The sequence below is a fragment of the Sulfitobacter sp. 1A12056 genome (genome assembly GCF_043558125.1).
Classification (GTDB): Bacteria; Pseudomonadota; Alphaproteobacteria; order Rhodobacterales; family Rhodobacteraceae; genus Sulfitobacter; species Sulfitobacter faviae.
On sequence record NZ_JBIFFY010000001.1, the window covers coordinates 279464 to 332672 of the forward strand.

At 63.2% G+C, this 53209-nt stretch carries 65 protein-coding genes (2 of these 65 cut by a window edge); 45 read left to right on the forward strand and 20 right to left on the reverse strand.

What is annotated here, in order from left to right:
* Window positions 1-197: the end of a zinc ABC transporter substrate-binding protein gene (locus ACGYLD_RS01340; protein WP_271691564.1), read on the forward strand. Its footprint begins 985 nt before the window's first position; 197 of the gene's 1182 nt are visible here — the last part of the coding sequence; its start codon lies beyond the left edge, outside the window; it ends in the stop codon at window positions 195-197.
* A gap of 99 nt (window positions 198-296) precedes the next feature.
* Here the strand turns inward: ACGYLD_RS01340 and ACGYLD_RS01345 are convergent, their stop codons facing one another.
* The 4 genes from ACGYLD_RS01345 to ACGYLD_RS01360 all read right to left on the reverse strand — a co-directional run bounded on the left by ACGYLD_RS01345 (window position 297) and on the right by ACGYLD_RS01360 (window position 4132).
* Window positions 297-2318, reverse strand: coding sequence for a PhoX family phosphatase (locus ACGYLD_RS01345; RefSeq protein WP_271691562.1), 2022 nt, complete (start codon window positions 2316-2318; stop codon window positions 297-299).
* A gap of 65 nt (window positions 2319-2383) precedes the next feature.
* On the reverse strand, window positions 2384-3442 hold the full coding sequence (locus ACGYLD_RS01350) for a YeeE/YedE family protein (protein WP_271691561.1): 1059 nt from the start codon (window positions 3440-3442) through the stop codon (window positions 2384-2386).
* The gene (locus ACGYLD_RS01355; RefSeq protein ID WP_271691560.1) at window positions 3435-3773 is read right to left on the reverse strand and encodes a helix-turn-helix transcriptional regulator; all 339 of its coding nucleotides are present in this window, start codon (window positions 3771-3773) and stop codon (window positions 3435-3437) included. Before ACGYLD_RS01355 ends, ACGYLD_RS01350 begins: the two co-directional genes overlap by 8 nt.
* Window positions 3770-4132, reverse strand: coding sequence for a hypothetical protein (locus ACGYLD_RS01360; RefSeq protein WP_271691559.1), 363 nt, complete (start codon window positions 4130-4132; stop codon window positions 3770-3772). Before ACGYLD_RS01360 ends, ACGYLD_RS01355 begins: the two co-directional genes overlap by 4 nt.
* A 97-nt stretch (window positions 4133-4229) precedes the next feature.
* On the opposite strand from ACGYLD_RS01360, the gene ACGYLD_RS01365 reads away from it, so the two are divergent.
* The 14 genes from ACGYLD_RS01365 to ACGYLD_RS01430 all read left to right on the forward strand — a co-directional run bounded on the left by ACGYLD_RS01365 (window position 4230) and on the right by ACGYLD_RS01430 (window position 15666).
* The gene (locus ACGYLD_RS01365; protein WP_276153900.1) at window positions 4230-4967 is read left to right on the forward strand and encodes a cytochrome c biogenesis CcdA family protein; all 738 of its coding nucleotides are present in this window, start codon (window positions 4230-4232) and stop codon (window positions 4965-4967) included.
* Between the two features lie 28 nt (window positions 4968-4995).
* Window positions 4996-5580, forward strand: coding sequence for a thioredoxin family protein (locus ACGYLD_RS01370; protein ID WP_271691557.1), 585 nt, complete (start codon window positions 4996-4998; stop codon window positions 5578-5580).
* 135 nt (window positions 5581-5715) lie between these two features.
* Window positions 5716-6192 (forward strand): sulfur oxidation c-type cytochrome SoxX, encoded by a 477-nt coding sequence (gene soxX, locus ACGYLD_RS01375; RefSeq protein ID WP_394374194.1) that lies wholly within the window; start codon window positions 5716-5718, stop codon window positions 6190-6192.
* 119 nt (window positions 6193-6311) lie between these two features.
* On the forward strand, window positions 6312-6731 hold the full coding sequence (gene soxY / locus ACGYLD_RS01380; RefSeq protein ID WP_168613463.1) for a thiosulfate oxidation carrier protein SoxY: 420 nt from the start codon (window positions 6312-6314) through the stop codon (window positions 6729-6731).
* Window positions 6732-6762: 31 nt separating this feature from the next.
* A complete protein-coding gene (gene soxZ, locus ACGYLD_RS01385) occupies window positions 6763-7092 on the forward strand; it encodes a thiosulfate oxidation carrier complex protein SoxZ (RefSeq protein WP_168613464.1) in 330 nt (109 codons plus the stop codon).
* Between the two features lie 44 nt (window positions 7093-7136).
* The gene (gene soxA / locus ACGYLD_RS01390) at window positions 7137-7988 is read left to right on the forward strand and encodes a sulfur oxidation c-type cytochrome SoxA (RefSeq protein ID WP_271691555.1); all 852 of its coding nucleotides are present in this window, start codon (window positions 7137-7139) and stop codon (window positions 7986-7988) included.
* Window positions 7989-8075: 87 nt separating this feature from the next.
* The gene (gene soxB / locus ACGYLD_RS01395) at window positions 8076-9776 is read left to right on the forward strand and encodes a thiosulfohydrolase SoxB (RefSeq protein ID WP_394400748.1); all 1701 of its coding nucleotides are present in this window, start codon (window positions 8076-8078) and stop codon (window positions 9774-9776) included.
* A 73-nt stretch (window positions 9777-9849) separates the two neighbouring features.
* Complete coding sequence (gene soxC, locus ACGYLD_RS01400; protein WP_394400751.1) at window positions 9850-11112, forward strand: sulfite dehydrogenase; 1263 nt, start codon at window positions 9850-9852, stop codon at window positions 11110-11112.
* Window positions 11096-12154: a c-type cytochrome gene (locus ACGYLD_RS01405; RefSeq protein WP_394400753.1), complete on the forward strand. Its 1059-nt coding sequence runs from the start codon at window positions 11096-11098 to the stop codon at window positions 12152-12154. Before soxC ends, ACGYLD_RS01405 begins: the two co-directional genes overlap by 17 nt.
* Window positions 12155-12275: 121 nt before the next feature.
* A complete protein-coding gene (locus tag ACGYLD_RS01410; RefSeq protein WP_067267539.1) occupies window positions 12276-12932 on the forward strand; it encodes an ATP-dependent Clp protease proteolytic subunit in 657 nt (218 codons plus the stop codon).
* 124 nt (window positions 12933-13056) lie between these two features.
* The gene (gene clpX / locus ACGYLD_RS01415; RefSeq protein ID WP_271689851.1) at window positions 13057-14325 is read left to right on the forward strand and encodes an ATP-dependent Clp protease ATP-binding subunit ClpX; all 1269 of its coding nucleotides are present in this window, start codon (window positions 13057-13059) and stop codon (window positions 14323-14325) included.
* A gap of 67 nt (window positions 14326-14392) precedes the next feature.
* Entirely contained in the window at window positions 14393-14761 is a 369-nt protein-coding gene (locus ACGYLD_RS01420; protein WP_394400756.1) for a Rid family hydrolase, read from the forward strand.
* A gap of 103 nt (window positions 14762-14864) precedes the next feature.
* Entirely contained in the window at window positions 14865-15248 is a 384-nt protein-coding gene (locus tag ACGYLD_RS01425; protein WP_067267544.1) for an NADH:ubiquinone oxidoreductase subunit NDUFA12, read from the forward strand.
* Between the two features lie 55 nt (window positions 15249-15303).
* Window positions 15304-15666, forward strand: coding sequence for a DUF2155 domain-containing protein (locus tag ACGYLD_RS01430; RefSeq protein ID WP_271689853.1), 363 nt, complete (start codon window positions 15304-15306; stop codon window positions 15664-15666).
* Here ACGYLD_RS01430 and aat read toward each other — a convergent pair.
* From aat to ACGYLD_RS01470, 8 genes are all read right to left on the reverse strand, one after another.
* Window positions 15630-16265 carry a leucyl/phenylalanyl-tRNA--protein transferase gene (gene aat / locus ACGYLD_RS01435; protein WP_271691550.1) on the reverse strand — a complete coding sequence of 212 codons (636 nt, stop codon included), beginning with the start codon at window positions 16263-16265 and terminating at the stop codon, window positions 15630-15632. The two genes, ACGYLD_RS01430 and aat, sit on opposite strands and share 37 nt — an antisense overlap.
* A 6-nt stretch (window positions 16266-16271) precedes the next feature.
* A complete protein-coding gene (gene accC, locus ACGYLD_RS01440; protein WP_271691549.1) occupies window positions 16272-17624 on the reverse strand; it encodes an acetyl-CoA carboxylase biotin carboxylase subunit in 1353 nt (450 codons plus the stop codon).
* Between the two features lie 9 nt (window positions 17625-17633).
* Entirely contained in the window at window positions 17634-18140 is a 507-nt protein-coding gene (gene accB / locus ACGYLD_RS01445; RefSeq protein ID WP_271691548.1) for an acetyl-CoA carboxylase biotin carboxyl carrier protein, read from the reverse strand.
* A gap of 197 nt (window positions 18141-18337) precedes the next feature.
* Window positions 18338-19090 carry an ABC transporter ATP-binding protein gene (locus ACGYLD_RS01450; RefSeq protein WP_067261816.1) on the reverse strand — a complete coding sequence of 251 codons (753 nt, stop codon included), beginning with the start codon at window positions 19088-19090 and terminating at the stop codon, window positions 18338-18340.
* Between the two features lie 33 nt (window positions 19091-19123).
* Window positions 19124-19888, reverse strand: a complete 765-nt coding sequence (locus tag ACGYLD_RS01455; RefSeq protein ID WP_067261818.1) for an ABC transporter ATP-binding protein — start codon at window positions 19886-19888, stop codon at window positions 19124-19126.
* A 10-nt stretch (window positions 19889-19898) separates the two neighbouring features.
* Entirely contained in the window at window positions 19899-21104 is a 1206-nt protein-coding gene (locus ACGYLD_RS01460) for a branched-chain amino acid ABC transporter permease (protein WP_271691547.1), read from the reverse strand.
* A gap of 3 nt (window positions 21105-21107) precedes the next feature.
* Window positions 21108-22136: a branched-chain amino acid ABC transporter permease gene (locus ACGYLD_RS01465; RefSeq protein ID WP_271689857.1), complete on the reverse strand. Its 1029-nt coding sequence runs from the start codon at window positions 22134-22136 to the stop codon at window positions 21108-21110.
* Window positions 22137-22237: 101 nt separating this feature from the next.
* The gene (locus ACGYLD_RS01470) at window positions 22238-23584 is read right to left on the reverse strand and encodes a substrate-binding protein (protein ID WP_067261823.1); all 1347 of its coding nucleotides are present in this window, start codon (window positions 23582-23584) and stop codon (window positions 22238-22240) included.
* A gap of 234 nt (window positions 23585-23818) precedes the next feature.
* Between ACGYLD_RS01470 and ACGYLD_RS01475 the strand changes: the two genes are divergently transcribed.
* The 4 genes from ACGYLD_RS01475 to ACGYLD_RS01490 all read left to right on the forward strand — a co-directional run bounded on the left by ACGYLD_RS01475 (window position 23819) and on the right by ACGYLD_RS01490 (window position 28593).
* Window positions 23819-25111: a helix-turn-helix transcriptional regulator gene (locus ACGYLD_RS01475; RefSeq protein WP_271691546.1), complete on the forward strand. Its 1293-nt coding sequence runs from the start codon at window positions 23819-23821 to the stop codon at window positions 25109-25111.
* A gap of 117 nt (window positions 25112-25228) precedes the next feature.
* Window positions 25229-25597, forward strand: coding sequence for a response regulator transcription factor (locus ACGYLD_RS01480; RefSeq protein WP_271691545.1), 369 nt, complete (start codon window positions 25229-25231; stop codon window positions 25595-25597).
* A gap of 6 nt (window positions 25598-25603) precedes the next feature.
* On the forward strand, window positions 25604-25894 hold the full coding sequence (locus tag ACGYLD_RS01485; protein WP_168612592.1) for a hypothetical protein: 291 nt from the start codon (window positions 25604-25606) through the stop codon (window positions 25892-25894).
* The gene (locus tag ACGYLD_RS01490) at window positions 25894-28593 is read left to right on the forward strand and encodes an ATP-binding protein (protein WP_394400763.1); all 2700 of its coding nucleotides are present in this window, start codon (window positions 25894-25896) and stop codon (window positions 28591-28593) included. The genes ACGYLD_RS01485 and ACGYLD_RS01490 overlap by 1 nt, the downstream gene beginning before the upstream one ends.
* 32 nt (window positions 28594-28625) lie before the next feature.
* On the opposite strand, the gene ACGYLD_RS01495 is transcribed toward ACGYLD_RS01490, so the two are convergent.
* Window positions 28626-29048, reverse strand: coding sequence for a TIGR01244 family sulfur transferase (locus ACGYLD_RS01495; RefSeq protein WP_271689862.1), 423 nt, complete (start codon window positions 29046-29048; stop codon window positions 28626-28628).
* 67 nt (window positions 29049-29115) lie between these two features.
* Window positions 29116-29355, reverse strand: coding sequence for a hypothetical protein (locus tag ACGYLD_RS01500; RefSeq protein ID WP_168612596.1), 240 nt, complete (start codon window positions 29353-29355; stop codon window positions 29116-29118).
* A gap of 108 nt (window positions 29356-29463) precedes the next feature.
* Between ACGYLD_RS01500 and ACGYLD_RS01505 the strand changes: the two genes are divergently transcribed.
* From ACGYLD_RS01505 to tig, 3 genes are all read left to right on the forward strand, one after another.
* A complete protein-coding gene (locus tag ACGYLD_RS01505; RefSeq protein ID WP_067261835.1) occupies window positions 29464-29748 on the forward strand; it encodes a DUF2312 domain-containing protein in 285 nt (94 codons plus the stop codon).
* A gap of 127 nt (window positions 29749-29875) precedes the next feature.
* Complete coding sequence (locus ACGYLD_RS01510) at window positions 29876-30793, forward strand: calcium/sodium antiporter (protein ID WP_271691543.1); 918 nt, start codon at window positions 29876-29878, stop codon at window positions 30791-30793.
* Window positions 30794-30947: 154 nt separating this feature from the next.
* Window positions 30948-32279, forward strand: coding sequence for a trigger factor (tig, locus tag ACGYLD_RS01515; RefSeq protein ID WP_067261839.1), 1332 nt, complete (start codon window positions 30948-30950; stop codon window positions 32277-32279).
* Between the two features lie 318 nt (window positions 32280-32597).
* Here tig and ACGYLD_RS01520 read toward each other — a convergent pair whose 3' ends face one another.
* The 6 genes from ACGYLD_RS01520 to rpsF all read right to left on the reverse strand — a co-directional run bounded on the left by ACGYLD_RS01520 (window position 32598) and on the right by rpsF (window position 36942).
* A complete protein-coding gene (locus ACGYLD_RS01520; RefSeq protein ID WP_394400767.1) occupies window positions 32598-34556 on the reverse strand; it encodes a bifunctional 2',3'-cyclic-nucleotide 2'-phosphodiesterase/3'-nucleotidase in 1959 nt (652 codons plus the stop codon).
* 72 nt (window positions 34557-34628) lie between these two features.
* Window positions 34629-35114 (reverse strand): lytic transglycosylase domain-containing protein, encoded by a 486-nt coding sequence (locus ACGYLD_RS01525; RefSeq protein WP_271691540.1) that lies wholly within the window; start codon window positions 35112-35114, stop codon window positions 34629-34631.
* A gap of 127 nt (window positions 35115-35241) precedes the next feature.
* Complete coding sequence (locus ACGYLD_RS01530; protein WP_168612589.1) at window positions 35242-35532, reverse strand: hypothetical protein; 291 nt, start codon at window positions 35530-35532, stop codon at window positions 35242-35244.
* A 161-nt stretch (window positions 35533-35693) separates the two neighbouring features.
* Window positions 35694-36320 (reverse strand): 50S ribosomal protein L9, encoded by a 627-nt coding sequence (gene rplI, locus ACGYLD_RS01535; protein ID WP_067261846.1) that lies wholly within the window; start codon window positions 36318-36320, stop codon window positions 35694-35696.
* Between the two features lie 11 nt (window positions 36321-36331).
* Window positions 36332-36559: a 30S ribosomal protein S18 gene (gene rpsR / locus ACGYLD_RS01540; protein WP_005852865.1), complete on the reverse strand. Its 228-nt coding sequence runs from the start codon at window positions 36557-36559 to the stop codon at window positions 36332-36334.
* Between the two features lie 29 nt (window positions 36560-36588).
* Window positions 36589-36942 carry a 30S ribosomal protein S6 gene (rpsF, locus tag ACGYLD_RS01545; protein ID WP_067261847.1) on the reverse strand — a complete coding sequence of 118 codons (354 nt, stop codon included), beginning with the start codon at window positions 36940-36942 and terminating at the stop codon, window positions 36589-36591.
* 223 nt (window positions 36943-37165) lie between these two features.
* Between rpsF and fabD the strand changes: the two genes are divergently transcribed.
* The 23 genes from fabD to ACGYLD_RS01660 all read left to right on the forward strand — a co-directional run.
* Complete coding sequence (gene fabD / locus ACGYLD_RS01550; RefSeq protein WP_271691539.1) at window positions 37166-38098, forward strand: ACP S-malonyltransferase; 933 nt, start codon at window positions 37166-37168, stop codon at window positions 38096-38098.
* A gap of 69 nt (window positions 38099-38167) precedes the next feature.
* On the forward strand, window positions 38168-38905 hold the full coding sequence (gene fabG, locus ACGYLD_RS01555; protein ID WP_209218758.1) for a 3-oxoacyl-ACP reductase FabG: 738 nt from the start codon (window positions 38168-38170) through the stop codon (window positions 38903-38905).
* A 202-nt stretch (window positions 38906-39107) separates the two neighbouring features.
* Window positions 39108-39341 (forward strand): acyl carrier protein, encoded by a 234-nt coding sequence (locus ACGYLD_RS01560; RefSeq protein ID WP_067261852.1) that lies wholly within the window; start codon window positions 39108-39110, stop codon window positions 39339-39341.
* A gap of 159 nt (window positions 39342-39500) precedes the next feature.
* Entirely contained in the window at window positions 39501-40034 is a 534-nt protein-coding gene (locus ACGYLD_RS01565) for a GNAT family N-acetyltransferase (RefSeq protein ID WP_394400772.1), read from the forward strand.
* 142 nt (window positions 40035-40176) lie between these two features.
* Window positions 40177-41436, forward strand: coding sequence for a beta-ketoacyl-ACP synthase II (gene fabF, locus ACGYLD_RS01570; RefSeq protein ID WP_271689878.1), 1260 nt, complete (start codon window positions 40177-40179; stop codon window positions 41434-41436).
* The gene (gene mltG / locus ACGYLD_RS01575) at window positions 41437-42621 is read left to right on the forward strand and encodes an endolytic transglycosylase MltG (protein WP_394400775.1); all 1185 of its coding nucleotides are present in this window, start codon (window positions 41437-41439) and stop codon (window positions 42619-42621) included.
* 223 nt (window positions 42622-42844) lie between these two features.
* The gene (locus tag ACGYLD_RS01580) at window positions 42845-43189 is read left to right on the forward strand and encodes a hypothetical protein (protein WP_271691537.1); all 345 of its coding nucleotides are present in this window, start codon (window positions 42845-42847) and stop codon (window positions 43187-43189) included.
* Entirely contained in the window at window positions 43098-44468 is a 1371-nt protein-coding gene (locus ACGYLD_RS01585) for a DNA-packaging protein (RefSeq protein ID WP_271693831.1), read from the forward strand. The genes ACGYLD_RS01580 and ACGYLD_RS01585 overlap by 92 nt, the downstream gene beginning before the upstream one ends.
* A gap of 131 nt (window positions 44469-44599) precedes the next feature.
* On the forward strand, window positions 44600-45778 hold the full coding sequence (locus ACGYLD_RS01590) for a phage portal protein (RefSeq protein WP_394400778.1): 1179 nt from the start codon (window positions 44600-44602) through the stop codon (window positions 45776-45778).
* Window positions 45768-45995, forward strand: coding sequence for a hypothetical protein (locus tag ACGYLD_RS01595; protein WP_394400781.1), 228 nt, complete (start codon window positions 45768-45770; stop codon window positions 45993-45995). The genes ACGYLD_RS01590 and ACGYLD_RS01595 overlap by 11 nt, the downstream gene beginning before the upstream one ends.
* A gap of 23 nt (window positions 45996-46018) precedes the next feature.
* On the forward strand, window positions 46019-46627 hold the full coding sequence (locus tag ACGYLD_RS01600) for an HK97 family phage prohead protease (RefSeq protein WP_394400784.1): 609 nt from the start codon (window positions 46019-46021) through the stop codon (window positions 46625-46627).
* A 35-nt stretch (window positions 46628-46662) separates the two neighbouring features.
* Window positions 46663-47841, forward strand: a complete 1179-nt coding sequence (locus ACGYLD_RS01605; RefSeq protein WP_271691533.1) for a phage major capsid protein — start codon at window positions 46663-46665, stop codon at window positions 47839-47841.
* Window positions 47842-48007: 166 nt separating this feature from the next.
* Window positions 48008-48607, forward strand: a complete 600-nt coding sequence (locus tag ACGYLD_RS01610; RefSeq protein WP_271691532.1) for a head-tail connector protein — start codon at window positions 48008-48010, stop codon at window positions 48605-48607.
* Window positions 48604-48942, forward strand: coding sequence for a head-tail adaptor protein (locus tag ACGYLD_RS01615; protein WP_271691531.1), 339 nt, complete (start codon window positions 48604-48606; stop codon window positions 48940-48942). The genes ACGYLD_RS01610 and ACGYLD_RS01615 overlap by 4 nt, the downstream gene beginning before the upstream one ends.
* Window positions 48939-49349, forward strand: coding sequence for a DUF3168 domain-containing protein (locus ACGYLD_RS01620; protein WP_271691530.1), 411 nt, complete (start codon window positions 48939-48941; stop codon window positions 49347-49349). Before ACGYLD_RS01615 ends, ACGYLD_RS01620 begins: the two co-directional genes overlap by 4 nt.
* A gap of 35 nt (window positions 49350-49384) precedes the next feature.
* Window positions 49385-49807: a phage major tail protein, TP901-1 family gene (locus ACGYLD_RS01625; RefSeq protein WP_271691529.1), complete on the forward strand. Its 423-nt coding sequence runs from the start codon at window positions 49385-49387 to the stop codon at window positions 49805-49807.
* A 2-nt stretch (window positions 49808-49809) separates the two neighbouring features.
* The gene (locus tag ACGYLD_RS01630) at window positions 49810-50124 is read left to right on the forward strand and encodes a GTA-gp10 family protein (RefSeq protein ID WP_271691528.1); all 315 of its coding nucleotides are present in this window, start codon (window positions 49810-49812) and stop codon (window positions 50122-50124) included.
* On the forward strand, window positions 50121-50333 hold the full coding sequence (locus ACGYLD_RS01635; protein ID WP_209218770.1) for a rcc01693 family protein: 213 nt from the start codon (window positions 50121-50123) through the stop codon (window positions 50331-50333). The genes ACGYLD_RS01630 and ACGYLD_RS01635 overlap by 4 nt, the downstream gene beginning before the upstream one ends.
* Window positions 50326-50985 carry a phage tail tape measure protein gene (locus tag ACGYLD_RS01640; protein WP_271691527.1) on the forward strand — a complete coding sequence of 220 codons (660 nt, stop codon included), beginning with the start codon at window positions 50326-50328 and terminating at the stop codon, window positions 50983-50985. Before ACGYLD_RS01635 ends, ACGYLD_RS01640 begins: the two co-directional genes overlap by 8 nt.
* Window positions 50986-51012: 27 nt before the next feature.
* Entirely contained in the window at window positions 51013-51645 is a 633-nt protein-coding gene (locus ACGYLD_RS01645) for a TIGR02217 family protein (RefSeq protein ID WP_394400791.1), read from the forward strand.
* The gene (locus ACGYLD_RS01650) at window positions 51645-52532 is read left to right on the forward strand and encodes a DUF2163 domain-containing protein (protein ID WP_394400794.1); all 888 of its coding nucleotides are present in this window, start codon (window positions 51645-51647) and stop codon (window positions 52530-52532) included. The genes ACGYLD_RS01645 and ACGYLD_RS01650 overlap by 1 nt, the downstream gene beginning before the upstream one ends.
* Entirely contained in the window at window positions 52529-52975 is a 447-nt protein-coding gene (locus ACGYLD_RS01655; RefSeq protein ID WP_271691523.1) for an NlpC/P60 family protein, read from the forward strand. Before ACGYLD_RS01650 ends, ACGYLD_RS01655 begins: the two co-directional genes overlap by 4 nt.
* Window positions 52975-53209, forward strand: the 5' portion of a protein-coding gene (locus ACGYLD_RS01660) for a glycoside hydrolase/phage tail family protein (protein ID WP_394400797.1). Its footprint extends 3695 nt past the window's final position; 235 of the gene's 3930 nt are visible here — the first part of the coding sequence; it begins with the start codon at window positions 52975-52977; the stop codon falls past the right edge of the window. The genes ACGYLD_RS01655 and ACGYLD_RS01660 overlap by 1 nt, the downstream gene beginning before the upstream one ends.

Sequence of the window (53209 nt, forward strand, 5' to 3'; positions counted from 1 at the left end):
TGGCCGAGAGCGGTGCGAAATGCGTCTTTGCCGAGCCGCAATTCAACCCCGGCCTGATCGCCGCCGTGACCGAAGGGCAGGAGACCGGGACCGGCACGCTCGACCCGATCGGCGCGGATCTGGAACTGGGTGTTTCTTTCTACCCCGATCTGCTGCGCGGCATGGCGCAGAGCATGTCTGACTGCCTGTCGGATTGATTTAGGCGCTGGCTAATAGAAGCAGCCCAATAAAAAGTGGTGCAGCCGGGGAAGCTGCACCACATCTTACATGCTGAAATGACTTTTATAAAATTCTGATCAGACGGCGATCTTACCGCCGCCTTGCTTGGTAATGACGACCACCGCAGGGCGCGGGGGCATCTTGGGGTCGAAGTCGGGCCAGCGGGTGGCCGGGTCTTCAAAGGTGCTTTCCCGTTCGAAACCGGGAATGTCCTTTGTCCCGTCCGTGCCCGGGTGCTGCACCGCGACGAAGAGCGTTTCGCCATCCTCGGTGAAGTAAGGGCCGCACATCTCACCGCCCACGGGGCAGCGAAAGAAGAGCTTCGAGGTGCCGCGCGCTTCGCCTTCGGTTTCAAGCGCGTAGAGCCCGTCGGATTTGCCGGTCTTGCCCCAGCTGCTGCCCTGATCGGTGCTGATCCAGAGGCGCCCGTCGGCATCCATCGCGGCATTGTCGGGGCTGCCGAACCAGCCGTTTTCCGACGTCTCGGGGTTCCATTGCGCGCCGACCTCGGCCACCTTTGGGTCACCACATTGCACAAGGATCGACCAAGTGCCGCTGGCGGCGGCGTGGTCGGCATTCGCTTCCTTGATTTCGATGATATGGCCAAAGCTGCTTTCCGGGCGCGGGTTGGCGGCATTGGTGTCGCCCTGCTTGCGCTTGGTGTTGTTGGTCAGCAGGATATAGGCCGTGCCATCGCCGCGCGGCTGCGCGTCTTCGGGGCGGTCCATCGGGGTGGCGCCCAGCAGGTCGGCGGCCAGACGGGTGTCAATCATCACGTCGGCTTGGTCGCTGAACCCGTTTTCGGCGGTCAGCGGCCCGGTGCCATGCACCAGCGGCAGCCAGTTGATCGTGCCGTCCTCTTCGAACCGCGCGACATAAAGCGTGCCATCGTCCAGCAGATCGCCATTGGCCGCCGGATCATCGGAAACCGTTCCCGCAGAGACGTATTTGTATTGATAATCAAAGCGGTTGTCGTCGCCCATATAGACCACGAGCTTGCCATCTTTGCTCACCGTGGTCTCGGCGCCCTCATGGCGGAAGCGGCCCAGAGCGGTGCGTTTGACGGGGGTTGAGGTCGGGTCCATCGGGTCAACTTCCACGACCCAGCCGAACTTATTGGGCATGTTCGGCTCGGCATCCACGTTGAAACGGTCGTGTTTCTGACCCCAAGCGTACCACATGCCCGGCACGCCGTAACGGTCCCAAGATTTCTCTTCCGCGGCACCGGTGATGTCAGGCTTGCCGTCGGCATCCAGTTTGTCGGTCCAGAAATAGCCGTGGAAGTTTTCTTCGGCCATCAGCCATGTGCCCCAAGGGGTCAGCCCGCCCGCGCAGTTGTTGAGCGTGCCGATGACCTTGGTGCCGCTGGGGTCGTCGTTGGTTTGCAGCCGCACGTGACCGGCGGCGGGGCCGCTCAGCGTCATCGCGGTGTCAAGCGGGGTGATGCGGCGGTTCATCTTGCCGTCGCGCACGACCTGCCATTTGCCCGCCGCATCGCGGGCGATCTCGACGACCGAGCCGCCGTGGGCTGCCATTTCGATGTCGATCAACTCAGGCGTCATGCCTTTGAAGTTCACCTTGTCCTGACGGCCAAGACCGGGGAACATGACCTCTTCGTTGGTGTATTCGTGATTCACGCAGAGCAGCCCGCGACTGGCGTCGTCGTTCAGGGGCACGAAGCCGACATAGTCGTTGTTATAGCCGAACTGTTTCGACTGCGCAGCGGCGGTCTGGTTCATCACGTCGAATTCCGGCGCATCGGCGGTGATCGGGTCGCCCCACCGCAGCAGGATCTGCGCGTCATAGCCGGGGGCGACGTGGTGGGTTTCGTCATTGCCCCATGCCAGTTCGTCAAAGACATAGCGGCTGGTGGCGGCGCGGGCCTTGGACGGGGCGATGGCGGCGGCACTGCCGAAAAGCGCGGTGGTGGCGGAAACCCCAAGCATCCCGCGCAGGATGTCGCGGCGGCCATAGCGGGCGTTGATTACATCGCCGATGGTGCGCGACAGGTTCGCATTGGTGGGGATGTCGTCGAATGCCTCAAAGGCTTCGGCCTTGTTGCCGATGGCGGGGTCGTTGAGAATCTCGCGGCGGGTCATCATGCTTCCTCAGGTGACTTGGCTGGCCTCCATTTGCATCATGACTGTCACGGTTTTATGACGCGTCAGACTGTGCTGCGGCGAAATCCTACGATGAGTTGGCGCAGGCCCAAAGCCGCGCCCGCAAAGATCGCGGCGAGGGTCACCGGCCCGCTGAAGGCCAGCACCGAGATGGCCGAGATGCCTTGCCCGATGGTGCAGCCCATGGCGATCACCGCACCTGCGCCCATCAGCCCTGCGCCAAAAATCTGGCGGCGCAGTTCGCGCGGGTCTTCGCAGGCTTCCCAGCGGAAATGCCCTTGCCAGAGCGAACCCAGAAAGGCGCCGACCCAGACCCCCGCGACCGAGCCGATGCCAAAGCTGAGTGGGCGGACCGACCCCTGCATCGCATAGAGCAGCGTTTCTCCCACGGGGGCGGCATAGCTATGCGACATCAGCGTCTGCGCGCCAAAACCGGTCTGCGCCAGCCACGCCGTGCCCGCCCAGCCCGAGGTGATGGCAAGCCCGGCCATGGCGCCCCAGAACACTTTGCGCAGATCGCGGCGAAAGCTGCGGGCGCCGAGCATCAGCAGGCAGACCGCAAGGCCCAGCAGGATGCCGATCAGCGGCACCGATCCGCCCGTGAAGGCCGACAGCACATGTGCGATGCCGTCAGGCGGCCCCGCGTTCATCTGGCGCGGGAAGAGCAGGGCGCGCACCGGGGCAAGCGGGCCAGAGAGCACGGTAAAGGCCGCAAGCCCCATGACCAAGACAATCACGAAGGCGCGCAGGTCACCCCCGCCCAACCGCGCCAAAGCGCCAAAGCCGCAGGTGCCCGCCAGCGCCATGCCATAGCCGAAGATCAGCCCGCCAAAGACCGCAGGCGCCCAAGAGAAGGCAATCGTCAGGTGAAAGGCGCGGTCGAGGTTGATCAGCCCCAAGCCGGCAAGGGTGAAACTGCCCAGCATCGCCACCCCGATAGCCAGACCCCACATCCGCATCCGGTCGCCCGATCCGCCATAGAGCAGGTCTTCGATCGCGCCGAGGGTGCAAAACCGCCCCAGTCGTGCGGCGAGGCCCAGCAACACGCCGCCCAGCCCGCCCAGAAGGGCGGCGGTCAGCGGCTGGCCCCAAAGCTCAATCATCCTTGCAGAACAATTCGTAGACCAGTTCCAGCATTTTGCGGGGCCGGTCATCGGCAAGCCGGTAATAGATCGTCTTGCCATCGCGGCGCGGCGTGACCAGACCTTCGAGCCTGAGCCGCGACAGCTGCTGCGACACCGCCGCCTGTCGGGTGGACAGCAGGGCCTCCAACTCGCTCACCGATTTTTCGCCAGAGACGAGGTGGCACAGGATCATCAACCGCCCCTCATGGCTGATCGCCTTGAGGAAATTCGACGCGGTCACGGCATTGGTCAGCATCCGGTCCATGTCCTCTTGGGACATGTCGGGGGTCATCACGGGCAGGCTTGTCATTCGGTCGGGTCCTCGAAATCGGTCTTGTCGTGCAAGAGCGTATCAAGCATGGGCCAGAAGAACTCCGCACCGGGGTAGCCTTCGAGGCGACCCAATTCGACATCGTCTTCGACCAGCAAAAAGGTCGGGGTGAAGATCACCGCACGCTGCGGGGTGACGCTCTCTTCCACGGCGGAGATATCGACGCGGCGCAGCGGGGCAAAAGCCCCTTCGGCGGTCTTGGGGTAGGCGGGGGCAATCTCTTCGTCCCAACGTTGGCAATAGATGCAGCCGGGCTGTTCGACCATGACCAGTTCCACCGCTCCAAGGGGCAGGGCGGTCAGGGCCGCGAGGCTCAAGGCGGTCACTGTGCGGATCATCGGCTTGCCTGATTGACGTTTGGACGACACTCAACGTAATTTGAATATGTGAATTGTTCAAGCGCGGCGGACCAGCGCGGCGCGGGCGGGGGATAACATGTTCGACATCACCTATGCAGGCGCGCTTTTCGCAGGGCTGCTCAGCTTCTTTACGCCCTGCATTCTGCCGATGGTGCCATTCTACCTCAGCTATATGGCGGGGCTCAGCGTGACCGAATTGCGCGGCGATGGTGCAATCGCGCCGGGGGCGCAGCGGCGCTTGGTGTTGTCTTCGCTGCTCTTCGCGCTTGGGGTCACGACGATCTTTGTTCTGCTCGGCATGGGTGCCACGGCTATCGGGCAGGTGTTCACCCAGTACCTTGAGCCGCTGAGCTGGGTGGCGGCCGCGATCCTGACGGTCTTTGGCCTGCACTTCCTCGGCGTGATCAAAGTGCCGCTGCTCTACCGCGAGGCGCGGCTGGAGGGGGGCGGCAAGCCCACTTCGGTCTGGGGCGCCTATGTCATGGGGTTGGCCTTCGGCTTTGGCTGGACACCCTGCGTCGGCCCCGCGCTGGCGGCGATCTTGATGATTGCCTCGGGCATGGGCGATATCGCCCGGGGCGGGCTGTTGCTGGCCGCCTATGGCGCGGGGATGACCGCGCCCTTCGTGGTGGCCGCACTTTTCGCCAAACCGTTTCTTAACTGGGCCGCGCGGCATATGGCGCTGGTGCAAAAGGTGGAAAAGGCGATGGGGGTGATGCTGATCCTCTTTGCCGTGCTGATCGTGACCGGCGGGGTGCAACTGATCGCGGATGCGATGATCCGTTGGTTCCCCAGCTTCACGACGCTAGGATAGACGCAACAATCAGGAGGAGGACGCCAAGATGATCGGATCAAGGATAGGGGCCGCGGTGGCGGCGGCGATGCTGGCCTGGCCTTTGGCCGCGGCGGAACTGGGCGACGACGGGCTGCACAAGACGCCCTGGATGCGCGACACCTTCAAAGACCTGCGTGAGGATCTGGAGGAGGCTAGGGGCGAGGACAAACGTCTGATGCTGATGTTCGAACAGCGCGGCTGCATCTATTGCACCAAGATGCACGAAGAGGTTTTTCCCACCCCCGAAATCGCCAATTACATCGAAGAGAATTATTTCGTTGTGCAGCTGAACCTGCATGGCGATATCGAGGTGACCGATTTCGACGGGGAGACGCTTTCGGAAAAGCAGATGGCGCGGAAATGGGGGATTCTTTTTACCCCGACGCTGATGTTCCTGCCCCATGAGGTGGCCGAAGACACGACCGCGCCGCAGGCGGCGGTGGCGGTGATGCCGGGGGCGTTCGGCAAGGGCACGACGCTCGATATACTCACTTGGGTGAACGAGGAACGCTACGCGCTCGACGGCGATGAGGATTTCCAACGCTACCACGCGCGGATGATCCAAGAGCGCAACAATGGCAGGACCGATTGACCGGGGAAAGCGGCGCCGCACGGGGAAAGCTATTCAAAAGTTTGAATTTGTTGTTGCGCCGCGCCGCATCCCTGTCTTAGGGTCAGGTAAACCGGATCACACATCACCGTGATCGGCACTGGGAGGAAGTTTTCGATGATGAGATGGATCGCCGCCGCAATTGTGTCGGGCGCGCCCGTTCTGGCCGCCGCTGAAACCGTGGCACCTGCCGACGTGACCTATGATGACTATGGTTCGGTTGAACAATCCCTGACCGGGACACCCGGGGATGCCGCCAAGGGTGCGGCCATCGTCGGCAGCAAGAAAGCGGGCAACTGCGTGGCCTGCCACCAGATCAGCGCGCTCAGCGAGGTTCCCTTTCAGGGTGAAATCGGTCCGATGCTCGACGGGGCTGGCGACCGCTGGAACGAGGCCGAGTTGCGCGGGATCGTAGCCAACAGCAAGATGACTTTCGAAGGCTCGATGATGCCTTCCTACTACAAGACCAGCGGCTATGTCCGCCCCGGCGACGGGTTCACCGGCAAGGCGGGGACCGAGCCTTTGCCGCCGCTGCTGGATGCGCAGCAAATCGAAGATGTCGTGGCCTTTCTGGCAACGCTCAAAGAAGAGTGACGCGGCCCGCCCGCCGCGCTGAGCAAGCGGTGGCGGGGGACCGGTGCAAGAATCGCGATCAGCGCATCGTGGAACGGAATGACGGCGCCCCACGCCGCAGACGAATAAGGAGATGAGAGATGAACTTCTCAAGACGTGAAACTCTGGGCCTCGGCCTTGGCGCCATGGCGCTGACCATCCTGCCGGTGGGGGCTTCGGCCGCCACGGTGGACGAACTGATCGCGGAATTCACCGGCGGGGCCGACATGGCCGACACCGGCGTGACCCTGACCGCGCCTGAAATTGCCGAGAATGGCAACACCGTGCCAATCTCGGTAGAGGCACCGGGCGCTTCGGCGATCATGGTGCTGGCTGCGGGCAACCCGACACCGCCCGTGGGCACCTTCAACTTCGGCCCGCTGGCGGGCAGCCGCAGCGCCTCCACCCGCATCCGGCTGGCGCAGACCCAAGACGTCATCGCCATCGCCAAGCTGGAAGACGGCACGTTCGCCCGCACCAGCGCAGAGATCAAAGTTACAATCGGTGGCTGCGGCGGCTAAGCCCGCGCGCCCCAAATCAGGAGTTTAGAAAATGGCAGAAGGTGTAACACCCCGCGTCAAAGTGCCGAAAAAGGCCGAGGCCGGCGAGGTCATCACGATCAAGACGCTGATCAGCCACCCGATGGAATCGGGCCAGCGCAAGGACAGCGACGGCAACGTCATCCCGCGTTCGATCATCAACCGCTTCACCGCCGAGTTCAACGGCGAGAACGTGATCGACGTGAAGATGGAACCGGCGATGTCGACCAACCCCTATTTCGAATTCGACGCCACCGTTCCGGAAGCGGGTGAGTTCAAATTCACGTGGTACGACGACGACGGTTCGGTCTACGAAGAAGTCAAATCCATCGCCATCGGCTGACCCATCGGGTCAGCCAAGCGGCGCATGGAACAGGGAGGAAAGACATGAAATTCAAGGCAATGACTGCTGTCGCGGCGCTTTTGGTGGCCGCACCCACGCTGGGGTCCGCCGATGAGGAGGCCGAGCTTGTCGTCAACGGCGAGATCGAGATGGTGACCAAGACCGATGCGCCTGCGCATCTCGGCGGCGCCTTGCCCGAGATCATGTCTGGCTGGCGTTTCCGCTCGGACGAGACGCAGCAGCTTCAAATGGACGACTTCGACAACTCGGGCATGATCTTCGTCGATCAGGCGCAGGCGGCTTGGGACACGGCAGAGGGCAGCGAGGGCAAGTCCTGCGCCTCCTGCCACAACGATGTCGAAACCTCGATGAAGGGGGTCCGCGCGGTCTACCCGAAGTGGAACGAGGACGCGGGCGAGGTGCGCACGCTGGCGCAGCAGATCAACGACTGCCGCGAGAACCAGATGGGCGCCGAGCCCTACAAGTACACCGGCAGCCAGATGACGGCGATGGAGGCGCTGATCTCGGTTCAGTCGCGCGGCATGCCGGTCAACGTGGCGATCGACGGCCCGGCCCAGAGCACATGGGAGCAGGGCAAGGAGATGTACTACACCCGCTACGGCCAGCTTGAGCTGAGCTGCGCCAATTGCCACGAGGACAACTACGGCAACATGATCCGGGCCGACCACCTGAGCCAGGGCCAAATCAACGGCTTCCCGGTCTACCGTCTGAAAAACACCAAGCTCAACAGCGCCCATGCGCGCTTCAAGGGCTGCGTGCGCGACACGCGGGCCGAGACATTCAGCCCCGGCAGCCCCGAGTTCGTGGCGCTGGAACTCTACGTCGCCAGCCGCGGCAACGGCCTGTCGGTCGAAGCACCCTCGGTGCGTAACTGATTTAATTTCCGGGCGTTTCGCCTGACCTGATCCCGCCCCCCGCATGGGGGCGGGGCCTTTCCCTGTTTTCAAGTGCTGGAGCGTAACATGCTGTCTCGCCGTGATTTTCTGCAAATGTCAATGGCCGCGGCCTCCATCTATGGCGGCTCGGGCTTCGGCAACTGGGCGCGGCTGGCGGCGCAGGACCGCTTTGATCAGGATGCGCTGCTGGAGTTCGAGAAGTTCGGCAATGTCACCCTGATGCATGTGACCGACATCCATGCGCAGCTGAAACCGATCTATTTCCGCGAGCCGTCGGTCAACATCGGCGTGGGCGAGAACCGCGGCAAGGTGCCCCATATCACCGGCGAGGATTTCCGCGTCCGCTACGGCATCGGCGGCGGCACGCCGTTGGATTATGCCCTGACCTACGACGATTTCGTGGCCCAAGCACAGGCCTACGGGAAGGTCGGCGGGCTCGACCGCGTGGCCACCGTGCTGAACGCCATCCGCGCCGACCGTCCCGACGCGCTGCTATTGGATGGCGGCGATACATGGCACGGCTCGATGACCTGTCTCAAGACCGAAGGGCAGGACATGGTTAACGTGATGAACGCGCTGAAGCCCGATGCGATGACCTTCCACTGGGAGTTCACCTTGGGCTCCGAACGGGTACATGAGATCGTCGAAGGGCTGCCCTTTGCCGCCCTCGGCCAGAACATTTTTGACCGTGAATGGGATGAGCCGGCGGAACTGTTTAAGCCCTACGAGTTCTTCGAGCGCGGCGGCGTGAAGATCGCCGTCATCGGGCAGGCCTTTCCCTATATGCCCATCGCCAACCCCGGCTGGATGTTCCCCGAATACTCCTTTGGCATCCGCGACGAGCATATGCAGCAGATGGTCGACGAGGTGCGCAGCAAAGGTGCTGAACTGGTCGTCTGTCTGAGCCACAACGGTTTCGACGTCGACAAGAAGATGGCCGGGATCGTCAAAGGGATCGACGTGATCCTCTCGGGCCACACCCATGACGCGCTGCCCGAACCGGTGCTGGTGGGCGAGACGCATATCATCGCCTCCGGCTCGAACGGGAAATTCGTCTCTCGCGTCGATCTGGACGTGCGCGACGGCAAGATGATGGGGCTGCGGCACAAGCTCATCCCAATCTTCTCGGACCTGATCACGCCGGACGCGGAGGTGGCCAAGCTGATCGATGCACAGCGCGCGCCCTTCCTTGAGGAACTGACCCATGTGGTGGGGCAGAGCGATGCGCTGCTCTACCGCCGCGGCAACTTCAACGGCACGTGGGACGACCTCATCTGCGATGCGCTGCTGAGCGAACGTGACGCCGAGATTGCGCTCAGCCCCGGGGTGCGTTGGGGGCCGTCAATCTTGCCCGGTCAGGACATTACGCGCGAGGATATCTTCAACGTCACCTCAATGACCTATCCCAATGCCTACCGCACGGAAATGACGGGCGAATTCCTGAAAGTCGTGCTGGAGGACGTGGGCGACAACCTGTTCAACCCCGATCCCTATTACCAGCAGGGCGGCGACATGGTGCGCGTCGGTGGCATGGGCTTCAAGATGGACATCGCCAAACCGCAGGGCGAGCGGATTAGCGAGATGACCTTGCTCAGCACCGGCGAGCCAATTGATCCGCAGCGCAGCTATGTCGTGGCCGGCTGGGCCTCGGTCAACGAGGGCACCGAAGGCCCGCCGATCTGGGACGTGGTGGAAAGCCATATCTCGAAACTGAACACCGTGGGCGAAGGCGCCCGGACCCCGGTGAAAATCGTTCTGCCAAAGTAAGAAAAATGAGAATAGGGGTTCTCACATAGACACAAATTCAATAAAATGAATTTGAATATGTGAGGGCCACGACATGACAGAAGAGAACCACAAGGGGCCATCGCGCCGTGCCTTTCTGACGGGGGCAGGGGCGGCGGCCGCGGGGACGCTGGCGGGCGGGGCCAGTGCCGCGCAAGCTGATCCGGGCATTGCGATCCATCCATGGATGCAGGAGTTGGGCGACGGCGTCGATGTCGCCCCCTACGGCATGCCCTCGCCGCATGAGGCAGACGTGAAGCGCCGCACCGTGGAATGGCTGACCGCCGACCCGGTGAGCTCGATCAACTTCACCCCGTTGCACGACCTCGACGGCACGATCACGCCCAACGGGCTGTGTTTCGAGCGGCACCATTCGGGCGTCGCAAAGGTGGACCCCGCCAAGCACCGGCTGATGATCAATGGGCTAGTTGACAAGCCGCTGGTGCTGACGATGGACGACCTGCACCGCTTCCCCCGCGAGAACCATGTCTATTTCCTCGAATGTGCCGCCAACTCCGGCATGGAATGGCGCGGCTCGCAGCTCAATGGCTGCCAGTTCACCCATGGTATGATCCACAACGTCCAATACACCGGCGTCCCGCTGCGGCTGGTGCTGGAGGAAGCGGGCGTGAAGCCCGAAGGCAAGTGGCTTCTGGCCGAGGGCGCGGATGCCGCGGCGATGAGCCGGTCGATCCCGATGGAAAAGGCGCTCGACGATTGCCTCGTGGCCTTCAAGATGAACGGCGAAGCGCTGCGCCCCGAACAGGGCTACCCGGTGCGCCTCGTTGTGCCGGGCTGGGAGGGCAACATGTGGGTCAAATGGCTGCGCCGGCTCGAAGTCGGCGACCGGCCTTGGCACCACCGCGAGGAGACCAGCAAATATACCGACCTCATGGCCGACGGTGTGGCGCGGCGGTTCACATGGGAGATGGACGCGAAGTCGGTCATCACCAGCCCCAGCCCGCAGGCGCCGATCACCCACGGCCCGGGGCCGACCGTTCTGACCGGCCTCGCGTGGTCGGGCCGCGGTACGATTCCGCGCGTGGATGTGACGCTCGACGGTGGCATCACGTGGCATCAGGCGCGGATGGACGGGCCGAGCACGCCAAAGGCGCTGCACCGCTTCTACTTCGACTTCGAATGGGACGGCAAACCCCTGCTGCTGCAAAGCCGTGCACATGACAGCACCGGCTACGTCCAGCCCACGAAGGACGCGCTGCGCGCGGTCCGGGGCGAGAATTCGATCTACCACAACAATGGCATCCAGACCTGGGCGGTCGATGCAGACGGAAAGGCCGAAAATGTCGAGATTTCTTAAAGCTGCCCTCCTGACCACCGCGCTAGCAAGCCCGCTGGCCGCCGAGCCTCTGGGGCTCGGCCGCGCCGCCACCCCCGAAGAGATCGCGCTGTGGGACATCGACGTGCGCCCTGACGGCACAGGTCTGCCCGAGGGCCGTGGCGACGTGATGACCGGGGATGAGATTTACACCGCGAAATGCGCCTCCTGCCACGGCGTCTTTGGCGAGGGCACGGGCCGTTGGCCGGTGCTTGCTGGCGGGCAGGGCAGCCTGACCGACATGCGCCCCGTCAAAACAATCGGAAGCTATTGGCCATACCTTTCAACGGTTTACGACTATGTGAACCGGGCGATGCCCTTCGGCGACGCACAGTCGCTGAGCGATGATGAGGTCTATGCGATCACAGCCTATCTGCTCTATCTCAATGACGAGGTGGATGAGGATTTCGTGCTCTCGTCAGAGAACTTCGCCGAGCTGCGCCTGCCGAATGAGGAGGCCTTCAAACCCGATGACCGGGCGGAGGTCGAGTTTGCGTCCTTCAAGCAAGAGCCCTGCATGAGCGATTGCAAACCCTCGGTCGAGATCACCATGCGCGCAGCCGTGCTGGACGTGACGCCCGAGGAGACCGCCGCCAAGGCCGCCGCCGAAGAGGCTAAGGCCGAAGAGGTCAAAGCTGCGGCGGAGCCTGCCCCCGAAGAGCCCCCCGCGCCGGTCGAGGTGGCCGAAGCCCCCGCCGCCGATCCCGCGCTGATCAAGGCCGGGGAGAAGGCGTTTCGCAAATGCAAATCCTGCCACCAGATCGGCGCCAAGGCGAAGAACCGTGTCGGCCCGATGCTGAACGGCATCGTGGATGGCCCGGCGGGTGCTGTCGATGGCTTCCGCTACTCCAAAGCCATGCAGGCCGCAGCGGCGGAGGGGTTGGTCTGGTCTCACGATGAGTTGAGCGCCTTTCTGGCGGACCCTAAGGGCTTCATGAAAGGCACTAAAATGTCGTTCCGGGGTGTGCGCAAGCCCGAGGATATCGACGCGTTGATCGCCTACCTGCGCGACGCGTCGGAGTGATCGGCGCGATTAGCGCAGACTGTCGTGCCTGCCCCCCTTGAACCCCCATACCGGGGGGACTAATCTCTGGGTAACAGTTTTGCGGGTATGGTCCCGCGAACAGGAACTGAGGCAGGCACGCATGAACGATCCGATCAACACCTATATGAACACGCTTGTCCCGATGGTGGTTGAGCAAACCAGCCGGGGCGAGCGGTCCTACGACATCTTCTCGCGTCTGCTGAAAGAGCGGATCATCTTCGTCAACGGCCCGATCCACAGCGGGATGAGCCATCTGGTCGTCGCCCAGCTGCTGCACCTTGAGGCAGAGAACCCCTCCAAGGAAATCAGCATGTACATCAACTCGCCCGGTGGCGAGGTAACGGCGGGCCTGTCGATTTACGACACGATGCAATACATCAAGCCCAAGGTCTCCACCCTGATCTGCGGCATGGCGGCCTCTATGGGGTCGGTCATCGCAATCGGCGGCGAAAAGGGCATGCGTTTCGCGCTGCCCAATGCCGAAGTGATGATCCACCAGCCCTCCGGTGGCTCGCAGGGCATGGCCGAAGATATCCTGATCTCGGCGCGGCACATCGAACGCACCCGTGAGCGGATGTATCAGCTCTATGTCAAACACTCCGGCCAGCCGCTGGAAACCGTTCAAAAAGCCCTCGACCGTGATCTGTGGATGACGCCAGAGGAAGCCAAGGAATGGGGCCATCTGGATGAGATCGTCGAAAGCCGTGGCAAGGCCGATGAAGCTGCCGCCGGTGGCAAGGACAAGAAAGACAAGTAATCGAAGGGGCCCGGCGCTGCATATTTTGCGATTGTAGCGCCGGGGTCACTGGCCTAAGCTTGAGGCCAAATCTCGCGGCCCCAAGACCGGGGCGGACATACACGACAGACCTGAAAGGTTTGAGATGGCGAATAATTCCGGCAACGACAGCAAAAATACGCTCTACTGTAGCTTCTGCGGCAAGAGCCAGCACGAGGTGCGCAAGCTGATTGCGGGGCCGACCGTGTTCATCTGCGACGAATGCGTCGAGCTGTGCATGGATATCATCCGAGAAGAGACCAAAGCCTCGGGCCTGAAGGCGACCGATGGCGTGCCCACGCCCCGCGACATCTGCGGCGTGCTGGACGACTATGTGATCGGTCAGGCGATGGCCAAGCGCGTGCTCTCGGTAGCGGTCCACAACCACTACAAACGGTTGAACCACGCCCAGAAGGGCGGCGATATAGAACTGGCGAAATCCAACATCTTGCTGATCGGCCCCACCGGCTGCGGCAAGACGCTGCTGGCGCAGACGCTGGCGCGCATCCTCGATGTGCCCTTCACCATGGCCGACGCGACCACGCTGACCGAAGCCGGCTATGTCGGCGAGGATGTGGAGAACATTATTCTCAAACTGTTGCAGGCGTCGGAATACAACGTCGAGCGGGCACAGCGCGGCATCGTCTACATCGACGAAGTCGACAAGATTACCCGCAAGTCGGAAAACCCCTCGATCACCCGCGATGTATCGGGTGAGGGCGTGCAGCAGGCGCTGCTGAAGCTGATGGAAGGCACCGTGGCCTCCGTGCCGCCGCAGGGCGGGCGCAAGCATCCGCAGCAGGAGTTCCTGCAGGTGGACACCACGAACATCCTCTTCATCTGCGGCGGTGCGTTTGCCGGTCTCGACAAGATCATCGCGCAGCGCGGCAAAGGCTCGGCCATGGGCTTTGGCGCCGATGTGCGTGACAATGACGCCCGCGGCATTGGTGAGATTTTCACCGACCTCGAACCCGAAGACCTGCTGAAGTTCGGTCTGATCCCGGAATTCGTGGGCCGTCTGCCGGTTCTGGCGACGCTCGAAGATCTGGATGAGGACGCTCTGGTCACCATCCTGACCGAGCCGAAGAACGCTCTGGTCAAGCAGTACCAGCGTCTGTTCGAATTGGAGGACACGCAGCTGACCTTCACCGATGACGCGCTGCAAGCCATCGCCAAACGCGCGATCGAGCGGAAGACCGGCGCGCGGGGCCTGCGCTCCATCCTCGAAGACATCCTGCTCGACACGATGTTCGAACTGCCGGGGCTGGAGACGGTGAGCGAAGTGGTCGTCAACGAGGAGGCCGTCACATCGGAGGCCAAGCCGCTGATGATCCACGCCGACAGCGAAAGCAAAGAACCAGCCAGCGCGGGCTAAGCGCGTAAGGCAAAGTCATAGGGGCGGGCCATCTGGTCCGCCCTTTTGCGTTTCAGGAGAGGGCTTTATGCAGCGCATTTTATCTGGCGGCATCTATGAGGGTAAGATCGGCTACAGCCGCGCTGTGGTGGCGGGGGGCATGGTCCATGTCTCGGGCACCGTGGGTGAGGGGGCAGAGGTGACAGCGCAATGCGCGGCGGCACTGGCAACGATCAAGGCGGCCTTGGCCGAGGCAGGCAGTGATTTCGCCCATGTGGTGCGCGTCACCTATATGCTGCCCGACGCGGCGGAGTTCGAAGCCTGCTGGCCGCTTCTACGCGCGGCCTTCGGCGCGCATCCACCCGCCGCGACGATGATCGAATGCGGGCTGATCGACCCGAAATACCGGATTGAGATCGAATGCACGGCCCTTTTGCGCGCGGCGGCAGAGGGCTGATTTTCAGCGACGAATCCTGCCGCGCGTGGAACCTCCTGCGCGGTGAGGCTGGACGCCAAAGCCTCCATGGTGCATATAACGGACAACAGGAACGGAGACCTCAATGGGCATTCTCAATTCACTTCTGCGCAGCGTTACTTGGTGGAACGGCCAGACGCTGAACACCCAGCTTTTCACTTGGCGCAAGGGCAGCAAGGTGGGCGAAGACGCGCAGGGCAACGTCTATTACCGCAACGCGGATGACAGCAAACGCTGGGTCATCTTCAACGGTGAGGCCGAGGCGAGCCGCGTGAGCCCCGATTGGCATGGCTGGCTGCACCGCACATGGGATGAGCCGCCGACCGACAAGCCGCTGGCGCATAAGCCTTGGGAAAAGGCCCATGTCGAGAATCGGACTGGCACCGCCATGGCCTATGCGCCCGCCGGGTCGCTGCGCCGCGCCGAACCTGTCGAGCGTAAGGATTATGAGGCTTGGCAGCCTGAATGATCGGTTGGCCGCGCCTTCCGCGCGGCCCCAAAGCTCACGCAATCCGGGTGGACCCATGAAAAAGCTTCTCTTGGCCGCGCTTGTGCTGGCCGCGCCGCTTCACGCTCAAGAGGGGGGGCAGGTCGCCAGCGCCTCGGGCGGCGTGTTGCGTGCCTTGGACAAGATTTCGGGCGACACGACCGATCTGGAGATCGCTAAGGGTGACCGCCTGACCTTGGGCAATTTGCAGATCTCCATGGTCGATTGCCGCTATCCGGCGGGGGATCCGGCGGCCAATGCCTATGCCGCGCTTGAGATCACCGAAAAGGGCAGCGACAGCGCCTTGTTCTCCGGTTGGATGATCGCCTCGGCCCCCGCGCTGCACGCGCTGGAGCATTTTCGCTATGACATCTGGGTCATGCGCTGCAGCACGTCCTGAAGACTGTCCAACTTAGGCGCGTTGAACCGCGCATTGCCGCGTTTCGCCACATCGAGCTGCGCGTGATATTCTGCCCGCGAAATCTCCACCGCCCCGAGAGAGGCGAGGTGATCGGTTAAAAACTGCGTATCGAACAGGGTGAACCCCGCGCGGCGCAGCCGATCCACCAGCGCTGCCAGCGCCATCTTTGACGCATTGGTCCGGCGTGAGAACATGCTCTCGCCAAAGAACGCGCGGCCCAGCGTCACGCCATAGACGCCGCCAACCAGCGCGTCACCGTCCCAAACCTCAAGCGAATGGGCGTAGCCCGCGCGGTGCAACGCAGTGTAGAGCGCGGTGATCTCGGCATTGATCCATGTGTCTTCGCGGTCGGCACAACCGGCGACGACAGCTTGGAAATCACGGTTGATCGTGTGGTGAAAGGGGCTGCGCCGGATGGCGCGGGCCAGAGAGCGCGAGATGTGGAAACCATTGAGCGGCATCACCCCACGGCGCCGCGGATCGACCCAGAAAATTTCCGGGTCGTCGCGGTGTTCCGCCATGGGGAAAATCCCGATGGAATAGCCGTGGAGCAGGATCTCTGGCGTCAGATCCGACATGTCATGTCAGCCGTCGCCGAGGTTGGTTTCCAACCAATGCTCCAGCCAGTGGATGTTGTAGCCACCCGACTGGATGTCCTCTTCGGCCAGAAGCGCGTGGAAGAGCGGCACCGTGGTGTCCACGCCGTCCACGATCAACTCGCCCAAAGCGCGGCCTAGACGCGCGAGCGCTTCGGGCCGGTCGCGGCCGTGCACGATGAGCTTGCCGATCAGGCTGTCGTAGAACGGCGGGATCGAATAGCCGTCGTAGAGCGCCGAATCCATCCGCACGCCAAGACCGCCGGGGGCGTGGTACTGCGTGATCTTGCCCGGGCAGGGTGCGAAGTTCGGCAGTTTCTCGGCGTTGATGCGCACCTCGATGGCATGGCCGTTGATCTGCAGATCGTCCTGCGTGAAGGACATCGGCAGCCCTTCGGCCACCCGAATCTGCTCGCGGACCAAATCGACACCGAAAATCGCCTCGGTCACCGGGTGTTCCACCTGCAGGCGGGTGTTCATTTCGATGAAATAGAACTCGCCGTTCTCGTAAAGGAACTCGATGGTGCCCGCGCCGATGTAGTTGATATTGGCCACGGCGTCGGCACAGACCTTGCCGATGCGCGCGCGCTCTTCCTCGGTGATCGAGGGGCCGGGGGCCTCCTCAAACACCTTCTGGTGGCGGCGCTGGAGCGAGCAGTCGCGCTCGCCCAGATGCACGGCGTTGCCCTTGCCGTCACCAAAGACCTGAATCTCGATGTGACGCGGGGTGGTGAGGTATTTCTCGATATAGACTTCGTCGTTGCCGAAGTTCGACTTGCCCTCGGCGCGTGCGGTTTGGAAGGCTTTTTCCATGTCCTTGGCGGTCTGGGCGACTTTCATGCCCTTGCCGCCGCCACCTGCTGTGGCCTTGATGATAACCGGATAGCCGATTTCCTCACCGATGCGCTTGGCCTCTTCCAGCGAAGTGACCCCGCCGTCGGAGCCGGGCACGCAAGGCACGCCGAGCTTTTTCATCGTGTCCTTGGCGGTGATCTTGTCGCCCATGACGCGGATGTGCTCGGCGGTGGGGCCGATGAAGGTCAGACCATGGTCTTCGATCACCTGCACGAAGTTGGCGTTTTCCGACAGGAACCCATAACCGGGGTGAATCGCCTCGGCGCCGGTGATCTCGCAGGCCGCGATGATCGCGGGGATCGAGAGGTAGGATTGGGTCGAGGAGGGAGGGCCGATGCAGACGGATTCGTCGGCCATGCGCACATGCATCGCGTCGCTGTCGGCAGTGGAATGCACCGCGACCGTCTGGATGCCCATCTCGCGGGCCGCGCGGATGACGCGCAGCGCGATCTCTCCCCGGTTGGCGACTAGGATTTTGCTGAACATGTCCGGCCCTTATTCCAGAATGACCAGCGGGGCGCCGAATTCGACCGCATCACCGTCGCCGACGAGGATGCGTTTGACGGTGCCGGCGCGGGGGGCGGGAATGTGGTTCATGGTCTTCATCGCCTCGACGATCAGCAGCGTGTCGCCTTCGGAGACCGACGCACCAACGGTGATGAACGCGGGCGCACCCGGCTCACCTTGCAGGTAAACGGTGCCGACCATGGGCGATGTGACAGCACCAGGGTGATCCGCCGGATCGGCGTCGGCAGCAGGCGCCGGAGCGGCAGGCGCGGCAGCGGCGGGGGCCGGTGCGGCGGCAGGCGCGGGGGCGGCTTGGTACTGCTGCTGGGGGGCGGCCATGACCTGCTGCGGGGGCTTGCGGCTGACGCGCACGTTCAGACTGTCGTCCTCGGCATAGTCGCGTTTCACCTGAAGCTCGGTCAGGTCGTTTTCGTTCAGCAGCTCGGCGAGGGCCTTGATGAAGGCCACGTCAGCGTCATGGGTTTTGTTTGTCATTGGATCCTCGAAGATTTCGACAGGCCTGCAGCCCGTCGCTGCGCGATTGATTGGCACGCTTATAGGGCATGGGCAAAGCCATGAAAAGCCAACTGTTGTCTAGGGGGTAGGATCGGTTTTTTGTCGCGCAAAGCGGTCCGGGGCGCGAGAAAGAGGCTGTGCCTCAGCCGCGCGCGCCGGACCTGAGTGACCTTAGGTCAGATCGCGAGGTATTCTGCGCGCAGTTCCGCGTTGTCCAGCACCTCGGCGGCGGTGCCGTCAAAGACCACGCCGCCGGTGTCGAGGATCACCGCCCGGTCGGCCAGTTTCAGCGCCCGCACCGCGTTTTGTTCGACCAGAATCGTGGTGATGCCCTGCGCCTTGATCAGCCCCAGTGTCTTTTCGATCTCATCCACGATCACCGGCGCCAGCCCTTCGTAGGGTTCATCGAGTAGCAACACCTTGATGTCACGGGCCAAAGCGCGGGCGATGGCGAGCATCTGCTGCTCCCCGCCGGAGAGGGTCACCCCCTCTTGATGGCGCCGTTCGCGCAGGCGGGGGAAGAGGTCATAGAGCCGGTCGAGCGACCAGCCGATGGGCGGGGCGATCTGGGCGAGCTTGAGGTTCTCTTCGACCGTGAGGCCGGAAATGATGCGGCGGTCTTCGGGCACCAGTGCCAGCCCCGCGGCAGAGGCTTGGTGGCTGGCCATATTATGCAGCGGCTGATGGTCGAGCCAGACCTCGCCGCGTTTCAGCTCAGGGTCGCTCACCCGCGCGATGGCCCGCAGGGTCGAGGTTTTGCCCGCCCCGTTGCGGCCCAGCAGGGCGAGAATCTCCCCTTCATGGACGTTAAAGCTCACCCCCTGCACGATGTAGCTTTCGCCGTAATAGGCGTGAATGTCCCAGACCGAGAGGAAGGCGGGGGCGGTTTGGGCGTGGTTGGCGTTTTTGTCGAGCGTGCTGGTGGTCATATGCTGTCCTAGATCTGCGGCAAAGGGAGGGGGTCAGGCGGCGTCTTGGCTTTCGCCGAGATAGGCTTCGCGCACCTTGGGGTGGCCCTTGATCCGGTCGGGCGTGTCTTCGACCAGCGGCGTGCCTTGGGCCAGCACGGTAATCCGCTCGGCCAGTGAAAAGACGACATGCATGTCGTGTTCGATGATGGCGATGGTGATGTCGCGCTCGTCCTTGATCTGTTTGAGCAGGTCGATGGTGTTGTTGGTGTCGGCCCGTGCCATCCCGGCGGTCGGTTCGTCCAAAAGCAGCAGACGGGGGTCTTGGGCGAGACACATGGCGATCTCCAACCGCCGTTTGTCCCCGCGCGACATGGAGGCTGCGGGCATGTGCCGTTTGTCAATCATACGCATGTCGCGCAGCATTTCCTCGGCCTTGTCGATCATGTCGCGCTGGCCCACGACCCGCGACCAGCCGTTCAGTTGAAACGCCCCGTCGCGTTTGGCAAGGCAGGGGATCAGCATATTCTCCATCACCGTCAGATCACCAAAGATCTCGGGCGTTTGGAACACGCGGGAAATGCCCATCTGGTTGATCTCATAGGGTTTGCGCCCCAGCACCGACTGCCCGTCGAACATGACAGAGCCGGTATCGGGGATGAGCTTGCCCACCAGACAGTTCAGCAGCGTGGATTTGCCCGCCCCATTGGGGCCGATGATCGCATGGACGGAGTTCTCCGCCACGCTGAGGTTTACATCGCTCAGCGCCTGCAACCCGCCAAAGCGCTTGCCGACATTTTTGACTTCGAGAATGGCCATGATGTCTCTCCTATTCCGCGGCTTCGCTGCGCTGTTGGGCGGCATCGGCCTCGACCGAGCCTGCGTTCTTGTCCCGGCGGCGGAAGACCCGTCCCAGACGTTGCCCGCCCTCGACCAGCCCACCGGGCAGGAAGATCACGACCAGCATGAACAGCAGGCCAAGCGTCAGGTGCCAGCCCTTGCCGACGAAGGGGTGAATGATGGCGACCATCGCGTCTTCGATCCCGTCGGGCATGAAGGCGAACCAGCCGTGCAGCACGTTGTCGTTGATCTTGGCGAAGATGTTCTCGAAATACTTGATGAAGCCCGCGCCCAGCACCGGGCCGATGAGCGTGCCCGCGCCGCCAAGGATCGTCATCAGCACCACCTCGCCGGAGGCGGTCCACTGCATCCGTTCGGCCCCCGCCAGCGGGTCCATCGCCGCCAGCAGACCGCCCGCCAGCCCGGCATACATGCCCGAGATGACAAAGGCCGCCAGCGTGTAGGGCCGCGTGTTCAATCCGGTGTAGTTCATCCGCTGCTGGTTCGATTTCACCGCCCGCAGCATCATGCCAAAGGGCGAGCGGAAGATGCGGATCGCCAGATAGAAGGCGAGGATCAGGAAGACCGCGCAGAAGTAGTAGCCGACCGAGAAGGTGAAGCTCCAGCCGCCGAAGAAAAGTGTCGTCGAGGAGTTCATCGCGGCACCGAAGAGATTCGGGAACGAAGGCGCGTCGACGGATTGGAGGTACTGCGGATCGGAGGTGTAGATCTGCAACCCCGTCTCACCATTGGTGATCGGCGTCAGCACTGAATAGGCGAGGTTGAAGGACATCTGCGCGAAGGCCAGCGTCAGGATTGAAAAGTAGATGCCCGAGCGCCGCAGGCTGATGTAGCCGATCAGTGCGGAGAAAAGCCCCGCCATGATGACGGCCAGCACCAGCGCGGGCACGACGTTGTAGCTGAGCAGTTTGAACATCCAGACAGCAGAGTAGGAACCGACCCCCAGAAAGGCCGCATGGCCGAAGGAGAGATAGCCGGTCAGGCCAAAGAGGATGTTGAACCCAATGGCAAAGATGCCAAAGATCACAAAGCGTTGCATCAGGTCGGGGTAGCCCGCGTTGAACTGTGCAAGGCCCGAATCCGCCGGAAAGGGGTTGAGGATGAAGGGGGCGAAGAGCGTGAGAACGATCACAACCCCCAAAAGAAGCGTATCGCGTTTTTCCAGTCCGAACATGTCTTATTCCTCCATCACGCCGCGGCGTCCCATCAGACCGCGCGGACGGACCAGCAGGATCACGATGGCAACGACGTAGATGATGATCTGGTCGATACCGTAGATGATGCTTTTGATTTCATTCATGGACGCGAGGCTCTCGAGGATACCCAAAAGGAACCCCGCCAGCACCGCGCCCGGCAGCGAGCCCATGCCGCCGACCACAACGACGACAAAGCTCAGTACCAGAAAGTCCATGCCCATGTGATAATTGGGCGAGTTGATCGGCGCGTACATCACGCCCGCAAGCCCCGCCACGGCGGCAGCAATGCCGAACATGATGGTAAAGCGGCGGTCGATGTCGATGCCCAGAAGGCCCACGGTCTCACGATCTGCCATGCCGGCGCGGACCACCATGCCGAAGGTGGTGAATTGCAAGAAAGCAAAGACAGCGGCGATGATGAGTGTGGAAAAGCCAAAGTAGACCAAGCGCCAATAGGGGTAGGCCAAAGACGTGTCCAAGCCCAAGAGCGGCGCGAAATCGAAGCTGCCGACAAAGGCCTCGGGCGCAGGTGTGGGGATTGGGTTGGCGCCGTAGAAATATTTGACGACTTCCTGCAAAACGATGGCGAGGCCGAAGGTCACGAGGATCTGATCCGCATGGGGGCGCTTGTAGAAATGTTTGATCAGCCCGCGTTCCATGATGAAGCCGATAAGCAGCATCACCGGAATCGCAAAGAGGATCGCCAGTGGCACCGACCAATCAATGATCGCCTGTCCCGTTTCCGGCCCGAACCACTGTTCGACATAGGGGGTTTTGACCTTCAGCGGATTGCCGAGGAAATCCTTCTTGGTCTCGTCGATGGTCTCGACGCTGAGCGTCAGAATGCGTTGCAGCGTGACTGAACAGAAGGCCCCGATCATGAAGAGCGCCCCATGGGCGAAATTGACCACGCCAAGGGTGCCGAAGATCAGCGTCAGCCCGAGCGCAATGAGCGCATAGGCCGAGCCTTTGTCGAGGCCGTTGAGTATTTGCAGAAGGATTGCGTCCATGGTCCCCACCTGTAAGGGAAGCGTTTACAAGCGGCTTGGCCGCTTGCAGCGATAAAAAGGGCGCGCAGGATCAGGCCCGCGCGCCATCTGATGTCAGCGGATCACGCGCCGGGGTTGCATTTGCCCAGATCACCGCCCGCGAACATCGGGTGATCGGGGGCATATTCGACCTGTGCACGCGGCGTCTGCTCGACGATCTCCAGCGTGTCGTATTCGCTGGTCGGGTTCTCTGCCCCCTTCATCACGAGCACGTCTTTGAAGCACTGGTGATCGTCGGCACGGTAGAGCGTGGGCCCGTTGCCCAGCCCGTCGAACTCATAACCCTCAAGCGCCTCGACCACGGCGCAGGGGTTAAACGAGCCCGCCCGTTCCACCGCATCGGCATAGAGCAGGGTCTGCACGTAGCAGGTATGCGCGGAGTTCGACGGCGGCCGGCCATATTTCTCACCAAAGGATTTGGTGAAGGCTTTGGAGCCTTCGTCTTGCAGCTGCCAGTTCCAGTTCATTGAGCCGATCACGCCCTGCACGTTGGCCCCGGCACCGGCGGCCATCAGTTCGGAGTAGAGCGGCACGACGATCTCGAATTTCTTGCCATTGACCTGTTTGTCGAGCAGGCCGAACTGCACCGCGTTGGTGAGCGAGTTCACCATGTTGCCGCCGTAGTGGTTCAGCACCAGCACATCGGCGCCCGAGTTCAGCACCGGCGCGATATAGGAGGAGAAATCGGTCGAGGCGAGCGGCGTCAGCACGTTCTCCACGGTTTCCCAGCCCATCGCCTCGGTCGCGGCGGCGATGGATTCCTGCTGGGTCCAGCCCCAGTTGTAATCCGCCGTCAGGTGATAGGCGCGACGCTCAGATCCATAGGCGTTCTTGAGCACCGGGGCGAGAGCGGCGGCGGACATATAGGCGTTGAAGAAATGCCGGAAGCCATTGGCCTTGCGGTCTTTACCGGTGGTGTCATTGGCGTGGGTGAGACCCGCCATGAAGATCACGCCCGCCGATTGGCAAAGGTCCTGCACCGCCACGGCCACGCCCGAGGACGAGCCGCCGTTGATCATCACCGCGCCGTCTTTTTCGATCATCGACTTGGCGCTGGCGCGGGCGGCGTCGGATTTCGTTTGGGTGTCGCCGGTGACATATTCGACCTTCTTGCCCAGAATACCGTTCCCTTTCAGCGCCTTGGAGCTGAAGGTGTTCATCATGCCGCCGTCGCCCCCGCCATTGAGGTGTTCGACCGCAAGCTCTTGCGCGCGCAGCTCATCCAGACCTTCTTCGGCATAGGGGCCGGTCTGGGGCACGTTGAAGCCAAGCGTCACGGTGCTGCCCGTGGGGGCATTGGTAAAGCCCGCGTGATTTTCCGCGCGCAGATAGGTCGGCAGCGCCAACCCTGCACCGGCAACCGCGCCGGTCTGGATCAGCCCGCGGCGTGTCAGTTTTGTAAACGACATGAAGTCCTCCCATTTTTGTAAGTCGCAGCAGCGGAACCTCCCCCCGATGCCACAACACGCAATAGTGCAAAGAAACTATGGCGCGGAAAATGAAAACCGATCAATAAGGCGCTTGATCGAAACGATTTTTTTGTAAATATATTCGCAATCGCATCGGCGGCCCTGTAAAGAATATGATATTGCGGCGCAGAAAGACCTTGAAACAACGGGCGAAACATCCGGCCGGGCCGTCCCATGCGTGAGGGTCTGACCGGCAGCCGTATCCGTGAGCGGCGCGTGATGGCGGGGCTGAAACAGGCCGAGCTTGCGCAGCAAAGCGGCATCTCGGCCAGCTATCTCAACCTCATCGAGCACAATCGGCGCAGAATCGGCGGCAAGCTCTTGCTCAACATCGCCCATGCGCTTGGGGTCGAGCCGCAGGCGTTGACCGAAGGGGCCGAAGCCGCGCTGATTGCCACCCTGCGCGAGGCGGCAGAGGATGCGGGGCTAACCGGACCAGAGAGCGACCGGGCGGATGAATTCGCGGGGCGGTTTCCGGGCTGGGCCAAGGTGCTGGCCAACAGCCAGCGCCGCATCGCGGCATTGGAGCAGACGGTCGAGGCGCTCTCGGACCGTTTGGCCCATGACCCGCAGCTTGCCACCTCCATGCATGAGCTATTGAGTACCGCCGCGGCGATCCGGTCGACTGCCGCGATTCTGGCAGAAACGGACAGTTTGCAAGCGGAATGGCGCGATAGGTTTCACGCCAATATCCACCAAGACAGCCGCCGCCTATCTGACAGTGCGCAGGCGCTGGTGACCTATTTCGACAATGCCGCCGAGACCCGCGAGGTGGCCCATTCGCCCCAGGCAGAGGTTGAAAGTTTCCTCGCCGCGCATGACTACCGCTTCGACCCTTTGGAAGAGGCGCGCGCCCCGCAGGCGGCGATTGCGGCGCTGGTCGAACAGGCCGATACGCTCAAGACTAAGGCCGCGCAGCATATCGCGACGGGCGTGTTGCAACAGATCGCCCGCGATGCGGCGGCGCTGCCTTTGGCGCGGCTGGAGCGGGCGGCGGGGGAGATGGGTCACGATCCTGCCGAATTGGCTCAGGCACTCGACCAGCCGATGGGCCGGGTGCTGCGGCGCTTGGCGTCACTGCCCGAGCTTGGCGCGGGGCTGGTGGTCTGTGACCGTTCTGGCAGCGTGACATTCGCCAAGTCGATCGAAGGGTTCACCGTGCCGCGCTTTGGCGCCTGCTGCCCGCTTTGGTCGCTCTTCGCGGTGCAGGGGCAGCCGGGACTGGTCATGAAATCCCGCGTCATGCAGATGGGGCGCGGGCAGGCGGAGTTCGAGGCGATTGCCACTTGCGAAGTGCAAGCTGCGGCTGCCTATAACACGCCGCCGCTCAGCCAATCGGTCATGTTGCTCTTGCCGGTGCCCTCGGGGGCGGCGCCTGCGCAGCCGGTGGGGGCGACCTGTCGCATTTGCCCGGTCGAAGGATGCCGCGCGCGGCGCGAGCCTTCGATCCTGCGCGAGGGGATCTGAGGCCGCGCGGAAGGCAGTTTTTGACAGGGCTGGCAAACCGATGCATGCTCCCCCCGGTGCGCGAGACCCCGCAGCAAGACGGGGCCGCCGCACACCGAGGGGGGAGACTTTTTGCCGATGAGCAAACTCGTAGTTCTGGTGGAGGACGAGGTGAATATCGCCGAAGCCATCCGCTTTTTGCTGAGCCAAGAGGGTTGGCGCGTGGAGACGCTTGCCAATGGATCGGGCGCGGTGGATGTGATCCGCAAGGCAGCGCCCGATCTGGTGATGCTTGACGTGATGCTGCCTGGCAAGAGCGGGTTCGAGATACTCGATGAGTTGCGCGGTGACCCCGAAACCGGCGCGTTGCCGGTGCTGATGCTGACCGCGCGGGGCCAAAGCCGGGACCGCGCCATGGCGGAAAAGGCGGGTGTCAGCCGCTTCATGACCAAGCCGTTCTCAAATGCCGAGATGCTGGACGCGGTGCGCGACCTGATCGCCAGTTGACCCGCCATGCCCCGTAGGCCGATCTTTTTGGAAAAACGCGGCTACCGTCAGCGGCGCATGATGGATGCGGTGCGGTTGCTGCCGTTTCTGGGAATGATGCTGTGGATGGTGCCGCTGCTTTGGCCCGTGCCAGCGGGCAGTACGGACCCCACCGCACCGACCATCCCGATGAGCGTGGCGCTGCGCTATCTCTTTGGGGTCTGGGCGTTGCTGATCTTGGGGACATGGGCGCTCTGGCGGCGGACCCGGGATGTGGCCTCGGGTGAGGATGCAGCACAGCCGGACGGGCCGCGCTGATGGTATCGCTCAACCAGTTGGTGGCGGTCTGCCTGATGTATGTGGCGGGGCTGTTCATCGTGGCCTTCGCCGCCGAACGCGCGGCCCTGCGCGGGCAGGGCGGCTGGCTGCTGCGCTCGCCACTGGTCTATACCCTGTCGCTGTCGATCTATTGCACCGCTTGGACCTTTTACGGCGCGGTGGGATATGCGGCGCGCTCGGGGCTGGAATATGTGACGATCTACCTCGGCCCTTCGCTGGTGATGATCGGCTGGTGGTGGGGGCTGCGGCGTTTGGTGCGGATCGGGCGAAGCCATCGCGTCACCTCGATCGCCGACCTGATTTCATCGCGCTACGGCAAGTCCAACACGCTGGCGATCGTCGTGACGGTGATGGCCGTGATCGGTGTGACGCCCTATATCGCGCTGCAATTGCAATCGGTTATCCTGTCGCTGTCAATCTTTGCCGCCGCCGACGTGCCGCTGGCCGAGGCGGAAGGCGATGTGATCAACCGGGGGCAGGCGGCGCTTTGGGTCGCGGCGGGGCTGACGCTCTTTACCGTGCTTTTCGGCACCCGGAACCTGAATGTAAACGAACGGCATCATGGCGTGGTCATCGCCATCGCGGTGGAGGCGGTGGTTAAGCTCTTGGCGCTGGTGGCGGTGGGGGTTTACGTCATCTGGGGGCTGGCCGGGGGCTTGAGCGAGACCTTGGCGCGGATCGACGCCTCCGACATCGGCCAATGGCAAGTGCAGGGCAGCCGTTGGGCCGCGTTGACCGTGCTTTCGGGGGCCGCGCTTTTGTGCCTGCCGCGCATGTTTCAGGTCATGGTGGTCGAGAACGACGACGAGCGGCAGTTGCAAATCGCAAGCTGGGCCTTCCCGCTGTACCTGATGCTGATGAGCCTTTTCGTCGTGCCCATCGCGGTGGTGGGACTGGACCTGATGCCCGAAGGCGCGAACCCCGATCTTTTCGTGTTGAGCCTGCCGCTCAGCCAAGGGCAAAACGGGCTGGCGATGCTGTCTTTCTTGGGCGGTTTCTCGTCGGCGACTTCGATGGTGATCGTCGCCACGCTGGCGCTGTCGACCATGGTGAGCAACCATATCGTCATGCCGATCTGGCTGGCGCTGCGCCGCGATGGGGCGACGCAGTCTGGGGATGTGCGCAATATCGTCATCCTTGCGCGGCGGCTGTCGATTTTCTGCGTGGTGGGCTTGGGTTATCTCTACTATCGGGCCTCAGGCGGCAGCGGGGCGCTGGCCGCGATTGGCACGATTTCCTTCGGCGGGGTGGCGCAGTTTCTGCCCGCGATGCTGGGCGGGGTGCTCTGGCGCGGGGCAACGCGGACCGGCGCGCTTTGCGGGCTGGGCACGGGCTTTGTGCTTTGGGTCTTTACCATGCTGCTGCCCAGCTTTGGCGCGGATGTGGCCCTGTCGAGTGCGACCTTGGAGCAGGGGCTTTGGGGGCTCGCTTGGCTGCGCCCCGAGGCGCTTTTCGGCATCGCGGGGATCGACCCGACGGTGCATGCGGTGGTCTGGAGCCTCGCGCTCAACACGCTGGTTTTCGTCGTCGTCTCCCTCTTCAGCTTCCCCACACCGTTGGAGCGGCTTCAGGGCGCGCAATTCGTCAATGTCTTTGACCATTCCGGCCCGGCGCGGGGCTGGACAGCATCCGTCGCGGGTAGCGAAGACTTGATGATCATGGCGCAGCGCATCTTGGGCGCAACGGAGGCGCAGGCGTTTTTCACACGCGAGGCAGAACGGCAGGGGCAGGGGCAACGTCTGCCCGAGCCCACGCCACGATTCGTGCAAGCGCTGGAGCGGGAGTTGGCGGCCTCAGTCGGGGCGGCCACGGCCCATGCGATGGTGGCGCAGATCGTCGGCGGGGCCTCGGTCTCGGTCCAAGACCTCTTGGCTGTGGCCGACGAATCCGCGCAGATGCTGGAGTATTCCAGCCAGTTGGAAGCCAAGTCGCGCGAGTTGACCGAGACGGCAGCGCAGCTGCGCGCGGCCAATGAGAAGCTGACGCAGTTGTCGCTGCAAAAGGATAGTTTCCTCAGCCAGATCAGCCACGAATTGCGCACGCCGATGACCTCGATCCGCTCGTTTTCCGAGATCCTGCGCGATGCGCCCGGCCTCACGGACGCCGACAAGAACCGCTATGCCACGATCATCCATAGCGAGACGATCCGTCTGACGCGGCTATTGGATGATCTGTTGGACCTGTCGGTGCTGGAGAACGGGCAGGTGACGCTGAACCAGCGCGAAGGCAACCTACGCGATCTGTTGGAACTGGCGGTGACCACGGCGCAGGCGGGGGCCACGCGGCCGCTCAAGGTGCTGCGCGATCCGCAGGCCGAGGATATTGTGCTGACCAGCGATCTCGACCGGCTGGTGCAGGTCTTTATCAACCTCGTCACCAACGCCCGCAAATACTGCGCTGCGGATGACCCGCAACTGCTGATCACGCCGCGGGTGACGGCGCAGGGGCTGGTGATTGATTTCGTCGACAACGGCCATGGGATCGACGCGGGGTCGGAGGCGCTGATTTTCGAGAAGTTCTCGCGCATCACGGGGGAGGGCGATGGCGCGGGGCTTGGCCTTGCCATCTGCCGTGAAATCATGTGCCGCTTGGGCGGAGAGATCAGCTTCCTGCGGGATGTGCCCGGCACGGCCTTCCGGGTTCAACTGCCCGCCCGTGCTCTGACCGCAGCGGCGTAGGACACCGGCCCCCAAGGGGACCGGCAGAGACCTCAGGTATAGCTTTGCCCCAGCATGGGGCGCATGTTTTCAAGGTCATAGCCACCCTGACGCGCCGCTTCGATGATCGCGTCGCTGTCCATCTCACCGGCTTGGCCCAAGGCCCAAGCGATGGTCGAACGGGTGCCAGAGGCGCAATAGGCCAGCACGGTGTCATCGGTCTCCACGCCGAGGGCGCGGTTCTTGGCGATGACGTCAGGCGTCATGGTCTGGTGGGTCAGCGGCTGTTCGGCAAAGGCAATCCCCGCGGCCTCGGCCGCTTCGCGCATGGCGGCGGCCTGATGGCTGGGGGGCACTTCCGCGTCGGGGCGGTTGCACAGGATGCGGGTGATGCCTTGGGCGCGCAGGCTTTCCATGTCACCGGGCTCGATCTGCGGGGCGACGAAATAGCGGGGGGTGATTTGGCGAATATCCATGGGCCGATTTAAGCAGATGCGGCGGCCCTGTCCAGCACCGCCGGGGCGGGCCGTTCAAACGCGCCGATCAGCCCAGCGAAATCCCGAGGATCACCAGCATCAGACCGATCACGGACAGAAACAGCGCGCCCATATTCAGCGGCACGACTTTGCGCAGCACCACGCGCATCTCCTCATCGTCGAGCTGCGCGCGTTTTGCACGGCTCACCTTGATGATGCACCAGCCCAGACCGAGCAATCCCAAAAGGGACAGACCTGCGCCGCCCCAGACCATGAGATCGAAAATAGATGTGTTTGCGCTTTCCATGGCGGCAGAGCTACGCCAAACCGCCAAGGGGGGCAAGTCCCGCTTGCGGGCTGGGCGTGCAGCCTGTAGTCAAACCCGCCAGAGCCAGCCATTCCGTGAGGACTTCCCATGAGCGATACCAGCACCAATCCCGATGTCGTCGAATCCCAAGGCGATGCGACCTACCGGGTCACCGCCAATGAGCTGCGCCAGTTCGTCGAGCGGATCGAGCGTTTGGACGCCGAGAAGAAAGACCTTGCCGAACAGCAAAAAGAGGTGATGGCCGAAGCGAAATCGCGCGGTTACGACACCAAGGTGCTGCGCAAGGTGATCGCCCTGCGCAAGCGCGACAAGGACGACATCGCCGAAGAAGAAGCGGTGATGGAAATGTACAAAGAAGCCTTGGGCATGTGAGCGCCCTGCCGCGGCGGGACTGAATTTTCCGCGCGGCCTTGAATGCCTCCGGCCCATCCCCATTTGCATCGGGCGTCTGCGCGGTCTCCGCGACGCCCGATGGTCTGAGGCCGGTGAGATTTTTCCCGTGAACATTCTGTTTGTCCTTGGTGGTCTGCTGGGGCTCGTGCTCGGTGGTGAGTATCTGGTGCGCGGCGCCGTGGCGCTGGCGCAAAGGGTTGGCTTGTCGCCCTTGGTGATCGGGCTGACGGTGGTGGGCTTTGGCACCTCGGCCCCGGAATTGGTGACCTCGGTTCAGGCGGCTTTGCTGGGCGCGCCGGACATTGCGCTTGGGAATGTCGTGGGGTCGAACATCGCGAATATCCTGCTGATTCTCGGCCTTGCGGCGGTGATCGCCCCGGTGGCCATCTCCGGGCGTAGTTTCGCGCGGGACGGGACGGTCATGCTGGCGGCGAGCCTGCTCTGCCTCGGCACTGTGCTGCTGGGGCAGGTGGATCGGCTTGCGGGGGGCGTCGCCCTCGTGGGGCTGGCGGCCTATCTGATTTACACCTTTCGCAGCGATCGAAGCGGGGCAGAGGCGATGGAGCCGCTGCCGGATCAAGCGCCGTCTTGGCTGGCGCTCGTCTGGCTGCTGGGTGGGCTTTTGCTGACCATTCTTTCGGCGCGGTTTCTGGTCACCGGCGCCGTGGCGCTTGCGCAGGCCGTGGGGCTGTCTGAGGCGGTGATCGGCCTAACCATCGTGGCCGTGGGCACCTCCATGCCGGAATTGGTCACGTCGGTCATCGCCGCAAGGCGCGGGCAGAGCGATGTGGCATTGGGCAACGTGGTCGGCTCCAACACTTTCAACATGCTCGGCGTGCTGGGCATCACCGCGCTGATCCAGCCGGTGGGGGTGGCCGCGCAGATCGCCGCGCTCGACATCTGGGTGATGATGGGGGCCACGGTGGCGCTGATCGCCTGCGCCTTTGGCGGGCGCGTGACACGCGGGCAGGGGGCGCTCTTTGCGCTGGCCTATGTGGCTTATGTCGCAGTGCTTTTAGTCTAGCCCGACACTGGGCTGCCCGGCGGGGGTGGGGGCGATTTCTGCGGATGTGACGCGATGGGCCGCGGACCCCCTTGCGCAGGCGGTTCAACACCCATAGAAGGACACAAATTTTCGCCCGCGCCCCCGCCGCGCGGCCTTACCCTATGGAGCACACATGCAGGTCAACGAGACGCTGAACGAAGGTCTGAAACGCGGTTACAACATCACCGTCACCGCCGATGAGCTTGAAGCCAAGGTCAACGAGAAGCTGGCCGAAGCGCAGCCCGAAGTCGAGATGAAGGGCTTCCGCAAGGGCAAGGTGCCGATGGCGCTGCTGAAAAAGCAGTTCGGCCAGCGGATCATGGGCGAAGCGATGCAGGAAAGCATCGACGGTGCCATGAACGAGCATTTCGAAAAGACCGGCGACCGCCCCGCGATGCAGCCCGAGGTCAAGATGACCAATGAGGACTGGAAAGAAGGCGACGACGTCGAAGTCTCCATGTCCTACGAAAAACTGCCGGAAATCCCCGAAGTTGATCTGAGCAAGATCGAACTGGAAAAGATGGTGGTCAAAGCTGACGATGCGGCTGTCGAAGAAGCGCTGGCAAGCCTTGCCGAAACCGCGCAGGACTTCAAAGCCCGCGAAGAGGGTGCCAAGGCCGAAGATGGCGATCAGGTTGTGATCGACTTCAAAGGCTCCGTCGACGGCGAAGAATTCGAAGGCGGCGCGGCGGAAGATTACCCGCTGGTGCTGGGCTCCAACTCCTTCATCCCCGGCTTCGAAGAGCAGCTGGTTGGCGTGAAAGCGGGCGAAGAGAAATCCGTCGTCGTGAACTTCCCCGAAGAGTATCAGGCCGCGCATCTGGCCGGTAAGGAAGCGACCTTCGCTTGCACCGTGAAAGAAGTGAAAGAGCCCGTCGCCGCTGAAGTGAACGACGAGATGGCCAAGAAATTCGGTGCCGAGGATCTCGACGCGCTGAAAGGTCAGATCGCTGAGCGTTTGGAAGCGGAATATGCCGGTGCTTCGCGCGCTGTGATGAAGCGTAACCTGCTGGACGCGCTGGACAAAGAGGTCAGCTTTGACCTGCCGCCGTCGCTGGTCGATGCCGAAGCCAAGCAGATCGCGCATCAGCTGTGGCACGAGGAAAACCCTGATGTGGAAGGTCACGACCACCCCGAGATCGAGCCGACAGACGAGCACAAGACATTGGCCGAACGCCGCGTCCGTCTGGGCCTGCTGCTGGCCGAGCTGGGCCAGAAAGCCGACGTTCAGGTGACCGACGCCGAGATGACCCAAGCGATCATGAACCAGGCGCGTCAGTACCCGGGTCAGGAGCGTCAGTTCTTTGAATTCGTGCAGCAGAACCAGCAGATGCAGCAGCAGATGCGCGCGCCGATCTTCGAGGACAAGGTTGTCGATCACGTGGTCGAACAAGCCAAGGTGACCGAGAAAGAGATCTCGAAAGAAGAGCTTCAGAAAGCTGTTGAAGAGCTGGAAGACGAGTAAGTCTTACCGGATCGGATTTTGGAGCAGGGGCGACGGGAAACCGTCGCCCCTGTTTCGTTTGGGCTGGACAAGAAGCGTGGCCTTTGCCTGTCACTCTGGATGGGCTTGAAGGGTTACCGAACCTACTGTCGACGTCCCGCCCGGGGGCACCCCGGGCATCGCCCTCCCTCCCCCCCCGGGGGGGCGATTTGCAAGGTCTCGGAAATTCGCAACAGTCGCGTGCGATGGGGGCAACCGCAGGCCACCATCGTTGCAACGCCCCCCAGGGAAGGCGCTGCTCTATGTGGCAATGTCAGATGCTGATACGCATCGGGGACGTCACAAAGTAATCCGGAACTGCGCGAAGCCGTCTTCCGTGTCGCCTACCTGTTCCATCTCTACCCCTGTCACCTCATCGACGTAGTCCGCCGCTTTTGGCCCGGTTTCGAACATCACGCTCGTTTCCTCCAACGGCGCGAAGCGCCAGTTGCCATCGGCGCGGGGGCTGATGGTGCCTTTTTCGACGATATAGCGCACAATCACATCGCGGTTGGTGTCGGGCCCTTCAAACACGATGGTATCGCCCATCGCGCCGGGGAAAGCCCCGCCGCCGCTGGCGCGGTAATTGTTGGTGGAGATGATGAATTCGGCTTTAGGATCAATGGGTTGCCCTTCGAACTCAAGGTTCACGATCCGGCTTGCCTCAGGGTTTGCCACGGTGCCCTTGGGGCCGAACTTGGAAGGCTGGCTAAGGTCGATCTGATAGGTCACCCCGTCGATCACATCGAAATTATAGCTGGGGAACTCGGGGTTCAGCAGCGGTTGATTGGCCTTGCCGGGGGTGATCTGGTTGAACATGCCGGCAGAGCGTTCGAGCCAGTCTTTCACCTGCGCCCCGGTCACGCGCACCGCGCGGGCCGTGTTGGGGTAGAGGTAGAGGTCGGAGACATTCTTGATCGCTACATCGCCTTTCGGGACGTCAGTGTAATACTCCGGCCCGCCACGGCCACCGGCCTTGAAGGGGGCGGCGGCGGAAAGGATCGGCAGCCCCTCATGTTCGGTCCCCTTCAGCATCTGTTCGATATACCAGCGCTGCGCGTTGGAGACGACCTGCACCGAAGGATCATCCGCCACCAGCGCGAAATAGCTGTGCAGATTGGCGTCGGTCTTGCCCACGGCGCGGCGAACATAGGCCAGCGTCTCATTATGTTCCTGCTGGACGGAGGCAAGCACCTCGGCATCGCTTTCCACCAGCGGCATTACAGAGCGGTCTTCGTTGCGCTGCGAAATGGCGCGCGCCTCGGCACTGTGACTGGCGATGCGCCAGCCGCTGCCGTCACGCTCCAGCATCAGGTCGATCAGGCCGAGGTGGCTGCCCCAGAAGCCGCCCATAGTGGCGGGCTTGCCGTGGATCGTACCCTCGCTGACATCCACGCCCGGATAGTCCGCATAGCTGCCCGAGGGGAAGACGAGGTGGCTGTGCCCGGTCATGATGGCGTCGATCCCCTCCACCGCGGCGAGGGGGACAGAGGCGTTCTCCATCATATCCTCTTCCTTGGCTGCACCGATGCCCGAGTGCGACAGCGCGATGATGATGTCGGCCCCTGCCTCTTTCATTTGGGGCGCCCATGCGCGGGCGGACTCGAGGATATCGCGGGCCTGCACCTTGCCTTCGAGGTGGCGGCGGTCCCAGCTCATGATCTGGGGCGGAACGAAGCCGATGATGCCGATCTTGATCGGATGCGTCTCACCTGCGCCATCGATCAGCATCCGGTCGAGCAGGACATAGGGTTTGACCAGTGTCTCATCGTCGCTCGGCTTGGCACCGACCTTTTTGACGACATTTGCGCTAACCACCGGGAAGTCGGCCCCGGCGAGGGATTTCATCAGGAAGTCAAGACTGTAGTTGAACTCGTGATTGCCAAGGGTCGAGGCGTCATAGCCAAGCGCGTTCATCGCTTGGATCACCGGATGCATGTCGCCTTCTTTCATGCCGCGCTCATAAGCGATGTAATCGCCCATCGGATTGCCCTGCAAAAAGTCGCCATTGTCGAGCATCAGGGTATTGGTCGCCTCGGCGCGGATCGATTTGACGATGCTGGCGGTGCGGGCAAGGCCCACGGTGTCGACCTCTTTGTCGGCGTAATAGTCGTAAGGAAAGACATGCACATGCAGGTCCGTCGTCTCCATCAACCGCAGATGCGCCTGATTGGCCGCGGCGCGGAGAGAAAAGGGGTGGAGGGCCAGCAATCCGGCAGTGCCGGCGAGGAAGTGACGGCGGTTGAGGCGGAGGGTCATGCGGCGTTCCTTCTTGACGTGATTAACACCTACCTGAGGCGAAGCGAGAGGCCGCGCAAGCCCGAAAATTAATCACCCGTCCCGTAGGCCGGTTTCCACAAGCATGCCGCGGCGCTTGGCTTCGTAGTAATAGCCGCGGGCGTACCATTTGATGGCGGTGCCATGGTCACCGTCCGACAGGAGCCAGGCGCCGCGCAGGTATTTTAGCGCGTATTTCAGATTGGTATCGGCATCCAAAAGATCGGAAGGCTGGCCCTGAAATCCCATCGACCGCGCGGTGGCGGGCAGGATTTGCAGCAGCCCGTAATAGGGGCCGTTGCGGGCGCGAGGGTTGTGGGTGCTTTCGCGGATGGCGAGGCGGTGCACCAATGGGCGGGGCAGGTCGTAGAAGTCGGCCCAGTGGTTGATCTTGCGCCGCAACTCGGGCGTCTCATTCGGGTGCAGCGGCAGGGCGGGGCGCTGCGGCGGCGTGGGGGAGACTTCGGGTGCGGCGTTGCAGGCGGTGAGCGTGCTGGCAGCGATGAGGGAAAGGAACACGCGGCGTGTGGTCTGAGGCATGATGCACCGGAGCTTGTTATCTCGCCCCGAGGATCGCCCCAAGGGGGCCATCGGGCAAGAGCGCAGGCGCAGGATACGCGGCCCCTTGCCCAAGCCTTGGACCCTCAGGCGCGGCTTTTCGCCATGCTTAAACATCGGCGACGATTTCGCCTTTCATTTCGCCGGTCATGCGGCTCTGATCTTCGCGTTTTACCGAACGGCGGACCTCGTCGATTTTGAGTTCGGCGGCGTCGCGCGTGGCCCTGTCGGGCCATTCGGTGATTGCGGCACTCGTGCGCTCAGAGGTGCGGACCACGGTGATGCGGCTGGCGCCAAAGCCCTTGAGGGCGGGTAGGCGCTTTTCTTCGATGGCGCGCAGGGCCACGTCGTAATCCGCCCCGTCGGCGAGTTCCCAAGTGGTGATGGTGATGTAACGCATGTGTCATCCTCCATGCTGAATGGAGGTATCTTAGCATAAATCGCGCTGTTTTTGCAGGGGTTTGCGTCAGAGGCGCGTGCGGGGCGGTTGGAGGGGCTGCGCAAAAGAAAACGCCGCGCGGAGGACCGCGCGGCGTTTCATGTCAGATCGGACAGGCCGGATCAGCTGTTGCTGTCGTCCTGTGCGTCGCCCTCGGGGGTGCGCACCACGTCCGAGTCGCCGTCTTCGTCAGCGGCAGAGCCGATGTCGTCGAAGAGTTCGGAGATCTCGAATTCAGCGGCGGCTTCCTCTTCGGCGGCCAGTTCCTGAATCGATTTGCCCGATGCCTGAAGCTCGGCCTCTTCGGGCGAACGTGCAACGTTCAGCTCGATTGTGGCGTCGACTTCGGGGTGCAGGATGATGCGCACATCATGCACGCCCAGTTCCTTGATCGGGTTGCCCAGAACGACCTGCTTGCGGTCGATCGAGAAGCCTTCGGCGGTCGCGGCTTCGGCGGCGTCACGGGTGGTGACGGAGCCGTAGAGCGCGCCGGCGTCGGAAGCGGAGCGAATCACGACGAACTGCTGACCGTTCAGCTTCTCGGCGAGTTTCTCGGCTTCTTTCTTGGTCTCGAGGTTCTGTGCTTCGAGCTGGGCTTTCTGGCCTTCAAAGGCTTCGACGTTGGCCTTGGAGGCCGACAGCGCCTTGCCCTGCGGCAGCAGGTAGTTGCGGGCATAGCCGGGCTTTACGTCCACGACTTCGCCCATCTGGCCCAGTTTGGCCACACGTTCCAGAAGGATAACTTGCATGTGCTCTCTCCTTACTTGACGGCGTAGGGCAGCAGGGCGAGGAAACGGGCGCGTTTGATGGCACGGGCCAGCTCGCGTTGTTTCTTGGCCGATACGGCGGTGATGCGGGAAGGAACGATCTTGCCACGCTCAGAGATGTAGCGTTGCAGCAGACGTGTGTCCTTGTAGTCGATCGCAGGTGCGTTGTCGCCCGAGAAGGGGCAGACTTTGCGACGGCGGAAAAATGGTTTTGCAGCCATGGTTTATGTCCTCTTCTTCAAGCTGGCGATCAACGGCGCTCGCGACGGTTGTCGCGTTCGTCGCGTTTCTGCATCTGCACGGAGGGCAGTTCTTTGTGCTCGTCGACCTTGATGGTCAGAACACGCATCACGTCGTCATGCAGGCGCATCAGGCGTTCCATTTCCTGCACGGCGGTCGCGGGGGCGTCCGAACGCAGGAAGGCATAGTGGCCCTTGCGGTTCTTGTTGATCTTGTAGGCCATCGTCTTGACGCCCCAGTACTCGCTGTCGACGAGCTTGCCGTCGTTGTCCGCGAGGACGGTGCCAAAGTGTTCGATGAGGCCTTCTGCTTGCGTGTTGGACAGGTCCTGACGCGCAATCATAACATGCTCATAAAGCGGCATGTGCACTCCTATTTGTATCAAGGCGCATTTCATAGGCGGGGCGTTCATCCTTGCTCCCCACCACGAGAGTCTGCGCGGTTCATATGCTGTGCAAGGAAGCGCCCGTATACACGGTTTCCCGGCCACGGCAACCCCCGGCGCGGGCGCGCGGGCCGGGACGGGCTTGCCCTTGCGGCATGGGACGCGATACATCGGATGAAATCGCTAATAAGAGGCTGCAACCATGAGCATCGCATTCGTTTTCCCCGGGCAGGGCGCCCAGACCATCGGCATGGGCCGCGATCTGGCCGAAGCCTACACCGAAGCCCGCGCCGTTTTCGACGAGGTCGATGCGGCCTTGGGCGAGAAACTGTCGGAGCTGATCTGGGAGGGCGACATGGAGACGCTGACCCTGACCGAGAACGCCCAGCCCGCGCTGATGGCGACCTCTTTGGCTGCTATGGCCGCGCTGAAGGCCGAAGGTGTAAGTGTCGAGAAAGCGGCCTTCGTGGCGGGGCACAGCCTTGGCGAATATTCTGCGCTGTGTGCTGCGGGCGCGCTGTCACTGGCTGACACCGCGCGGCTGCTGCGCATTCGCGGCAAGGCCATGCAGGCCGCCGTGCCAGTGGGCGAGGGCGCCATGGCGGCGATTCTCGGCCTCGGGATCGAAGAGACCGAGAAACTGGCCGAAGCCGCTGCCGAGGGCGCGGTCTGTCAGGTCGCCAATGAGAATGACCCGAGCCAGAACGTGCTTTCGGGCGAGAAGGCCGCGGTAGAGCGCGCCGTCGCCATGGCGAAAGAAGCCGGGGCCAAGCGCGCGTTGCTGCTGCCCGTCTCCGCCCCTTTCCATTGCCCGCTGATGGGGCCGGCTGCGGAAGAGATGGCGAAAGCATTGGGCGAGGTGACCTTCAACGATCCCGCCGTGCCGCTGGTCGCCAATGTCACCGCCGAAGCAGTGACGGACGCCGCCCACATTCGCGAGTTGCTGGTTGAACAGGTCACAGGCCGCGTGCGCTGGCGTTCCTCGGTCGAGCGGATGGCCGCGCAGGGCGTGACCGAGGCGTGGGAGATCGGCGCGGGCAAGGCGCTTTCGGGCATGATCCGACGCATCGACAAAAGTGTCGCCACCCGCTGCATCGGCACGCCGGATGAGGTAAAGGCCGCGTCTGACGCCTGAGGTATGAAAATAAGCGGCATTTCCGCCGCGTCGGGGCCTCGCGCCCTTCGAGAGAATAAAGGAAGAGACATGTTCGATCTTACAGGAAAGAATGCCCTGATCACCGGCGCTTCGGGCGGCATCGGCGCGGATATCGCGCGCAAGCTGCACGCCCAAGGGGCTACCGTTGGCCTGTCGGGCACGCGGACCGAACCGCTTGAGGCGCTGAAGGCCGAGTTGGGCGAACGCGCCCATGTGCTGCCGTGCAACCTGAGCGATATGGAGGCCGTCGACGCGCTGCCGAAACAGGCGGCGGAGGCCATGGGCTCGGTCGATATTTTGGTGAACAATGCGGGCATCACCCGCGACAATCTTTTCATGCGCATGTCGGATGACGAGTGGAATTCGGTGCTGAACGTGAACCTCACCGCGACCTTCAAGCTCTGCAAAGGGGTGATGCGCGGCATGATGAAGGCGCGTTGGGGTCGGATCATCAATATCTCCAGCGTGGTGGGCGCCACGGGCAACCCCGGCCAGGCCAATTACGCGGCCTCAAAGGCGGGTGTCGTGGGCATGTCCAAGTCGCTGGCCTATGAGGTGGCAAGCCGCGGAATCACCGTGAACGCCGTTGCCCCGGGCTTCATCACCACCGCCATGACCGACAAGCTGACGGATGAGCAAAAGTCTGGAATCATGGGGCAAATTCCCGCAGGCCGCATGGGCGACCCGGATGAGATCGCTGCCGCCGTGGTCTATCTTTCCAGCCCCGAGGCCGCTTATGTGACAGGGACCACCTTGCATGTGAACGGCGGTATGGCCATGTTGTGACCCTGCGCCTCAATAGCGTTTGCCAAGCCCGGCGCATGTGCTAAAGGGGGCGCAGAATCGAAACGGAGGGTGCTTGATCACCCCCTGCGCCTTGTGCGAACAAGGAAATAGCCGCCCCTTTTGGGGCATCCTCCAAACGCCGATTACCGGCGGGCGGAAACCAAAAGGGGCCTTGAATGGCCCGAAGACATGAGGACTTATTATGAGCGACGTCGCAGACCGCGTGAAAAAGATCGTTGTAGAACACCTGAGCGTGGAAGAGGACAAAGTGACTGAGAATGCGTCGTTCATCGACGATCTCGGCGCAGACAGCCTCGACACCGTGGAACTGGTGATGGCGTTCGAAGAAGAGTTCGGCATCGAGATCCCCGATGACGCGGCTGAGAACATCCAGACCGTTGGCGATGCGGTCAAGTTCATCAAAGAAGCCTCCTAAGGCTTTGCCGGGCAACCGGCGGATGTGAGTTTTGAAAACGGCGTTGTTCCTAGCGGAATGACGCCGTTTTTATTTGCCGTAGCGGGGTGGGCTTGTCCCTTTGGAGCTGAGGTCGCATGTCTGCGCCAAGAAGTTTCAAGCGTGAAGGCAATTCACCCCATGTCCCGCACGATCCCGACCATCAACACCGCCAGACTGACCCTGCGCGCCATGCGCGCCGAGGATTTTCAGCGCTATGCCGAGATTTGGGCGATGCCCGATGTGGCGGACCGGATACTCGATCAGCCGCGGCCCAAGGGGCAGTCATGGGACGCTTTTCTGCGCAACGCGGGCCATTGGCAGATTACGGGATTTGGGCAATGGGCGGTGCAGCTTCACCGCCAGCGCGAGATGTTGGGTCAGACCGGTTTCGTCTTTGGCTCCCGCAATCTCGGCGAGGATTTCGACACTTACCCCGAGGCGCGGCTGGTCTTGGCCCCTCAGGCCCAAGACCAGCGGCTTGGGGCCGAGGCCGCCCGGGCGGCGCATGAGTGGTTTGATCGGGTGATCACGGGCCGCACGGTCTGTATGATCTCGGCGGGGAATGAGGCCGCTTTGCGGATCGCGGGGGCGCTTGGCTATCAGGGGCTGCGCGACGTCAAGACGGCGGGCGGTGCGGTGCATCTGATGACCCGGCGCGGCCCGCCGGGCTGAGCTTGTGAGCCGCGAAGGCCCCTGAGATTCGACCCATCGGCGTTTTTGCGCTCTGCCTGCGGACCCCCGCCGATATGCTTGTGCCTACAGGCTTTTGCAGGGTAAGAGGTTCGCCGAGACATTATCGGCAAGGGGCACTGAGATGCGCAGAGTTGTAGTAACGGGTTTGGGTTTGGTTACCCCGCTCGCGGACGGCGTGGAAGAAAGCTGGAAACGGATCCTTGATGGGAAGTCCGGGGCCGGGCCGATCACCGGCTTTGATGCCAGCAAATTGGTGACTCAATACGCTTGCGAAGTGCCTTTGGGCGATGGCAGCGATGGCACCTTCGACGCCAATAAATACATGGAGCCGAAAGAGCAGCGCAAGGTCGATACCTTCATCCTCTTTGGCATGGCTGCCGCCCAGCAGGCGGTCGAGGATTCGGGCTGGAAGCCGACCGAGCAGGAAGATCAGGAACGCACCGGCGTTCTGATCGGTTCGGGCATCGGGGGGCTGAACTCCATCGCCAATACCGCCGTCATGATGCATGAGAAGGGCCCGCGCCGCGTGAGCCCCTTCTTCGTGCCGGGCGCGCTGATCAACTTGATCTCGGGTCAGGTGTCGATCCGCTATGGTTTCAAGGGGCCGAACCACTCGGTCGTGACCGCCTGTTCAACCGGCGCCCATGCCATCGGCGATGCGGCGCGGCTGATCAAATACGGCGATGCGGATGTGATGATCGCAGGCGGTGCCGAGGCGGCGATCTGTGAGATTGGTATGGCGGGCTTTAATGCCTGCAAGGCGCTTTCGACCAAACGCGGCGACGATCCGCAAAAGGCCAGCCGCCCCTATGATGTGGACCGTGACGGTTTCGTCATGGGCGAAGGCGCGGGCATCGTGGTGCTGGAAGAGTATGAACACGCCAAGGCGCGCGGTGCCAAGATCTATGCCGAGGTGCTGGGTTATGGCCTGTCGGGCGACGCGCATCACATCACCGCCCCTTCCGAGGATGGCGAGGGCGGCGAACGCTCCATGCGTGCGGCGCTGAAGAACGCGGGGCTGGAGCCTGCGGATGTGGATTACATCAACGCGCATGGCACCTCGACCATGGCTGACACCATTGAGTTGGGCGCGGTCGAGCGTCTGATGGGTGATGCGGCGGGGAATGTGACCATGTCCTCGACCAAATCCGCCACCGGGCACCTTTTGGGTGCCGCGGGCGCGATCGAGGCGATCTTTTGCATGCTTGCGATCCGCGATCAGGTAGCGCCGCCGACGATCAACCTCGACAATCCGGCGGTGGAAACCCCGATTGATCTGGCGCCGAACAAGAAGGTCGAGCGCAAGATTGACGTGGCGCTCAGCAATTCCTTTGGTTTCGGCGGCACCAACGCATCGGTTCTCTTCGGGAAAGTCAGCTAAATGTGGCGTCATATCGCCTCTAACGCCGTGACGTTTCTGTTGGTCGGCCTGTTTCTGCTTGGGGGGATCATCCTCTGGGGCAAGTCGACCTATGTCTCTGAAGGGCCGTTGGAACAGGCGATCTGTGTGCAGGTCGAGCGCGGCTCGAACATGCGGCAGGTGAGCCAGAACCTTGAGGAGCAGGGCGCGGTTTCCTCGCCCGCGATCTTTCGCATGGGCGCGGATTACGAGGAGAAGTCGAGCAGCCTGAAGGCGGGCAGCTTTCTTGTTCAGCCCGGCACCTCGATGCAGGGGATCGTGGATATCGTGACCCAAGGCGGGGCCAGCACCTGCGGTACTGAGGTAGTCTATCGCATCGGGGTGAACCGGGTGAGCGTGCAGGTCCGTGAGTTGGACCCGGTCACCAGCCGTTTTGTTGAACGCGCGGAATTCACCCCGGGTGAGGAGGAGGCTCCCGAAGCCTATACCGAAATCTCAAGCGCGAATGACACGCGGTTTCGTGTGGCATTGGCCGAAGGGGTGACCAGCTGGCAGGTAGTGGAAGCGCTCAAGCAGGTCGAGCAATTGACCGGCGAGGTTGCGGAGCTTCCAGCAGAGGGCAGCCTCGCGCCCGATAGCTATGAGGTGCGCCCGGGCGACGACCGCGCCGAGGTGATCGGACGGATGGCCGCGGCGCAAGAGGTGCTCTTGGCCGAAGCCTTTGAAGCGCGCGATCCCGATCTGCCGATCGAGACGCCCGAGGACCTGCTGATCCTTGCGTCGATCATCGAAAAGGAAACCGGTGTCGCCGCCGAACGTGAGCAGGTGGCGAGCGTTTTCGTGAACCGTTTGAACCAAGGGATGCGGCTTCAGACCGACCCCACGGTGATCTACGGGGTGACCGAGGGCAAGGGCGTGCTAGGCCGCGGGCTGCGCCGCTCGGAACTGCGGGCAGAGACGCCGTGGAACACCTATGTGATCGACGGTCTGCCGCCCACGCCCATCGCCAATCCGGGCCGGGCGAGCCTGATGGCCGCAGCGCAACCGGCGGAGACGGACTACGTCTTTTTCGTGGCGGATGGCACCGGGGGGCACGCTTTTGCGGAAACCTTGGACGAGCATAACCGCAACGTTGCGCGCTGGCGTCAGATCGAGGCGGAGCGCGGTGCGGAAGCGGCGGGGAATGCCTCAACCGGCGGAAACTGAGACCACTGAAAACCCCGCTGGAGACAGCGGGGTTTTTATTTACGGGAAGTCCTTGCCGCGCGGTGCTGTAAGGTCTTGTTAATACAGTTTTTCTTGACTTTGCGCACGGTCTGGCGTAGGACTTGTGGCACGCTAGAGGACATGGGCGAACGGCCCCGGGGTAACCCGGTGGTCGTTTTTTTTGTGTCTGCTCGGTTGGGGATAACCAACAAGAGGTAAAGCGATGACGATCATTACCCCGGAGCAAGAGACGGAAGACAGCGCGGAAATCCTGCGCGGTCTCCAAGAAGCAATCGGCGCGTTGCGCCGGGAAATCGAAGGTCTGACGGAACAGGCCCGGTCCGGGGGGGAACTCAAGGAAACTGCGGTGTCTGGCAAAACGTCCAAAGTGGCGGGACTGCTGGCGCATTGCCTGAAAGCGGAGAACACGCTGAATGACTGTCGAAACCGACAAGCTGGAATCGCGCGCGGGGGCTATGCCCTCGACATGGACAAAGCGCGGGCTGACATCGGGTGCAAGCTGGATCGCCTGCGCCGATGCTCAGACCCAGGCGCAGTTACTGAATGACCTAGATGAGGGAGAGCTTCTGGCTCTCCCTTTTTTGTTTGAGTTCTGGGCGCTTGACCACCAACTGGCGCCTGAGGGCGACTGGCGGACATGGGCGATCATGGGCGGGCGCGGCGCGGGCAAGACGCGGGCCGGGGCGGAATGGGTCCGCAGTAAGGTTGAGGGGAGCCGACCGCTTGATCCCGGGGAGTGCAGCCGCGTGGCGCTGGTGGGGGAGACCATCGAGCAGGTGCGCGAGGTGATGATCTTTGGCGATAGCGGGATACTGGCCTGTAGCCCACCGGATCGGCGGCCTGATTGGGAGGTGACGCGCAAGCGCTTGGTCTGGCCCAACGGGGCGATTGCCACGGTGCATACGGCGCATGACCCCGAAGGGCTGCGCGGGCCGCAGTTTGACGCGGCTTGGGTGGATGAATTGGCAAAGTGGAAGCGCGGGCAGGAGGCTTGGGACCAGTTGCAGTTTGCGCTGCGCTTGGGGGAGCGGCCTCAGGTCTGCGTGACGACGACACCGCGCAACGTGGATGTGTTGAAGGCGCTCTTGGCCGCGCCTTCGACGGTGACGACCCATGCGCCGACGGAGGCGAATGCGGCGAATTTGGCGGGGTCGTTCCTTGAAGAGGTGCGGGCGCGCTATCGCGGGACGCGGTTGGGGCGGCAGGAGTTGGATGGGGTTTTGCTGGCGGATGCAGAGGGGGCGCTGTGGACCTCGGCTTTGCTGGAGGCGGGGCGGGTGCGAGAGGTGCCGGATCTGGACCGGATCGTGGTGGGCTTGGACCCGGCGACGACGAGTGGAGCAGGCTCGGATGAGTGCGGGATCGTGGTGGTGGGGGCGCAGACCAAGGGGCCGCCGCAGGATTGGCGGGCGGTGGTGCTGGCCGATTGCACGGTGCAGGGGGCCACGCCGATGGGCTGGGCGCAGGCGGCGATTGCGGCGATGACGCGCTACGGGGCGGATCGGTTGGTGGCGGAGGTAAATCAGGGCGGGCAGTTGGTGGCCGAGGTCTTGCGACAGGTCGATCCGCTGGTCTCGCTCAAGACCGTGCATGCGGCGCGGGGCAAGGTGGCGCGGGCGGAGCCTGTGGCCGCGCTTTATGAGCAGGGGCGGGTGAGCCATTTGCCGGGGCTTGATGCGCTGGAGGATCAGATGTGTCTGATGACGGCGCGGGGGTACGAGGGCAAGGGCAGCCCGGACCGCGTCGATGCGCTGGTCTGGGCGCTGCATGAGCTGATGATCGAGCCTGCCGCGCAGTGGCGCAGCCCGGGGGTGCGAAGCCTGTGAGCGGGCCGTTGCATGGGACAGCGCACGGTGGGTTTCTCCAGCGTTAAGGGATTTCGGGGAAAGTCTGACAACGCCGGGCAATGCGGGGCAGGTCTTCGCCGCCGGGGCCGGGCAGAATGAGGAGCGACGACATGGTATTCGATTTTCTACGGCGTGGCGCGGCAGGTGAGACAGCGGAGCGCAAAGCATCCGCCACGGGGCCGGTCGTCGCCTATCAGACCTCGGGCCGTGTCGCTTGGAGCCCCCGCGATAGCGTGAGCCTGACGCGTGCCGGGTTCTGCGGCAATCCGGTTGGGTTTCGCTCGGTCAAGCTGATCGCCGAGGCTGCAGCGGCGCTGCCGCTGGTCGTGCAGGACAGCGCACGGCGCTACGACGAACACCCGCTGATCGAGCTGATGCGGCGCCCCAATGCGGGCCAAGGCCGGGCGGAGATGCTTGAGGCGCTGTATGGGCAGATGCTTTTGAGCGGCGATGGCTATGTCGAAGCCGTGGGCGGTGAGAGCGGTTTGCCGGTAGAACTGCATGTGCTGCGCTCGGACCGGATGAGCGTGGTGCCGGGGGCGGATGGCTGGCCTGTCGCCTATGAATATGCGGTGGGCGGGCGCAAGCACCGTTTTGATGCGAGCGGTGCGGCGACGCCGGTTTGTCATATCCGCAACTTTCACCCGCAGGACGATCACTACGGGTTCAGCCCCATGCAGGCGGCGGCCATGGCAATGGATGTGCATAATGCGGCGAGCCGTTGGTCGAAGGCGCTGTTGGACAATGCCGCGCGGCCCTCCGGCGCGATCGTCTATCGGGGGGCCGAGGGGCAGGGCAAGCTGAGCGAGGATCAGTATGACCGGCTGGTGAGCGAGATGGAGAGCCACCATCAAGGGGCGCGCAATGCCGGGCGGCCGATGCTGCTGGAGGGCGGGCTCGACTGGAAGCCGATGGGTTTTTCGCCCTCGGATATGGAGTTTCAGAAAACAAAGGAGAGTGCGGCGCGGGAGATTGCGCTCGCCTTTGGGGTGCCGCCGATGCTGATCGGGGTGCAGGGCGATGCGACTTACGCGAATTATCAAGAGGCGCATCGGGCGTTCTATCGTCTGACAGTGCTGCCTTTGGCGACACGGGTGACGGCGGCGCTGGCGGAGTGGCTGAGCGGGTATCTGGGGGCGGCGGTGAGTTTGAAGCCGGACCTCGACCAAGTGCCTGCATTGGCGGCGGAGCGTGATGCGCAATGGGCGCGGGTGTCCGGGGCGGCATTCTTGAGCGATGCGGAAAAGCGCAGCCTGTTGGGGCTGCCAGCGGTGGCGGATGATGTCTGAGCTGCGCGAGATCGAGCGGTTCGAATGCGCGCCGGGCTTGCGGCTTCAGGCGCATGAGACGCTCAGCGCGGTGCACCGCGAGAACATGCAAAAGCGGCTCGACCGGATCGAGCAGATGATGGAGCGGTTGGAACGGCGGCTGTGGCTGACGGTCTACGGCGTGGTGGCGGTGATCTTGGCGCAGGCGGTGCAATCCGTTCTGGCGGTGGCGCCGTAGCGGGCTGAACGAGGGAAAATACGATGACTTATCAATTGGATGCCTCCGGCGGCTGGCCGGAGAACGGGGAAGCTGTGCCTGCGGGCGGCGGGTTGGAGCATAAATTCGCCCGCTTCGGCAGCGTGACGCCGGTCGAGGATGGGCTGGAGATCAGCGGCTACGCCAGCCTCTTTGGCACGGTCGATCAGGGCGGCGATGTGGTCGAGCCGGGGGCCTATGCGGCGAGCCTTGCGGCGGTCGCGAAGGCGGGACGCAGCATTAAGATGCTGTGGCAGCACGATCCGGCCCAGCCCATCGGCGTTTGGGACGAGGTGCGCGAGGATGGCCGGGGTCTTTGGGTCAAGGGGCGCATCCTTTGCACTGTGGCTAAGGGCCGGGAGGCGGCGGCGCTGATCGAGGCGGGGGCCATCGACGGGCTCAGCATCGGCTACCGCACCGTGAAGGCGGGCAAGACCACCAAGGGGCAGCGGCTGCTGTCGGAACTGGAGCTTTGGGAGGTGTCTTTGGTGACCTTTCCGATGCTGCCCTCGGCGCGGGTCGGGGCCAAGGGGGAGTTCAGGGCCGTGGGCCATGTGCTGCGCGAGATGACGGCGGCCTTTGATGCCGCGCGGACCGAGATGGCGCGGGGCTGAGCCTGAGTTTGACTGAGCAGATCGAAGGAAAAGCGATGACCAAGAGTGAGATGAGCACAAAGGCGGGCAAAGACCGGTCTCCGGCGGAGGAAGTGCGGCAGGCCGTGAGCGGTTTTGTCAGTGACTTCAACGGCTTTCGGGCCGAGATCAATACGAAACTTCAACAATCAGAAGAGCGAATTGCCATGATGGACCGCAAGATGACCCTGCCTGCCCGCAGCCCTTTGGGGGGCGCGATCGATCACGATGCGCCGCATAAGAAAGCCTTTGACGCCTATCTGCGCAACGGCGATGACGACGGGCTGCGGGGGCTGGAACTGGACGGCAAATCGATGTCGACGGCGGTGAATTCGGATGGCGGCTATCTGGTGGATCCGCAAACTGCCGACCGGGTGCAATCTGTGCTGAATGCGGGGGCGTCGATCCGCGCGATTGCCTCGGTGGTGCAGGTGGAGGCCACCTCATATGACGTGCTGGTCGATCACGCCGATGTGGGCGCTGGTTGGGCGACCGAAAGCGGGGCGCAAGCCGAGACGGACACGCCCCAGATCGACCGGATCACCGTGCCGCTGCATGAGCTGAGCGCGCTGCCCAAGGCGAGCCAACGTCTGCTGGATGACAGTGCCTTTGATATCGAAGGTTGGCTGGCGGGGCGTATCGCCGACAAATTTGCACGGGCCGAAGCGGCGGCCTTTGTCAGCGGTGACGGCATCGACAAGCCCACCGGTTTTCTGAGCCATCCGGCGGTCGACAACGACGTCTGGACCTGGGGCAATCTGGGCTATGTCCCCAGCGGCACCAACGCCAATCCCGAGGCGGATGCGATCATCGAGTTGGTCTATGCCCTCGGCGCGGCTTACCGCAAGAATGCGGTTTTCGTGATGAACTCGAAGACAACGGCCAAGGTGCGCAAGTTGAAAGACACCGATGGACGGTTCTTGTGGTCCGACGGGTTGGCGGCAGGCGAGCCTGCGCGGCTCATGGGCTATCCGGTGCTGGTGGCCGAGGACATGCCCGATCCGGCGACCGATGCGATGGCCATCGCCTTTGGCGACTTTTCCGCAGGCTACACCGTGGCCGAGCGCCCCGATCTGCGGATCCTGCGCGACCCGTTCAGCGCAAAGCCGCATGTGCTGTTCTATGCCACCAAACGTGTCGGCGGCGACGTGAGCGATTTCGCGGCGATCAAGCTGATGAAATTCGGCCTGGCGTAAGCCGGCGCCGAAGCCGGGGCCGGGGCAACTTGGCCCCGGTCCGGACGTGCGCCTGCGAGGTTGCGTTGTCTAGCTGCTCCCCTCCGACCGAGCAATGCAACCGGTGCGCGTCCGGAAATAACCGCATGGCCCCATTGGGCGCGGGAGCGATTTTTGGAGACGTTCGATGATGTTGATCGAAGAGACAAATGTGCCGGATGCGGTCTTGCCGGTTGAGGCCTTCAGAATGCATCTGCGCCTTGGCACCGGCTTTGCGCAGGACGGCCTTCAAGATCCGGTGTTGCGCAGCTTCCTGCGCGCGGCGATGGCGGCGGTGGAGGCGCGGACAGGCAAGGTGTTGATCATTCGGCGGTTTGCCCTGTCGCTGACCTTTTGGCGCGATGCGGCGGCGCAGGTCTTGCCCGTGGCGCCGGTGCAAGAGATCGCGCGGGTGGCGCTTGTGGCGCGGGACGGGGTGGAGACGGCGGTGGACCCCGAGCGCTATTGGCTGGAACGCGATGCGCAAGCGCCGCGTCTTCGAGCCAGCACCGCCGCCCTGCCGCGCATCCCAAGCGCGGGGGCCGCGCTGATTAGTTTTGACGCGGGCATGGCCGCCGATTGGAGTGGAATGCCGGATGATCTGGCCCAAGCGGTGATGCTGCTGGCGGCACATTACTATGAATACCGCGACGACACGGCGCTTGGTGAAGGGTGCATGCCCTTTGGTGTCAGCAGCCTGATCGAACGCTACCGCCGCGTGCGCCTCGGCTTTGGGGGAACGGCATGAGCCGCCCGCAGTTGAACCGGCCCCTCGTGTTGGAAGCGCCGCAGCGCGTGAGCGATGGCGCGGGGGGGCATCGCGAGATCTGGCAGCCTTTGGGCACCCTCTGGGCCGAGGTGCGCGCGCGGACGGGGCGGGAGACTGCGCAGGGCGGGGTGGCCGTCAGCCGGATGGGGGTCAAGATCACAGTGCGGGCGGCGCCGGAAGGTGCCCCGCAGCGACCAACCCCCGAGCAGCGGTTTCGCGAGGGCACGCGGGTCTTCGTGATCCGGGCGGTGGCCGAAAGCGATGCGGGCGGGCGCTATCTGATCTGTTTTGCCGATGAGGAGGTGGCGGTATGACCTATGCGCTTTCAGGGGCATTGCAGGCGGCGGTTTATGACCTGTTGCAGAGCGATCCGGGGCTCACCGCGCTGATCGGTGACGCGGTCTTTGACGCGGTGCCGGGGGGGAGCCTGCCAGAGACCTATGTGCTGCTGGGCCAAGAGGTGGCGAAGGACCTGTCGGACCCGCAGGGCGCGGGGGCGGAGCATCGCCTGACCCTGTCGGTGGTCACCAGCGCGCCGGGGTTCAGCACGGCGAAGGGTTGCGCGGCGGTGATCTCAGACCTGCTGCATGGGGCGGTGCCGGCGCTCAGCCGGGGGCGCGTGGTGGATATGGCCTTTCTCAAAGCGATGGCGCGGCGGATCGACGGGGCCTCTGCCCGGCGGATCGATCTGCAATTCCGCGCCCGGGTCGCGGACGCATAAGACTTTAGATTTCAGATTGGTGCGAGGAGACAGTGATGGCAGTTCAAGCGGGCAAAGACCTTTTGGTCAAAGTGGATATGACCAGCGATGGGCAGTTCGAGACGATCGCCGGGCTTAGGGCCAAACGGGTGAGTTTCAACGCCGAAACGGTGGATGTGACCTCGCTCGATTCAAGCGGCGGTTGGCGGGAGTTGTTGGCGGGTGCCGGTGTCCGCTCGGCCGCGATCAGCGGGTCGGGGGTGTTTCGCGATGCGGGCACGGATGAACGGGCGCGGCAGTTGTTTTTCAACGGGCTCACGCCGGATTTTCAGGTGATCATTCCGGATTTCGGCGTGGTGCAGGGGCCGTTTCAGGTCTCCGCTCTGGAATACGGGGGGTCGCTGAATGGGGAGGCCACCTTTGAGCTTAGCCTGCAATCGGCGGGTGAGCTGATCTTTACCCCCGATGTGGTGGTGTGAGCATGACGAACCCATGGCGCGGCGAGGTGAGCCTCGTGATTGATGGTGAACGTCATGAGGCACGGCTGACCCTTGGGGCATTGGCCGAGTTGGAGGCGGCGTTGGAGGCCGACGGCCTCGTGGCTCTGGTCGAGCGATTTGAAAACAATCGCTTTTCCAGCCGCGATGTCTTGGCCCTGTTGCTGGCCGGGCTGCGCGGAGGTGGGGCGGAGATGGATGCCGCCACGCTTGAACACGCGCAGATCGAGGGCGGGCCGATGGCGGCGGCGCGGGCGGCGGCGGAATTGCTGGCGCGCGCCTTTACGGTGCAGGCGTGAGCGCAGCACGGGGCTTTGACTGGCCCGCGTTGCTGCGGGTGGGGCTGTCACGATTGGGGCTGCTGCCGGATCAATTCTGGGCGCTAACGCCGGCGGAGTTACAGTTGATGCTGGGGCCGAAGTCTGGCCCCGCGCCACTGCTGAGCGACGGTCTCGCCGCGCTGATGGCTGCCTATCCAGATGAGACGAAAGGGGCCGGTGATGGCTGACTTTGACGATTTCGAGAACCTTGAGAGCCGCGCCGAGGGGCTGAATGAGACGCTGGCGCAGACCAACGGCTTGGTGGCCGGGTTCGACGGTGAGCTACGGCGAATGCGGGGCGCGCTTGCCGCGACGGGCAAAGACGTGGCGACCCTTGAGAAAGGGCTAAGCCGTGGGTTGCGGCGGGCCTTTGATGGGGTGGTCTTTGACGGGGCCAAACTCTCGGACGCGCTGAGCGACTTGGCGCAGTCGATGATCCGCACGACTTACAATGCCGCGATGCGCCCGGTGACGGACCATTTCGGCGGGCTGATCAGCGAGGGCGTGGGCAGCATCGTAGAAGGGATATTGCCCTTCGCAGATGGTGCGCCTTTCTCGCAAGGTAAAGTCATGCCCTTCGCGCAGGGTGGGGTGGTCACCTCGGCGACGGCCTTTCCCATGCGCGGCGGCACGGGGCTGATGGGTGAGGCCGGGCCGGAGGCGATCATGCCCTTGGCGCGGGGCGCCGATGGCAAGCTGGGCGTGCGCGGCAACGGCGGCGGCGCGACGACCATCGTGATGAACATCACTACCCCCGATGTGCAGGGGTTTCAGCGCAGCCAAAGCCAGATCGCCGCACAGTTGAGCCGTGCCCTCAGCACCGGCAACCGCAACCGATAGGCCGCGCGGCGGATAAAGGAGCAGATCATGCAGTTTCACGAGGTCAGATTTCCCCCGTCGCTAAGCTTTGGCTCTGTCGGGGGGCCGCAACGGCAGACAGATGTGGTCACCTTGGCCAACGGCCATGAGGAGCGTAACACGCCTTGGGCCCATTCGCGGCGGGTCTATGACGCCGGGTTGGGGATGCGCTCGATCGACGATCTACAGGTGCTGATCGCCTTTTTTGAGGCGCGCATGGGGCAGATGTACGGGTTTCGCTGGAAGGATTGGGCCGATTATAAGTCGGGCAAAATGGCGCTTCCGGTGGCTTTCGACGACCAGAGCATCGGCTATGGGGATGGGGTGCGGGCGGCGTTTCAACTGACCAAAACCTACCGCTCGGGGGCGCAGTCCTATCGCCGTCCGATCACCAAACCGGTGGCCGGGACCGTGCGCGTGGGGCTGGAGCAGGATGAGCTGCGCGAGGGCGTCGAATATGAGGTCGACGCCAAGAGTGGGATCATCACCTTTGCCCATCCGCCTGATCCTGAGATCGAGGTTTTCGCGGGCTTCGAGTTCGACGTGCCGGTGCGCTTTGACACCGACCGCATTCTGGTCTCGGTCGAGAGTTTTCAGGCCGGACAGGTGCCCGACGTGCCGGTGATCGAGGTGCGGGTCTGATGGCGGGGCTGGACAGAGGCTTTGCAGCCCATATCGCGCAGGGTGTGACGACGCTGTGCCATTGCTGGCAGGTGACGCGCGCGGATGGGGCGGTGTTTGCCTTTACCGATCACGACATGCCGCTGGTGTTCGACGGGATCACCTTTCGCGCCGATACCGGGCTGAGCGCGCGGGCGCTGGCCCAGACCAGCGGGCTGGCAGTTGACAACACGGAGGCGCTTGGCGCGCTCAGCGATGATGCGATCCGCGAGGATGAGATCGAACAGGGCCGCTTTGATGGGGCCGAGGTGCAGGCGTGGCTGGTGAACTGGGCGGAGCCCGCGCAGCGGCGGCTGCAATTTCGCGGCTCAACCGGTGAGTTGCACCGCGCGGGGGGCAGCTTCCGCGCCGAGTTGCGGGGGCTGACGGAACCGCTTAACCGGCCCCTGGGGCGGGTCTATCAAAAGCCCTGTTCGGCGGTGTTGGGAGATGGCAAGTGCCGGTTCGATCTCACCGCGCCCGGCTATGCTGAGACGCGTGTGGTCGAGACGATGGCGGAGGCGCAGTATTTCTGTTGGACCGCGTTCCCGGGCTACGAGGAAGGTTGGTTCGCCCGGGGGCGGCTTGATGTGCTGGAGGGGCCGGCGGCGGGGCTTTGGGGCATGGTCAAACGTGACTACCATGAGGGCGGGCAGCGCGTGATCGAGCTTTGGCAACCGATCCGCGGCGCAGTGGCGGCGGGCACCCGTGTCCGGCTTACCGCAGGCTGCGACAAGCGGATGGAGACCTGTCGGCTGAAATTCAACAACCTGCTGAACTTTCGCGGCTTTCCCGATTTGCCGGGGGAGGATTGGATGATGGCAGTGCCCCGGTCGGACGGTGCGAATGGCGGCGGGTCACGCCGATGAGTGCTGCGGGGGAGCGTTTGGTACAGGGCGCCCGCGGATGGATCGGCACGCCCTATGTGCATCAGGCTGCGACAAAGGGGGCGGGCTGCGATTGTCTGGGGCTGATCCGGGGGCTTTGGCGGGAGCTGTTGGGCGCGGAGCCTGAGGCGGTGCCACCCTATTCGATGGATTGGTCCGAGCCGCAGGGGCAGGAGCGGCTCTGGGCAGCGGCGCTGCGGCACATGGCGATGAAAGACAGCGGTGATGCGGCCCCCGGTGACGTGCTGCTTTTCCGAATGCGGCAGGGTGCGGTGGCAAAGCACCTTGGACTTCAGGCGCGCGTCGGGGCCAGCGCCAGTTTGATTCACGCCTATGCGCGGCATGGAGTGGTGGAAAGCCCGCTCAGCCCGCCATGGCAGCGGCGCATCGTAGCGCGTTTTGTATTTCCTGAGGAGGTCTCCTGATGGCGACGATTGTTCTTTCGGCAGCGGGGGCGGCGGTTGGCGGCTCCATCGGGGGCACGCTGGCGGGGCTGTCTTCGGTCGCGGTGGGCCGCGCGGTGGGGGCGAGCCTTGGTCGATTGGTGGATCAACGTTTGCTGGGCCAAGGCGGAGAGGCGGTCGAGACCGGTAAGGTGGATCGCTTTCGCCTGACAGGCTTGGGCGAAGGGGCGGCGATCCCGCAGCTTTACGGGCGGA

What these genes read in the sequence shown, in the direction of transcription:
- soxA (WP_271691555.1), top strand. Translation starts at nt 7,137, where the DNA reads ATGAAATTCAAGGCAATGACTGCTGTCGCGGCGCTTTTGGTGGCCGCA.
- ACGYLD_RS01475 (WP_271691546.1), top strand. Translation starts at nt 23,819, where the DNA reads ATGCGTGAGGGTCTGACCGGCAGCCGTATCCGTGAGCGGCGCGTGATG.
- ACGYLD_RS01625 (WP_271691529.1), top strand. Translation starts at nt 49,385, where the DNA reads ATGGCAGTTCAAGCGGGCAAAGACCTTTTGGTCAAAGTGGATATGACC.
- ACGYLD_RS01425 (WP_067267544.1), top strand. Translation starts at nt 14,865, where the DNA reads ATGGGCATTCTCAATTCACTTCTGCGCAGCGTTACTTGGTGGAACGGC.
- ACGYLD_RS01365 (WP_276153900.1), top strand. Translation starts at nt 4,230, where the DNA reads ATGTTCGACATCACCTATGCAGGCGCGCTTTTCGCAGGGCTGCTCAGC.
- mltG (WP_394400775.1), top strand. Translation starts at nt 41,437, where the DNA reads ATGTGGCGTCATATCGCCTCTAACGCCGTGACGTTTCTGTTGGTCGGC.
- rpsF (WP_067261847.1), bottom strand. Translation starts at nt 36,942, where the DNA reads ATGCCGCTTTATGAGCATGTTATGATTGCGCGTCAGGACCTGTCCAAC.
- ACGYLD_RS01355 (WP_271691560.1), bottom strand. Translation starts at nt 3,773, where the DNA reads ATGACAAGCCTGCCCGTGATGACCCCCGACATGTCCCAAGAGGACATG.
- ACGYLD_RS01600 (WP_394400784.1), top strand. Translation starts at nt 46,019, where the DNA reads ATGACTTATCAATTGGATGCCTCCGGCGGCTGGCCGGAGAACGGGGAA.
- soxY (WP_168613463.1), top strand. Translation starts at nt 6,312, where the DNA reads ATGAACTTCTCAAGACGTGAAACTCTGGGCCTCGGCCTTGGCGCCATG.
- ACGYLD_RS01645 (WP_394400791.1), top strand. Translation starts at nt 51,013, where the DNA reads ATGCAGTTTCACGAGGTCAGATTTCCCCCGTCGCTAAGCTTTGGCTCT.
- ACGYLD_RS01605 (WP_271691533.1), top strand. Translation starts at nt 46,663, where the DNA reads ATGACCAAGAGTGAGATGAGCACAAAGGCGGGCAAAGACCGGTCTCCG.
- ACGYLD_RS01410 (WP_067267539.1), top strand. Translation starts at nt 12,276, where the DNA reads ATGAACGATCCGATCAACACCTATATGAACACGCTTGTCCCGATGGTG.
- ACGYLD_RS01580 (WP_271691537.1), top strand. Translation starts at nt 42,845, where the DNA reads ATGACGATCATTACCCCGGAGCAAGAGACGGAAGACAGCGCGGAAATC.
- rpsR (WP_005852865.1), bottom strand. Translation starts at nt 36,559, where the DNA reads ATGGCTGCAAAACCATTTTTCCGCCGTCGCAAAGTCTGCCCCTTCTCG.
- ACGYLD_RS01360 (WP_271691559.1), bottom strand. Translation starts at nt 4,132, where the DNA reads ATGATCCGCACAGTGACCGCCTTGAGCCTCGCGGCCCTGACCGCCCTG.
- ACGYLD_RS01500 (WP_168612596.1), bottom strand. Translation starts at nt 29,355, where the DNA reads ATGGAAAGCGCAAACACATCTATTTTCGATCTCATGGTCTGGGGCGGC.
- tig (WP_067261839.1), top strand. Translation starts at nt 30,948, where the DNA reads ATGCAGGTCAACGAGACGCTGAACGAAGGTCTGAAACGCGGTTACAAC.
- ACGYLD_RS01505 (WP_067261835.1), top strand. Translation starts at nt 29,464, where the DNA reads ATGAGCGATACCAGCACCAATCCCGATGTCGTCGAATCCCAAGGCGAT.
- ACGYLD_RS01460 (WP_271691547.1), bottom strand. Translation starts at nt 21,104, where the DNA reads ATGTTCGGACTGGAAAAACGCGATACGCTTCTTTTGGGGGTTGTGATC.
- ACGYLD_RS01520 (WP_394400767.1), bottom strand. Translation starts at nt 34,556, where the DNA reads ATGACCCTCCGCCTCAACCGCCGTCACTTCCTCGCCGGCACTGCCGGA.
- ACGYLD_RS01480 (WP_271691545.1), top strand. Translation starts at nt 25,229, where the DNA reads ATGAGCAAACTCGTAGTTCTGGTGGAGGACGAGGTGAATATCGCCGAA.
- ACGYLD_RS01490 (WP_394400763.1), top strand. Translation starts at nt 25,894, where the DNA reads ATGGTATCGCTCAACCAGTTGGTGGCGGTCTGCCTGATGTATGTGGCG.
- ACGYLD_RS01345 (WP_271691562.1), bottom strand. Translation starts at nt 2,318, where the DNA reads ATGACCCGCCGCGAGATTCTCAACGACCCCGCCATCGGCAACAAGGCC.
- ACGYLD_RS01640 (WP_271691527.1), top strand. Translation starts at nt 50,326, where the DNA reads ATGGCTGACTTTGACGATTTCGAGAACCTTGAGAGCCGCGCCGAGGGG.
- ACGYLD_RS01615 (WP_271691531.1), top strand. Translation starts at nt 48,604, where the DNA reads ATGAGCCGCCCGCAGTTGAACCGGCCCCTCGTGTTGGAAGCGCCGCAG.
- ACGYLD_RS01585 (WP_271693831.1), top strand. Translation starts at nt 43,098, where the DNA reads ATGCCCTCGACATGGACAAAGCGCGGGCTGACATCGGGTGCAAGCTGG.
- fabF (WP_271689878.1), top strand. Translation starts at nt 40,177, where the DNA reads ATGCGCAGAGTTGTAGTAACGGGTTTGGGTTTGGTTACCCCGCTCGCG.
- ACGYLD_RS01430 (WP_271689853.1), top strand. Translation starts at nt 15,304, where the DNA reads ATGAAAAAGCTTCTCTTGGCCGCGCTTGTGCTGGCCGCGCCGCTTCAC.
- ACGYLD_RS01455 (WP_067261818.1), bottom strand. Translation starts at nt 19,888, where the DNA reads ATGGCCATTCTCGAAGTCAAAAATGTCGGCAAGCGCTTTGGCGGGTTG.
- ACGYLD_RS01450 (WP_067261816.1), bottom strand. Translation starts at nt 19,090, where the DNA reads ATGACCACCAGCACGCTCGACAAAAACGCCAACCACGCCCAAACCGCC.
- ACGYLD_RS01485 (WP_168612592.1), top strand. Translation starts at nt 25,604, where the DNA reads ATGCCCCGTAGGCCGATCTTTTTGGAAAAACGCGGCTACCGTCAGCGG.
- ACGYLD_RS01650 (WP_394400794.1), top strand. Translation starts at nt 51,645, where the DNA reads ATGGCGGGGCTGGACAGAGGCTTTGCAGCCCATATCGCGCAGGGTGTG.
- ACGYLD_RS01370 (WP_271691557.1), top strand. Translation starts at nt 4,996, where the DNA reads ATGATCGGATCAAGGATAGGGGCCGCGGTGGCGGCGGCGATGCTGGCC.
- accB (WP_271691548.1), bottom strand. Translation starts at nt 18,140, where the DNA reads ATGACAAACAAAACCCATGACGCTGACGTGGCCTTCATCAAGGCCCTC.
- clpX (WP_271689851.1), top strand. Translation starts at nt 13,057, where the DNA reads ATGGCGAATAATTCCGGCAACGACAGCAAAAATACGCTCTACTGTAGC.
- soxB (WP_394400748.1), top strand. Translation starts at nt 8,076, where the DNA reads ATGCTGTCTCGCCGTGATTTTCTGCAAATGTCAATGGCCGCGGCCTCC.
- ACGYLD_RS01630 (WP_271691528.1), top strand. Translation starts at nt 49,810, where the DNA reads ATGACGAACCCATGGCGCGGCGAGGTGAGCCTCGTGATTGATGGTGAA.
- rplI (WP_067261846.1), bottom strand. Translation starts at nt 36,320, where the DNA reads ATGCAAGTTATCCTTCTGGAACGTGTGGCCAAACTGGGCCAGATGGGC.
- ACGYLD_RS01525 (WP_271691540.1), bottom strand. Translation starts at nt 35,114, where the DNA reads ATGCCTCAGACCACACGCCGCGTGTTCCTTTCCCTCATCGCTGCCAGC.
- soxX (WP_394374194.1), top strand. Translation starts at nt 5,716, where the DNA reads ATGATGAGATGGATCGCCGCCGCAATTGTGTCGGGCGCGCCCGTTCTG.
- ACGYLD_RS01595 (WP_394400781.1), top strand. Translation starts at nt 45,768, where the DNA reads ATGATGTCTGAGCTGCGCGAGATCGAGCGGTTCGAATGCGCGCCGGGC.
- ACGYLD_RS01530 (WP_168612589.1), bottom strand. Translation starts at nt 35,532, where the DNA reads ATGCGTTACATCACCATCACCACTTGGGAACTCGCCGACGGGGCGGAT.
- accC (WP_271691549.1), bottom strand. Translation starts at nt 17,624, where the DNA reads ATGTTCAGCAAAATCCTAGTCGCCAACCGGGGAGAGATCGCGCTGCGC.
- ACGYLD_RS01610 (WP_271691532.1), top strand. Translation starts at nt 48,008, where the DNA reads ATGATGTTGATCGAAGAGACAAATGTGCCGGATGCGGTCTTGCCGGTT.
- fabG (WP_209218758.1), top strand. Translation starts at nt 38,168, where the DNA reads ATGTTCGATCTTACAGGAAAGAATGCCCTGATCACCGGCGCTTCGGGC.
- ACGYLD_RS01420 (WP_394400756.1), top strand. Translation starts at nt 14,393, where the DNA reads ATGCAGCGCATTTTATCTGGCGGCATCTATGAGGGTAAGATCGGCTAC.
- ACGYLD_RS01465 (WP_271689857.1), bottom strand. Translation starts at nt 22,136, where the DNA reads ATGGACGCAATCCTTCTGCAAATACTCAACGGCCTCGACAAAGGCTCG.
- ACGYLD_RS01350 (WP_271691561.1), bottom strand. Translation starts at nt 3,442, where the DNA reads ATGATTGAGCTTTGGGGCCAGCCGCTGACCGCCGCCCTTCTGGGCGGG.
- ACGYLD_RS01565 (WP_394400772.1), top strand. Translation starts at nt 39,501, where the DNA reads ATGTCCCGCACGATCCCGACCATCAACACCGCCAGACTGACCCTGCGC.
- ACGYLD_RS01590 (WP_394400778.1), top strand. Translation starts at nt 44,600, where the DNA reads ATGGTATTCGATTTTCTACGGCGTGGCGCGGCAGGTGAGACAGCGGAG.
- ACGYLD_RS01470 (WP_067261823.1), bottom strand. Translation starts at nt 23,584, where the DNA reads ATGTCGTTTACAAAACTGACACGCCGCGGGCTGATCCAGACCGGCGCG.
- ACGYLD_RS01655 (WP_271691523.1), top strand. Translation starts at nt 52,529, where the DNA reads ATGAGTGCTGCGGGGGAGCGTTTGGTACAGGGCGCCCGCGGATGGATC.
- soxC (WP_394400751.1), top strand. Translation starts at nt 9,850, where the DNA reads ATGACAGAAGAGAACCACAAGGGGCCATCGCGCCGTGCCTTTCTGACG.
- ACGYLD_RS01405 (WP_394400753.1), top strand. Translation starts at nt 11,096, where the DNA reads ATGTCGAGATTTCTTAAAGCTGCCCTCCTGACCACCGCGCTAGCAAGC.
- ACGYLD_RS01620 (WP_271691530.1), top strand. Translation starts at nt 48,939, where the DNA reads ATGACCTATGCGCTTTCAGGGGCATTGCAGGCGGCGGTTTATGACCTG.
- ACGYLD_RS01560 (WP_067261852.1), top strand. Translation starts at nt 39,108, where the DNA reads ATGAGCGACGTCGCAGACCGCGTGAAAAAGATCGTTGTAGAACACCTG.
- soxZ (WP_168613464.1), top strand. Translation starts at nt 6,763, where the DNA reads ATGGCAGAAGGTGTAACACCCCGCGTCAAAGTGCCGAAAAAGGCCGAG.
- ACGYLD_RS01495 (WP_271689862.1), bottom strand. Translation starts at nt 29,048, where the DNA reads ATGGATATTCGCCAAATCACCCCCCGCTATTTCGTCGCCCCGCAGATC.
- fabD (WP_271691539.1), top strand. Translation starts at nt 37,166, where the DNA reads ATGAGCATCGCATTCGTTTTCCCCGGGCAGGGCGCCCAGACCATCGGC.
- aat (WP_271691550.1), bottom strand. Translation starts at nt 16,265, where the DNA reads ATGTCGGATCTGACGCCAGAGATCCTGCTCCACGGCTATTCCATCGGG.